Source organism: SAR86 cluster bacterium (assembly GCA_023703675.1).
In the GTDB taxonomy this organism is placed as follows: Bacteria; Pseudomonadota; Gammaproteobacteria; order Magnimaribacterales; family AG-339-G14; genus AG-339-G14.
On record CP097974.1, the window covers coordinates 806,386 to 864,056 of the forward strand.

The window sequence follows — 57,671 nt, forward strand, 5'->3', positions numbered from 1 at the left end:
TCGGTGATTATTTCGAACCTTCTCTCCACCTGAGTAAAAGACCTTAGCGCCTTTCTAATACCGGATAATTTAATTCCTTCGTCTAATGCAATAAGTATTGCAGCCAAAGAATTTAAAATATTATGTTTTCCATGGATTCCTATTTCGAAAAGATGTTCCAATCCAGATTTTTTATCTTTTATAACAAAGGAACATCCTTTTTGATTTTGTGAATAATGAATTATTTTGTAATCGGCATCAGAGGAAAATCCATATGTAATAATTTTTTCAGTTCCAAAAGATAAATCTTTAATCCACTTTTTTTCAAGGTCTAAAATAAAGACCGTACTTTTAACTTTTTTTATAAAATCTACGAAAGCTTTTTTTAAGTTTTCTATGTTTCCCTGATATGTCTCAAGATGATCGTTGTCAATCCCTGTAATAATTGCTTTATCTGGATTAAATAACAAAAAACTTCCATCACTTTCATCTGCTTCTGCAAAAATATGTTTTCCTTCTCCTAAGTTTGCATTAGATTCAAAAGAACTAACTTTTCCGCCAATTATATAAGTAGGATCAAGATTATTTTCTTTAAAAATATGAGCAGCTATACAAGTTGTTGTTGTCTTACCATGACTTCCAGCGATCAAAATACTTTTTTTTAGATTAGTCAATTCAGCCAATATCTCTGCTCTTTTCATAATTTTTATATTATTTTTTTTTGCCTCAAGTATTTCGGGATTATCCTGTTTTATTGCAGATGAAAATACAACCAAATCAACCTCAGAAAGGTTTTCTCCCTCATGCATGTCAAAAAAAACTAATCCTAAACTCTCAAGTCTTTTAGTTATTTTTGATTCCAAAAGATCGGATCCAGAAACTTGAAAATTTAAATTTAGTAATATTTCTGCGATGCCGCTCATTCCTGCTCCGCCCACTCCAATAAAATGAATTTTATTTATTTTATTCGTACCAAGCATTTACTTCTTTAAAAATTATTTGTTCAGAAGGTTTAATCTTTATCTTTTCAAGGTTTACTTTTTTTTCATCAACAATTTCTTTTTTTTCTAAAATATCTTTTAGAAGATTAAAAAGGTTTAAAGAAAATTCTTCAGATTCCTGCAATATCCAAGATGCATTTTTTTCACGAAGGTAACTCGCATTTTCCATTTGATGATTATCTATAGAATTTTTAAGCGGCACCAAAATCCCTACTGATTTCGAAGAAATTAACTCAGATATTGTTAAAGCTCCTGATCTGCAGATAACTAAATCAGCCCAAATGTAACTCTGGCTTATATGATTTATAAATTCTTCAATTTGTATATTTTTTGATGAGAGATCATAGCTTTTCTCTACATACTCTTTTTTATTGACCCCGCATTGATGCAAAACATTTATCTGTGAATTCTTTAAAAAGATTTCTATAGATTTTGGAACGTGCTCATTTAAAAAACTTGAGCCTTGACTTCCTCCAAGAACTAACAAATTGAATTTATCTGCATGGTTCTTCGTATTATTTCTTTGAGTTACCTCTCCGATTGGATTTCCACTTTCAATCAATTTGATATATTTCTTGTCAAAATTTTCAAATATTTGCTTTGTTTTTGGAAACCCACAAAAAACTTTTGATACTTTATTAGTTGAAAAGAGTAGTTTTGAAACTGAACCAGGAATAGTATTTTGTTCTTGAAGAAACACGGGGCCTTTAAAATAAAAGAAAGCGATAAGAGATACGTATCCTCCAAAAACTATCATAGGATAATTTTCTCTATTCAAAGGGTTTGATTTAGAGAGGAAAATCACTCCGCTAATTAAGAAAGCAATCAATGCTTTTAACTTTATTAAAACGCCTTTTCCTCTAAAACCATTTAATGGGACCTGTATGAAAGATATATCTAATTCTTTGCAAATATTTTTTTCTGGCCCTCTATTTGTTCCAATCCAAATAACCTTAAAGCCTTCCTTTATGAATTTTTGGGCAACCCTTTTGGCTGGAAATACGTGTCCTCCTGTACCTCCGGCAGCAATGAATATTGTTTTTGGACTAGACACCTAACACTCTTTCTTCTACTTCAGAACTTTCTTGAAGTTCAAGATTAATCCTAAAGAGAATTGCAGTTAAAGCAAACATTAACATTAAGTTTGTTCCACCAAAGCTTATGAAAGGTAGCGTAAGTCCTTTGGTTGGTAACATCCCACTCGAAACTCCAATATTAATAAATACATGAAAAGCAATGCAAACTCCCACTCCATAAGAAAGATATGATTCGAAAAATTTTTTTATTATCCTTGCTCTTCTTCCTAGTAAAAAAGATTTGAAAATTAAATAACCATATATAGAAATCAAAAAAATACAAAAAATTAATCCTAATTCTTCCGCTATTATCGCGAAGATAAAATCTGTTTGCGCATCTGGCAAATAATGATATTTTTGTAAACTTTCGCCTAATCCAACCCCAAAAAGATCTCCTCTACTAAAAGCAATAAGCGCTTGTGATAACTGATACCCGCTTTCGCCATAATTGCTCCATGGGTCTACAAAACTCAATATTCTATTCATTCTCCAGGGGACTAAAAGAATCATGCTAACAAAGACACTAAGCCCCATAAAAAAGATAATTAGCATTTGTTTTAATGGCGCTCCTGCAATGAACATTATGGTTAAAGAAATGAGAAAAATTACCGTTGATGATCCTAGGTCAGGCTCAACTAAAACTAATGCTATGGCCGATATAACCACCAAAACTGGTTTCCAAAACCCCAACCATTTCTCTTTGAATTCTGTCATTCTCCTAAAACAATAGGACGATATGTAAATAATTAACGAAAATTTCATTAATTCTGAAGGTTGAAAAGAAAATCCTAATATTCTGATCCATCTAGATGCTCCATTTGCCTCAAAACCAATTACAGGAAAAAATACTAAAGTTAATAGAAAGAAAGAAAAAATAATCAGAGAGATATCAATCTTTTTCCAAGTGCTTAAAGACACTCTAAAAATCAAAAGACCGATAAATATTGCAAGTATCAACTTAACAGTGTGATTTAAGGTCATTGATATCGATCCATCAGTTAAAGGAATGGTGACTGAAGCAATCATCACCACTCCAAATAAGCTGAGAAAAGTCACAGTAGAAAAAATTCCAATATCAAAATCAGAAATTTTTAAATTTCTATGGAATTCCCCAAAAAGGATTCTATGAAACTTTGACTGTTTAAGTGTTTCCCTCATTTAAAATTAATCTTTTAAATTCTTCGCCTCGCTCTTCAAAATTATTAAACATATCAAAACTTGCACAAGCCGGAGAAAATAAAATAGTAAACTTTGGTTTTGATAAATTTAAAGCTTTTAAGATAGCTTCTTTCAAATTATTTACATAATATTTGCTACAAATTTTTACTTTGCTTCCAATTTGTTTTTTATCTTCCCCATAAATAATCACTGCCTCACATTTTTTATCTATCTCGTTCGTTAACTCTGAAAAATCAGCCCCTTTTCCTTGACCGCCACAAATAATTATAATTTTTTGATTTTTTAGTGACTTAATCGCAGAAATAGTAGCTCCACAATTAGTCGCTTTCGAATCATTTATAAATTTTCTGCCAAGTTTATCCTCGTGAAAAACTTCCATTCTATGGTTCGGTTTAAAACTAAATTTTTTTAACTCTTCTTGAGAATAATTAAGATCTATCTTTTCAAGAACTTTTGATACTGCGTTTAAATTTGCATCATCTATTTTTTCTGAGCCTTCAAAATAACTTGTCAAACCTCTTTTGATGTTTTTATCATTTTTATTTCCAATTGAGACTTTGCATTTTTGAAATAAAGAATTTTTGATGTTTACATAATTTTCAAAGCTTTTGTGCCTATCTAAGTGATCGTGCGAGATATTTAATAAAATGCCTATCTCAGCATCAAGATTATTAGAAATTTGAAGATGAAAACTCGAAACCTCGATTATAAAATAATCTTTATCCAAGGAAATATAATCAAGAACTGGTCTTCCAAGGTTACCAATTGCAAAAGAATCAAGCCCTTTTAAAGAAATAATTTTTTCCAACAACAAACTAACAGTTGTTTTTCCATTAGTACCACTAACTAAGATTTTTTTTGAATTATTTTCTTCAACAAAAATTTCTATATCACTTTTAATTGAAATATTATTTTTTTTTAGTAGTTGAATAATTTCATGATCATAATCAAACCCAGGAGAACAAATAACGTACTCAATGAGCTCAAATTTTAAATCTTTCAATGCAATTAAATTATTTTTAAATGATTCATTGTTAATAAAATTTAAAGGCAATTTATGAATATTCCTTGTATCAAAAATTTTATAATTTTTTTTTCCTTTTAAATAATTAATAGCTGAAAGTCCTGTTTTTCCAGCTCCAAGAATGAGGACGAAATTTTCTTTCGGAAGCATCTTTAACGCAATCTAAATGTGGCGAGCGCTATCAATACAAGAATTAAGGTTATGATCCAAAAGCGCACTATTATTTTAGGCTCGGCCCATCCTGAAAGTTCAAAATGATGGTGAATTGGAGACATTTTAAAGACTCTTTTTCCAGTTAATTTAAATGATACAACTTGAATGATCACTGACAAAGTCTCCATTACGAAAACTCCACCCATAATTGCAAGAATTACTTCTTGCCTCAAAATAACTGCCATACCTCCTAATGCTGCTCCAAGAGATAATGATCCTACATCACCCATGAAAATTTGTGCTGGGTAAGTATTGAACCAAAGAAACCCAATGCCAGCTCCAATCAAAGCTCCACAGATAATTAATAATTCTTCCGTTCCTGGTAAATAGGCTATGTTCAAATATTCAGCGAAAATAATATTTCCCGACATATAGGCAATTATCCCAAGCCCACCAGCCACCATAACAGAGGGCATAATTGCAAGACCATCAAGACCATCCGTAAGATTAACTGCATTACTTGTGCCAACAATTATGAAAATTGATAATAAGACAAAGAAAATACCTAAATTTAACGCGAAATCTTTAAAAAAGGGAAGAAACAGCGTTATTTCCTCAGGAATTGAATAAGTACTATAAATAAAAATTACTATTATTGATGCAAATAAAGTTTGCCAAAATAATTTTTTCTTACCGGAGAGACCATCACTGCTATTTTTGCTGAGCTTTAAGTAGTCATCCAAGAACCCCAAAACTCCAAAAGTTATTATTAAAAAAATTATTGACCATAAAAATTTATTTTCAAGATCGCCCCAGCATATGCAAGAAAAAACTATAGACGCTAAAATTAAAATACCTCCCATAGTTGGAGTTCCTTTTTTTTCTAAATGTTTTTCTGGTCCAAATTCTCTAATAACTTGACCAAAATTTTTTCTTTCAATATAAGAAATAAAATATTTTCCAAATAAAAGACAAAAAATTAAGGCCGTCAAAGTTGAAAGAATAGCTCTGAAAGTAAAATAATTAAAAACTCTAAAGGGCCCATAACTTTCAGCTAAATATTCAAGAAGTGGCAAGAACATGTTAAATAAGATCTATAAGAGTTTCCATTTTAACTGATCTAGACGCTTTAAATAGAATTAAAGTTTGTTTATCAAAAAATCTAGATAGATTTATTACGGTGTCGCTTTTTGATAAATAATTAATCTTTTCGCTTTTTATTTTTGAATTAATATCAACGCAAAAAATTAAATCAAAATGTTTAATAGCTTTCTGAATTACTTGGTCATGTAATTGATCTGACTTTTCGCCTAGCTCGCCCATCTTTCCCATAACGAGTATCTTGTGTTTATATTTTAATTTTGAGATAAATTCAAAAGCAGCTAAAAAAGAATCTGGGTTTGCATTGTAAGAATCATTTAAGATGGTGGTTTTTTTTGGTCCATTAATCTTTTCCATTCTGCCCGGAATCTTTAAATTTTCTTGAATTCTTTTTTTTATTTCACTTAACTCAACGTTTGAATTCTTTTCTAGATTTAAAATTTCATTCACAATCAGTAAGGCTGCCTCAAAGTTTAAATCGAAAATATCTTTCTTCTCATTACCCAAAAGTTTCAGTTCTTTTCCAGTGGCTTTTTTTAAGATAAGTTTCTTGTATTTATTATCTATCCTAGCCAAACAAACACCTTTATTTTTAACGTTTATAAATAAATCTGATTTCTCCTTTGCAACTCCGTCTAGATTCTTTAAGTTTTCCAGATGAGAACGGCCAATGTTTGTTATGATCCCATAATCAGGTTTCAAAAAATTTGAAAGTGAATAAATTTCACCAGGTCGATTTGTTCCAATTTCAAAGATTCCAATTTTGTGTTTATGATTCAAACCTAAAAGAGAGAGATTGAGACCTAGTTCGTTGTTCCAATTTTTTGGAGATTTAAATACAGACCTTTTGTCGGTTAAAAAACTTAATAAAAGATATAAAATTTCTTTTGTGGTAGTTTTCCCATTACTTCCAGTTATTGCGACTATTTGTCCACGGAACATGTTTCTATTTTCTTGAGCAAGTATTTTTAAAAAATCAAAATTATTTTTTGTTTTAAGATAATTTAATTTCTTTGAAAGTGATTTCTCTGAAATAATTCCTACTGCTCCCTTCTCAAGAGCTTGACCAATAAAATCATGACCATCAAAATTTTCTCCTTTTATAGCAACGAATAAATCTCCTTGTTTGATTGATCTTGAATCGATTGAAATATTTTTAAATGATAGATCTTTACCAAATTGTCTCGAATTAGTAATTTCTGCTATTTTTGATAGTCTTTTTTCAATTAACACTAATTAAATCCTTAAGAATATTTTTATCGTTTAGTGGAAAGCGCTTTCCTTTTACCTCTTGATAATTTTCGTGCCCCTTTCCTGAAATAAGAAGAACAGAATCTTTCTTTTGACGACTTAAGATTTTTAATCCTTCTTTAATAGCTTTTTTTCTGTCAGGAATAAAACTCGTTTTTTTTCGATTTGAAATTCCCGAAATAATGTCTTCATAGATATCAACTGGATCCTCGAATCTAGGATTATCGGTTGTTATCAAAATTTCATCAGAAAACTTTTCTACAATTTTTCCCATTTTAGATCTTTTCCCTTTATCTCGATTACCTCCGCAGCCAAAAATAGATATTTTTGAACCAGTAAAATTTTTTTCGATATCTTTAAGAACAGTTTCAATCGCAGACGGCGTGTGTGCATAATCAATAATGCAGTATTTATTATTAAAAACCTGTATTTTTTCAAATCTTCCCTTTGGAGTTGATAATTTACTAATATTTTTTAGATTAATTTTTGGTTTAAGTAATATCGCTAAAGAAACTGCCATCCCAAGGTTAGTGATTAGGAAACCTTGTTTAGAAAAAAAATGCAAATCGTAAGATTGATTTTTGAAATGAAGAGAATTTTTTTTATCTAAATAAAAATCAGCCTCTCTAAAATTAGAAGAAAAAGACATGAAATTGCTCTTAGACTTATAAATTTTTTTTCCTAGCGTTGTATCAATGTTTATAAGCGCTGATTTAAAGGAGTTTTCTAAGAAAAAACTTTCTTTGATTCTTGAATATTCTTTCATAGTCCCGTGATAATCAAGATGATCTCTACTAATATTAGTAAAACACCCATAATCGAAACTAAGTCCTTTAATTCTTTTTTGATCTATTGCATGAGAAGAAACTTCGATAATTGCGCAATCGCAATTAAGAGTGTTTGACCAAGAAAGAAATTTGTTTAAGGAAAAAATATCGGGAGTAGTTAGTTTTGAAAAAAAAACACCTTTCCTTTTATTCTTGATATTTGATAAAAGAGAAGAATTAAAATTATTTTTATTTAAAAGCTGATGTAAGAAGAAAGCTGTAGTTGATTTTCCATTAGTGCCTGTAATCCCAAAAAGATTAAGTTTTTTTGAAGGGTCCTGATAAAAAAAATTAGCCAAATCACTAAGTTTATTTTTTAAATTTAAAAAGCAAATAACAGGCACAGTAAGGTCTTCTTTTGTTTCAATACCAGTGATGATCGCTGACGCTCCTTTTTTAACAGCATCTTTAATATGCAGTTCATTTTTAACTGGATCATCGGCAAGGCTGATAAAAATATCCTTATCTTTTATTTCATTAGAATTTAATTTCATAGAGAAATCTTTAAATTTTTTTTTATGATTCTCAATGAAAGAAGTTAATTCTTTAAAATTCATAAGCTTTTTCAGACTCTGTTATCTTATTTATGAACTTAGAGAAAGATGGTGCAGCAACTTCTCCTCCTCCACTTCCGTTTGTTTTTGCATTTCTTATTATCAAACCAATAATTAAGTCTTTATCGCTCATCGACGCTTTTCCTATAAATAAAGCATTTAGAGCTTCTTCTTCATAACCTTTGCTACCAACTTTTCTGACGGTTCCTGTCTTTCCAGAAACGTCTATGCCATTTACTTTAGCCCTTCTTCCAGTTCCCAAATCAACTACGCTTTTCAGTATGTTTTCCATATTTGATGAAACTTCAGGAGAGAGAATTTGATCGAATTCATCACTTGAAGAGTTTGTGACTAATTTTAATGGAATTGATTTTCCGTTAGCATATAAAATAGAATAAGAATTTACTAATTCCAAAAGAGTCGTTTGAAGTCCATACCCATAGCACAAACTTACCTTCTCTCTATCACTTAAAGTATTCACATTTGGTAAATAGCCTTCTCTCGTAGAAATAAAAATTTCATTAAAATATTTTCCAAATCCCATTTTGTAAAACCCGTTAACAATTAGTTCTGAATTTACTTTGTCACAAATTTTAACCATACCAACGTTACTTGAATTGGAAATTATTTGAGAAACATTTTGCACGCCATAATCTCTGAAATCTTTAGTTACAAATCCCTGGTAATCGATATAACCTGGGCTTGTATCAATTTGTTTATTTAATAAAGTATTATCATTGTCTAGTATCACAGCCATTATAATCGGCTTCACAGTTGACCCTGGCTCAAATAAATTTGTAGCTGCTTTATTTTCTAAAGTTCCTGAAGAAATATTTTTTCGATTATTTGGATCAAAGCTAGGGTAATTTGCCATTGCTAAGATTTCTCGAGTTTTTGGATCAATAACAACTAACGAACCAGAATTTGCTTCATGGAGTTTTACCGTATCTTCCAAAATTAAATAGGCATTTGTTTGAAGATCTGAATCAATAGTTAAAGAAATATTTTTACCATGTAAAGGTTCTTTTATATCGGAAGCTATAGTCTGATTTTTTCTTGAGGTTATATATTCTTTTACACCTTTTGTGCCAGAGAGCATAGAATTAAGACTTAATTCAATTCCTTGGATACCTGAATTGGTATAAGTATTTACTACTCCAACGATCTGTGAAAATGCCCTTCCTTTTGGATAATTTCTTTTGTATTTCTTATATCCAACTATACCTTGAATACTTTCTTTAATAATAGATTCGTATTTCTCAACACTTGCACTATGTTTTAAGATCAAATATTTTCTATTTTGGTTGGCTAGTCTATTTCTCAATTTCTTTTCATCAATCTCTAAAACAAAGGAAATTTTATGAATTTCGTCGGGATTGAAAGAGAAATTTTTTATTTCCAATCCTATTTCGTAAGATGGAATATCTTCTGCCAGTATAATTCCATCTCTATCTAAAATTTTTCCTCTCCTTGCGAGAAGATCTTTAGATTTTTCTGAAATAGAAACAGATTTTTCTATTGCAGTATCAAATTGATTTTTTTCAAGAAAGTAAAATCTTATTGGTAGAGATAATAAAAGTAAGAAAACTAAAATCCATATACTTAGTTCTCTATATTTATTAGTAAACTCAAAATACAAATCAATCTATCTGTCTTTTTACAAAAGATGGAATATCTAAGTAATCTGGACTACTCTTTTTTTCAACAGTTTCAAAGTCTGTTATAGGCTTAACCGTTGGTTGAGGTTGAGCAGAAGGAACTTTAAATCCAAATGGATCATCTGAAAGAGACATTTTCTTCTGTTTAGAATCTCCTAAACCAGTTGCAACAATTGTTACCTTAAGATCTCCTGCTTCCATAGATTTGTCTATTGCAACTCCAGGAATTATTAAAGCTCCCTCAGAAGAAAATTGATTCACTTGCTCTAAAACCCGATCGATTTCTTTCATACCGATCTTATCTTTTGCAGAAATATTTACTAATACGCCTTTAGCATTTTCTAAATTTATATCTTCTAATAGAGGGCTACCCACCGCAGAGGATGCAGCCTCAATGGCTCTACTTGGCCCACTAGCTATTCCCGTTCCCATCATAGCTGTTCCTTTTTCAGACATTACTGCTTTTACATCTTGAAAATCCACATTGATTGTTCCTACATTTGTGATGATGTCAGAAATACCTCTTACTGCTCCAAGCAATACATCATTTCCGTGAGCAAAAGCATCTTGAAAATCTATATCGTCACCAAAGACTTCTGCTAATTTTTGGTTAGGAATAGTGATCAAAGAGTCAACTTCATCTCTTAACGCTTTTATTCCATCATCCGCAACCTTATCTTTTCGTTCTAGATTTAAAGGTTTAGTGACAACTGCAACTGTTAAAGCGCCTACTGATCTGGCAACTCTTGCTACTATTGGAGAGGCTCCAGTTCCGGTTCCACCGCCCATCCCCGCAGCAATAAAGACCATGTCCGAGCCTTCTAACAAAGATTCAATTCTTTCATAATCATCTAAAGCAGTATCTCTACCAATATCAGGATTTGCTCCTGCACCTTGTCCAGAATTTGTTAACTCTCCCAAGCAATGTTTGATTTCAGCAACGCTAGCATCTAGAGCTTGGCTGTCAGTATTTATGGATATAGTCTCTACATTCTCTAATCCACTATTAACCATATGATCAATCGCATTACCGCCACAGCCTCCAACACCAACTACTTTTATTAAAGCGCCTGGGTTACTTCCTTTTTCAACTACTTTCCAGTTCATAATTTCCTCCTAAACTAAAAATTATTTTGAATCCATTTAAAAGCTCTATTCACTAAACCTTTTTCTCTCATGAAAGCAAAATCTATAATCTCTTCTTCTGTGATTTTTTGCCCATAAAGAATTAAACCTATCGAAGTTGAATAAACTGGATTTTTTAAAATATCTGTGAGCCCTACTAGCCCTTTTGGCTTACCTACTCTTACAGGAACTTGAAAGATTTCTTCTCCTAACTGAGAAATTCCCTCAATTTTGGATGCCCCTCCTGTGAGAACAATACCTGCTGGCAATAATTGTGAAAGATCATTAATTCCTAATCTTTGTTTAATCATTTGAAATATTTCTGCATACCTATGCTCTATTACATCTGCAAGAGCTTGACGAGAAAAAATTTTGTCAGATCTACCGTTGATTGAAGGGGTCGAAATTTTATCTCCCTCATTAGTCAACGAGCTAGAAGCACAACCATATTTTTTCTTCAGTTCTTCCGCTTGGGATGTCGGTGTTTGAATTGCTCTCGCAATGTCATTAGTAACATGGTCTCCTCCAACGGGAATATTTACAGTATGGCTAATGGAATCATCCATAAAAATTGCTACATCTGAAGTCCCGCCGCCTAGATCAATTAGACAAACACCCAATCTTTTTTCATCATCTGATAAAACCGAATAACTAGATGCTAATTGTTCTAAAACATAGTCTTGAACAGTTATGCCACAAGCTCTCATACAAGAAGATATGTTTTCTGCTGCGTTTTTATCACAAGATACTAAATGGACTTTAGCTTCCAATCTAACTCCTGCCATTCCCAAGGGTTCTTTAATTCCATTTTGTTGGTCTATTGCATATTCTCTTGCAAGAATATGTAAGAGTTTATATCCGTCTGGAATAGCTTGGGCTTTAGCTGCAGTTATAACTTTCTCAACATCACTAAATTTCACTTTTTTATCCTTTATTGGAACAACGCCTTCAGAGTTCAAGCCATTCGAACTTCCTCCAGAAATTCCTACATAGGCTTGATGAACCCTTATTCCTGACATCAGCTCTGCTTTATTTGTTGCTTCTTGTATCGCCTGAACTGTAGATTCAATGTCAACTACCACACCATTTTTCAAACCTTTAGAAGGATGAGTTCCTAGACCTAAAACATTTAAACCATCAGCATTTGATTCGACTACCAAACAAACAACCTTTGAGGTTCCTATATCAATTCCAACTTTAATATTTTGATTATTAATTGAAGCCATTTTGTTTAGCCGCCTCTTTTTCTCTAACTAATAAATTTTTAAATCTAATATTCTCTGATTCTAAAACTAAAAATCTTTCAAATTCGTCATCAATCATTGAATTCAAAGATCTAACCTCATGAACGTTTAAAGATTTGGTGATAGTTGAAGTCATAATGCCTATTGTCAAAAAACAAAACATGAATATTATTGGAAATTGATCATTCATAATTTTTCACCAACTCTTAGAATTGCGCTTCTGGATCTTGGATTATTCTCAATCTCATCAGAACTTGGTTTTATCACTTTTCCTTTTTGTTTTACTAAATTCTCAAAAGAAATATCAGCTAAATTTCCTTTCAAGAAATTTTTTACAATTCTATCTTCGATTGAATGAAAAGAGATCACCACCAATCTTCCTCCCTTTTTTAATAATTTTATTGAACTTAGAAGAACAGAAATTAACTCATCTACTTCGTTATTTATAAACATTCTTATTGCTCTAAAGATATTGGTTGCAGGATGTTTTTTTGATCGATTAGAGTAAAATTTTAAAGAGGTAAGATCAGAAGTAGATGAAATTTCTTTTTTTCTCCTTTTTTCGATAATTTGTCTTGCAAGATTTCTAGATTTCCTCTCTTCACCAAAAAAGAACAAAACATCAGCAATTTCCTTTTCAGAGGAATTATTTAACCAATCACTTGCAGTCATTCCCGTTGATTGATCCATCCTCATATCGAGATTTGCATCTTTTTTAAAGCTAAAACCTCGTTCCGCATCGTCAAGTTGAATTGAAGAAATGCCGAGATCCAACAAAATCCCGTCGAAAGAATCGTTAATAAAGAAATTTTGCAAATCCGAAAAACTTGAATTAATGAATTCAAATCTGGTGTCGTTTATTTTTTTAGAAAATTCAGATACCTTTGGGTCTTTATCTATAGCTTTTAAACTGCCCTTCTCTGTCAGCTTTTTTAAAATTTCCTTTGAATGACCACCCATTCCAAATGTACAATCTAAGTAGTCGCCATCTTTGTCGTGAAGTAAATTTTCTATAACCTCTTCTGGCATTACCGATATGTGATTCAAAATGGTATCTCCCTTACTTCTTCCGGAAGATCAATTTCAATCCTCTCGCCTTTTATCTCTTTGCCAGATTCTTTTATTTTCCAATTTTTTTCGCTCCACAACTCAAATTTTTGACCCATTCCAATAAGGACAACTTTAGCTTTTTCCTTTAGTTGAGCATATTCTCTTAACGATAAAGGAAGTAAAATATTCATTCGTTCAGAAATCTCAAAATCCATGTAATGTGCATTTCCTAGAAAATTCCATTGCAATGATCTAATTTCAGGATTTAGCCCCGATAAACCCTCAAAAGAATTAGAAATTTTCTTCCATAAGTTCCCTGGATAAATTAATAAAGAAGGATATTGAGGATCTCTGGTTACAATGAGAGAGCCGCCAGCTAAATTTTTTAACTGATCTTTATATTTGGCAGGCATCGCAATTCTTCCCTTAGTATCTAAAACTAAACTGCTGAAGCCATATAAACCGGCCATATTTTGTCCCTATTATGTACACTTAGGTATATTTTTACACACTTTCGCACACTTTTAAAGACATAAGGTCAAATGATTTTTCTTTGTTTTAACGAATATTTGGGATGAGCTGACCCATAAGCCGGGTTCTGTTTTATGTAATCATTCATCTTGGATTTACGTCGCCGCAAACCTCTAGCAACTTACCCAGATTCAATGCGGATAACATTATAGAATCTCTATTTAGTCTTGCTCCAAGTGGGGTTTACAAAGCAATATTTGTTTCCAAATATCCGGTGCGCTCTTACCGCACCTTTTCACCCTTACCTTTACGGCGGTTTACTTTCTGTTGCACTTTCCGTAGTAATTTTCATTACTCCCAGGAGTTACCTGGCACTTCATCCTTTGGAGCCCGGACTTTCCTCTGACTTATGCCAGCGATTACTCGATCAGCTCGTTGAGAATTATATTATTTTTTTTTAAAAAAGTTGTATATTTCTTTTGAATTTTCAGTCGATACTTTTGAAATAATCTTTGAGATTTGTCTTAATGTCATGAAAGGTTTAAGTTCATTGAATAATATTTCTGAGTTTTTAGAATCAAAAATTTCCTCTTCTTCTGTACCATCCAATAAAATTACGTATTCTCCTTTCTCAATTACTTTTGATAAATCTGATTTAACCACCAACTCATAGATTGTACCCCTATAAAATTCTTCATAAATTTTAGTCATCTCCCTTGCGAGTACAATTTTTCTTTCTGGTTCAAAAACTTTTTGAAAATTTTTTAAACTTTTTTTTATTCTTTTAGGTGATTCAAAAAAAATTTGTGTCTCTTTTTTAAATTTTATTTCTTTTAAAAAATTTATTTGTGAAATTTCTTTTTTTGGAAGAAACCCTCGAAAAGTAAAGCTTTTTGTTTTGAGACCTGAGGCAATCAACGCACTTATTACTGAGCTTGCACCAGGAATGGGAACTACATCGATGTTTTTTTCAATTGCCTTTTTTACAAACTCACTACCAGGATCAGATATGAGAGGAGTGCCTGCATCAGAGATCATGGCGATATTTTTTCCCATGAGAATTTTTTCTATCAAAGAGTCTTTTTTGCTTTCTGAAGTGAAATCATTAAATAAAAAAATTTTATTTTTTATTTCATATTTGTTTAGAAGAGTTTTGCTTTTGTGGGTATTCTCCGTTAAAACTAAGTCTACTTCTGATAGAACTTTAATTCCTCTGAAACTGAAGTCTTCTAAATTTCCAATAGGAGTTGCAACTAAATATAATGATCCTTGTGAACTAATGATTAATCCTCCAAAAAAAATTGCTCTCTATCTATTATTGACCATGCTTTTTTTTAGCTGTGCCACAACTGAGAATGACGAATTAAGAGAATTTAACTTTAATTTTGACTCTAATCAAATTACAAAAAAAATTTTCAACGAGCTTAAGACAATTTCAGTCAAAAGAGATATTGAGATAATTCAGTCTTCAAGTTCTCTAAAAGAAGAAAACTTTAAAAAAGGATTTCTTGCGGCCTTCTATTTTAACAACAAATTTTCAAAAAATAAGAAAAGAGTTTATTTCGTTGACGTTGAAGAAAAAATTAAAGTATGTAGAAATCCTTCTAGATCTAGATCTATTACTCTTATTTTAGAAAGTGCTTTAAACAAAAATTTGTTAGAAAAGTGTGATTTTAATAAATCTAGTACTTTTGTGATCAAATTAGATAAGAGTACTTCAGTATCAGGCTATAGAGAGATTACTCCAGGTCACTCATTCTTCGATGATTTAAGAGTTACAAATATTTTAAAAAAAAATAAATTTATCTTAGTAAGTCTTGAAGTCGACGAAATAGAGAAATTTGTAAATTTCGCTAAACAAAATAATCTTGAGATACAAGAGAAAAATCTTTTTCTTCTAGAAAAAACAAATGATTTCGAGTCAACGATCGCCCAGATTTTTGAACAAAATAAAAGTAATGTTAGGAAAAGAAAGGTAGAGAGTATCTTAGGTCGCGATCTTGAATTTTCTAGTAGAAAGAGAAAAGATCTAGAAGATATAATATTAATTTCAAGCTCTGAAGTAGCAAAACGTATTCTTCCTGCTCTTAAATTTAATCTTTTGCAAGATATAGCTGTATTCAATATGCCGAATCACTATGATTCTTGGAATGATTCTTCTTCTCCCTCCGATTTAGAAAATTCTCAAGGCTTAGAATATCCAATATTGGTGAACAAGATGAATTTTGATGACGATTCATTTAATTTTCTAAATTCAAAAGAAAAAGTTATCTATTCTCTTGGTTTTGATGCTTTTGGAGTAATTAATAAAAAAAGTCATTTCGGTTTTTTAGGACAACATTCAATTGAAAATGAAAAAGTTCATTTAGAACCAATTAAAGTAAGGTTTTTTAAAGGTGAAATATTTCAGGATTATTAAATTAAAAATTTTTCTTTTTCCGCTCCCGTTAGGCTGGCCTTAAAAGAATTTTTTTCAAAAATTCTTTCCATGTAATCTTTAATGCCCGCTGCGGCTTTCGTGTTTGGAATATTTATACCTAAAAAGTTTAATCTGAAGAGTATAGGACAAACAACGGCATCTAATATGGTAAATTCTTCTTCATTAAAAAAAGATGGATTACTAAAAAGTATTAAAGAATTTTTCAGATTAACTTCCAAAGCACTTTTACTTTTTGTCAATTCAGATTTTGAGCTAGCTTCATCTTCCAAAGTATCCAAATGGATGGCTAAATCCTTTTCTATCCTATCTAGAATCAGTCTAGTTTGGGCTCTTGCAACAGGATAAACAGGAAGTAATGGAGGATGCGGAAATCTTTCATCAAGGTATTCGACGATTAGAGCAGAGTTATAAAGCGAAAGTTCTCGATCTATTAACAATGGCAAAGAACCATCTGGATTAACATCTAAAATTTCCTTGGGAATTGCATTTTTATCTAACGCCTCCAAATCACATGATATTTCCTTTTCTTGAATTATAATTCTAACTTTTTGGCTTCTATGACCTATTTCATCGTGAAAGAGGACCATGGAAGATCTATTTTTAAGCAAACTCATTTGTGAAGATTTTATTTAAGTTCCTTTTTATACTCTCTGTATAGCAAAAAAGCAAAGGCAGTAAATAATAAAAGAAACAGTAAGACATAAACTCCTAATTGTTGTCTTTCTCTTGCGGATGGATCAGAAACGTAAACTAAGAAATTAGTTAGATCTGCCATTGTTTTATTAAAGTCATTTTCAGACATTGAATTTTGAAGATCTTCTAGGACATGTGGCATTGATACATTTTTGTAAACCAGATTATTGACCCCATAAGGCCTTGAAGAATCAGAATAGAAACTTTTTAAATATGTATAAATCCATTCAGGCTTCCTAACCCTTGCCTCTAGGGTAAGATCGGGTGGAACAGCGCCTAACCAATTTACTGCGTCTTCTTTGTTTAAACTAATTTGCATTAATTCTCCAGGTTTAGAATCATCATAAATTAGATTGCTTATATACAACTCAATAGGAATTTCTAGATCTTCTGCAATTCTTTTGTATCTAGAGTATTTTAAAGAATGGCAACCGTAACAATAGTTCATATAAGTTGATAATCCATTTTGTAATTCTGCATTGTTGTAAATATTTACCTTGAAGTTTTCACATTCAATGGTCCCGCAGCTCAATTCGTCAGCACCAAAAAAATGAAAAGGTATGAAAAGAAACAGAAATGGAAGAAGCTTCATTATTTATCCAGGAACTCTTTCTGGAACTGGCTTACATTTCTCTAATTTAGTATAAATTGGCATAAGTAAAAAATAAGAGAAATAAATAACTGTAAATACTTTTGCCAGAACATTCTTAAGTTCAGTTGGGGGAACTAGCCCAAGGTAACCCAAGACAAAAAAGCTGACAACAAAGCCTGTAAGAAAAATTTTGCTGTAAATACCTTTGTATCTAATAGATTTAACAGGGCTTCTATCTAGCCATGGCAATGCTGCAAATATTGCAATCCCTGCTGCCATAGTGGCGAAACCAAGAAATTTTGCAGTAAATCCAAAAATTGAAAAATCTACTGCTCGAAGCATTGCGTAATAAGGTGTGTAATACCAAGATGGCACGATATGAGCGGGAGTAGATAATGGGTTAGCTGGTTCAAAGTTTACTGTTTCAAGTATGTAACCTCCTCCACCAGGAAAAAAGAAAACTATCCCACAAAAAAATAAAAGAAATACTCCTAGAGCATAAACATCATGAGTAATATCATAAGGATAAAAAGGCTTAGAATCTAAAGGGACACCATCATTGTCTACATGTTTTTTAATATCTATTCCGTCAGGATTGTTTGATCCAATTTCGTGAAGTGCAAGAATGTGGAAAAAAACAACCGCTATCAACATGATTGGTAACAAAACTACGTGAAAAGCAAATAATCTCGACAAGGTTATCCCAGAAACAAGATAATCTCCTCTAACCCAAGTGGCAAGGTCTTCTCCAACAATAGGAATTGATCCAAATAAAGATATAATCACCTGCGCTGCCCAAAAAGACATTTGCCCCCAAGGAAGAACATAGCCTGTAAAACCCTCAGCGCAGAGCAAAACGTAAGTAAACCATCCGCCAAGCCATATCAATTCTCTAGGTTTTTGGTATGAGCCATACATCATCCCTCTAAACATGTGAAGATAAATTAAAACAAAAAAAGCTGAAGCTCCTGCAGCGTGCATGTATCTTAAAAGCCAGCCGTATTCTACGTCTCTCATAATATACTCAACGGAAGAAAAGGCTTCTTCAGCCGTATTTGTATAGTTCATCATTAACCAAAGTCCCGTAAGAATTTGCATTACCAGAACAATGATCATAAGAAATCCAAATAAGTACCAGAAATTGAGATTCGTGGGAGCAGGATACTTAGATAAATGTCTTTCAATTAAATCCGTTAGAGGAAATCTTGTATTAATCCATTGCAACATTATGATACTCCGTCTAAACCAATTACTAATAAATTATCTTTGGGGAAATAATGTGGTGGAACGTCCATATTTGTTGGTGCTGGAACACCTGCATATACTCTACCAACCATATCGAATTTTGAACCGTGGCATGGGCAGAAAAAACCTCCCTGCCAATCAGAGTCGAATGCCACAGAACCTGTTTCAGGATAATATTTTGGAGAGCAGCCAAGATGAGTACAAACTCCCGTAATTACAGCTACTCCTTCTTGTCTTGACCTAATCTGATTATTAACATATTCAGGCTGTTTTGAGTTTTTACCTTCTGGATCAGCTAATCTTGATAGATTGGAGGATAGTAGTTTCACAGTATTTTCTTCCATTTTAACAACAAATATAGGTTTTCCTCTCCACTCAACAACTTTCATTTGGCCTGGTGTTAGTGATGAAATATCAACTTGAACTGGAGCTCCAGCTGCCTCTGCTCGCGCGCTTGGTTTAAAAGCGCTCAAGAAGGGTATGGCAAGAAAAAAAGCTCCTATCGAAGCCATTGAAGCCGTAATAAAACTTAAAAACTTTCTTCTTCCAGGATTTGGAGGAGATATCGGTTGAACCATCGAAATTATCTTTTACTAAATTGTTTTGACTTTCTTGCTTTTACTAATCCAACTTTCTTTCTTTCGACTTGTCTAGAGTCTCTAGTCAAATATCCAGCCGACTTCAATGAAGATCTATACTCTGGATCAAATTTTTCTAAGGCCCTAGATATACCATGTCTAATGGCACCTGCTTGTCCAAATGAACCACCGCCTGAAACTTTGACCATAATGTCGAATTTGCTAGAAATGTCTAAAAGAACTAAAGGTTGCATTACTAGTATTTTAGCAACTTCCCTTCCAAAGTATTCTTCTAAAGGTATATCATTTACTAATATATTTCCTTTTCCTTCAGAAAGATAAACTCTTGCTGTTGAGGTTTTTCTTCTTCCAGTCGCATATGTGGTATCTTGACTCATAATTTATTTTTAGATCTCTAAAGGTTGAGGAGCCTGTCCGGTGTGAGGATGATTTTCACCTTTATAGATTTTAAGTTTTGCTAGCATTTTAGTTGTTAATTTATTTTTAGGTAGCATGCCTTTTACCGCTTTAAGTATGATTTCTTCAGGCTTTTGCTCGACCAAATTTTGAAAGGTCTGAGTTTTTAATCCTCCAGGATAACCCGAATGACTATGGTATTTTTTTTGCGACTCTTTATTCCCGGTAAGTCTTATTTTCTCAGCATTTATGATCACGACAAAGTCTCCAAGATCACTATTTTTTGAAAATTGAGCTTTATTTTTTCCCATCAAAATAGAAGAAATTTTGGAAGATAATCTTCCAAGTGTTTTATTTTCAGCATTTACTAGATGCCATTTTTTGACCATTTCGTCTGATTTAAAACTTTTTGTTTTCATAATTAAAAAAATAGTATTTTCAGCGCGTGAATAATAACTCAGAGAAGTTATAATTTCCAACTTCAATGAATAGAAAAGTATTAATTTCGATATCCTTATGGACCATTTTAGGCTTACTTTCCGGATTCGTGTTCTTAAATTACACTTCTTCGGAAAAGCTTCCAGATATCTTAGAAGAAGCATCTCCATCTGTAGTAAATATTTGGAGCATAAAAAAATGGAAAGCTTGGCAAGAAAAATCTAGCCTTCTTGGAATAAAAAGATATCAGCAAGTAATAAAAACGGGTTTTTTTCCAAATGGATCGGGAGTGATAATTGATAGCCAAGGCAAAATTGTCACTAATTATCATGTTATAAAAGAAGCTTTTCAGAGTAATCAAAAATTAATTATTGAGCTTAATAGTGGTCAAATATTAGAAGCTTTAATTCTTGGTTTTAGTGAGACGGCCGACATTGCTGTAATTCAAACAATAAATGGTGAAAATCTTAAACCAATAAAATTAAAAAAAAATATAGATAACCTTAGAGTTGGAGAACAAGTCATTGCTATCGGCAATCCTCAAGGCTTAGGCAAGTCTTTCAGCATGGGAATTGTAAGTGCAATCAATAGGCAATTTAAAAATGTAACTGGAACTTTCATTCAAACAGATGCCTCTATAAATCCAGGTAACTCTGGTGGGGCTTTAATTGATAAGAATGGATATTTGTTAGGAATAACCAATTTTATTGAGACAACTTCCGGTGGAAGTCAAGGTCTTAATTTTGCAATTCCTGTAGACGAAGTAATGAAGGTCTATAACGAAATTACTAATTAAAAAGCCTTTTCAATCTTAAATCTACTGCATTTGCATGAGCAGTTAAACCTTCCTCTATAGCAATATCTCTCGAAGTTTTTAATATTTTCTTGAAATTTTCATCTCGAGAATTTGTGATATGCGTAAAAGATGAATTAATAAAAAAATCTTGAATGCTGAGTTGAGAGCTGAATTTAGTGGCACCATTAGTTGGTATTACATGACTAGGCCCAGCACAATAATCTCCAAGAACCGCTGTATTCTTTTGGCCAAGAAAAATTGCTCCAGCATAAATTTCTTTTAAGTTAACTTGACTTTCATTTTTAAGAATTAATTGAAGGTGCTCTGGATTAAACTGGTTGCAAACTTCTTTAGCTTCATCAAAATCTGAAACATTTACTATCAGACCTAAATTTTTCAAAGATTTATAAGCATTGGAATCTTTATTAAAGTTAAGATTTTGTAAGTACTCTGAAACTTTATCTTCCACCTTTTCTGCCATCAAATTATTAACTAACACCAAAATACAACTTGAGTTAGGCCCGTGCTCTGCTTGTGCAATTAAATCTAAAGCTATCATTTCTACATCAGCAGTCTCATCGGCAATTATCATTACTTCAGAAGGTCCTGTCATAGCGTCAATTCCAACTATGCCAAAGACCTGTCTTTTTGCTTCCGCAACATATTGATTTCCAGGTCCAAAAATCTTATCAACTTTCTCAAAATTATCTGTACCGAATGCCATTGCTCCTATAGCTTGTGCTCCGCCAATAGAAATAACTTGATCAACTTCTCCAAGGAATGCTGTAGCTAACATCAATTTAGTATTTTTTTCGTTTGACGGCGGAAAACAAAGAAGAATTTCTTTTACTCCAGCAATTTTTGCAAGAACTGAGGTCATAAGTACCGAAGAGGGATAGATCGCACTTCCACCAGGAGCATAGAGACCAATTCTTCTTATTGGCCTAGAAATTTGTCCATATTTTGAAAAAACCTCATCTGTCTTCTCCCAATCAGCTGTACTGATTGATTGATGAAAACTTTGTATGCGTGATTTTAAGAAAATCAGATCATCTTTTATTTCTTTAGGAAGAACGTTATAGGAATCTTCTAATTTATCTCTCGAATGAATTAATTCGTTCAGATTCTTAGCAGATAGATTGTCAAATTTCTTTGAAAATTTGAGTAACGCTTTTTCGCCATTTACTTTTACTTCTTTAAGAATTTTTCTAACTTTATCAGACACTTCTTCTAAATCCTTTAAAGGATCAATATTTCTTCTATAAGATAGGAACTCTTTAAAAGTGACTTTTTTTAATTGAAATTCGTTCATATATGCTTTTTTAATTCTCTTGAAATTTCATTTATTTCTTTAAACTTAGATTTAAATGACGATTTATTAACAATAAGTCTTGAAGTTATATCAGAAATTTTTTCTAGCTCTTTTAGACCGTTTTCTTTTAAAGTTTGACCTGTTTGAACTAAATCGACAATGCAATCAGCAAGGCCTAAAACAGGAGCAATTTCGATAGCTCCTTTCAATATTAAAATTTCTATATCTTTAGAGTTTTCTAGAAAATATTTTTTTGTATATTCAGGATATTTTGAAGCAACTCTAATTTTTTTTTGTCTAGGTATTTTATTTTCCAATGAAGCCAGAGACATCCTGCATTGTCCTATTCCCAAATCTTCAAGTTCGTAATAATTATTTTCTAAATTTGACTCAAATAATATGTCTTTTCCTACAACTCCGATATCAGCTGCTCCATAATTTACAAACTTTGGAATATCCCACGTTCTCAGGATAGCAACTTTTATAAAATCCTTAGAAGTATTAATTATTAATTTTCTGGATTTATCATCAAATTCAATTCCAACTTTTTCAAGAAGAACTTTTACCTCATTTAATAATCTTCCTTTTGGTAAAGCCAACAAAAGACTCATTCGGACACCCTTTCAATATTTGCTCCGAGGAGATTAAGTTTTTCTTCAATTCTTTCGTAACCTCTATCAATGTGATAAATCCTATCAACTTTTGTTTGTCCTTTGGCAACCAATCCTGCTAAGACCAGGCTAGCAGAAGCCCTTAGATCAGTAGCCATTACTGGTGCGGCGAATAATCCGTTTTTGCTACCGACAATAATTGCGGTATTCCCCTGTAAGTTAATATCTCCTCCCATCCTAATTAGTTCTTGAACGTGCATGAATCTATTTTCAAAGACATTTTCTACTACTTTTGACTTACCTGTAGAAATAGAGTTTAAGGCTATAAACTGCGCTTGCATATCTGTTGGGAAAAGTGGGAAAGGCGCGGTAGAAATATTTACTGGACTTGGCTTTTGGTCCATTTCTAATTCTATGCTTTCTTCATTAAAAGTAATATTTGCACCTGAAATTTTTAATTTATCAATGATAGTCTCTAAAATCTTAGGAAATGAGCATTTGATTTGAATTTTTCCTTTGGTCATTGTCACTGCGGTTAGATAAGTTCCAATTTCAATTCTGTCATCCATAACTTCGTATTCACAAGGATTCAGCGAATCTACTCCTTTAACAGTGATTATTTCACTTCCTCCTCCTTCAATATTAGCCCCCATTTTCTTTAAACAAGAAATTAGATCCACAACTTCTGGTTCCTTAGCTGCATTTTTTATAACTGTTGTTCCTCTAGCCAGTACTGCAGCCATAATTGCATTTTCAGTTCCTGTAACAGTTACAGTTGAAAAATCTATTTTGCCTCCCTTGAGACCACCTTTTGCTTTTGCTTTTATATATCCATCAGAGATTTCAATCTCTGCTCCTAATTTCTGCATGCAGTCAATGTGCAAATTTACCGGTCTACTTCCTATTGCGCATCCACCGGGAAGCGCGACTTCTGCTTCATGATATCTAGTCAATAAAGGTCCCAAAACTAATATTGATGCTCTCATAGTCTTGACTAGCTCATATCTTGCAAGCGGATTGACAAGATTTTTTGTATCAACCTCCAAATCCATATCTTCATTAACCGTCATCTCTGCTCCCATAGAACTTAACAGCTCAATCATGGTTGTTATATCATTCAAATGAGGAATATTTTTTATTAAAAACTTGTCTTTTACTAAAATGGAAGACGCTAATATTGGTAGAGCCGAATTTTTTGATCCAGACGCTCTCAACGAGCCTTCGAGCGAAGACCCTCCGGTAATTAGAAGTTTATCCATTATTCTTTTCTAAAACGTTCCAATTATTTATAGCAAAATCTATATTCATATTTCCTACTTTGTACAAATTTAAAAATTGCTTCCTAAAAATTGAGATAATGTCTATACCATCTAATATTAATCCTATAATTTTCCAATCATTATTGATCTTTTTCATTTTGTAAATGAAATCTATCTTTCTTCCACTTAAATTAATTTTTAATTTGACTATTGCCAGATCCATTCGTTCATTAGGATGTAAATGGGATACAATTTTTAGGTCTTCATAATTTAATTCTTTCAAAGCTGAAGAATAAGACTCAAAAAGTGTACTTTTGAACTTTAAATTGAATCTTTCGATTTGTGCTGGAGAAGATTGTTGATAGATCATTTTTCCCATTACTCTTTTTGAAATTTCTTTTGGATCTATTAGATCCTCGATGGACTTTTCAAATCCTGCTATAAATAGATTCTTGTCTTTATCAATTAATTCAATATTTTTCTCTATGTAACCAAATAAATTTTTATGTTGATCATCCAAAAAAATCTCAATCGATTCGCCTGAAAAAGATAAATTTGAAAAGATTATTGAAAATATAAAAATGAATTTACGCATGAAAAAACGTTCTAATGGTTTATTATAAGGCCAAGAAGACAGTATTAAAAATTTCTATGAAAATTAAACCTAAGAAAAAAATTAATTTCTTTAATTCGGCTAAAAAAACCTTTTCTAAAGAAATATATTCTCTTTCACAAATTTCAAAACACATAAGTTCAAAAAATTTTAATGAGATGTGTGAAAAGATACTCTTGAATAAAGGAAATTTATTTCTTATGGGAATGGGAAAATCTGGAAATATTGCTGAAAAAGTATGTTCAACATTATCTTCGACTGGAACTCCAGCAATTTATATAAACGCCGCAGAGGCAAGCCATGGCGATTTAGGGGCTATTACAAAAAAAGATATTTTATTGATTTTTTCGTATTCTGGTGAAACTGATGAAATTCTCAAAATACTTCCAGCTTGCAAAAAGAAAGCAAAAGATATTTTTTCGATTACAGGAAACTCCCAATCATCCCTTTCAATTAACTCTAATGTCTCTTTAACCATAGAAATTGATCAAGAGGCTTGTCCAATGGATCTTGCTCCTACAACTAGCTCTACGGCTATGTTACTTTTGGGCGATGCTCTTGCAATATCATTACTAGAAGCTAAAGATTTTTCTCCACAAGATTTTGCAGAAAACCATCCTGGAGGCAGTTTAGGAAAAAAGTTTTTAAAAGTAAAAGACTTAATGTTAACTAAAAAAAATCTTCCAATAATATCTGAATCCTCCTCGATACATAGTGCAATTTATTTAATGTCTTCAAAAGGTCTTGGCTTAACTCTGATCAAAAGTAAAAATAAAGTATCAGGAATCTTTACTGATGGAGACTTGAGAAGGCTTTTAGAAAAGAAAGTCAACTTGACCGATTTAAAAATCAAAGAAGTGATGACAATGGATTTTAAGTTTGTTTCGGAGGAAATCTTAGTTTCTGAAGCTATAAAAATAATGGAAAAATTTAAAATTTTTTCATTGTTGGTTAAAAATAATAAGGATCAAGTTACTGGTCTCCTAAGGATGCATGACTTATTGGAAGCAAAAATTATTTAATGCGAAGAAATTTAATACTATATTCAATCCTTCTTTTAAGTCTTGCGGGTGTTTTTTTATTTTTGTCTTCCAATTACATTGATTCCTCAAATCAAGAATTTCAAGAAAATATAGTTCAAAATTTATTTCAAGCAGATAAAGTAAAATTGAGAGTATCTTTCTCAGATAAAAAAATTAAATTTTCTGTGAAAAGCGAGATGCTTAATAGCTTAGCAAATTCTAATTTTATGAAATTATTTCAACCTGAAATATATTTATCAGACGAAATGGACTTTGAAATTTCTGGAAACTCTAATAATGCTTTTTTCTATTACAAGACAAATCTCATAGAATTTAAAGAAATAGTTAATTTTAACGGAAGCTTTAAAAAAAATCCTTTTTCTGGCTCTTCTGAGAAAATGATTATTAACTTTTCAGACAACACTTTAGAAGTTTCAAAAAACTTAAAAATAAATTATTTAAATAGTATCTATTCTGCAGATTCGATAAAAATAGATTTATCGGAAAAGTTAATTTTAGACAGTTCTAATATAAAATCTCAAGAAATCTGAAAATGATTATCGCAAAAAACATTAACGTTAATTACGGAAAAAAAACAATTCTTGACGATATTTCTTTAAATGTAGACTTCAAAAAAATAACTGGACTTTTGGGTCCGAATGGAGCGGGAAAAACTACTCTCTTTTATTCTCTTGCAGGCTTGTCGAGACCGTCTGAAGGAAAAATTTACTTAAATGAAACTGAAATTACTAACTTATCGCTTAGCAAAAGAGCTGAAATTGGAATTGTTTATCTGCCTCAGGAGCCCTCAATTTTTAGAAATCTTTCTGTGAAAGATAATTTAAGGTCTTCTCTAGAAACAAAATACTCTTCTAAAAAAAAGATAGAGGAAAATATTAATATCCTTTTAGATGAATTTAATATTTCTTCTATCTCTATGCAAAAAGGAAGAGAGCTCTCTGGAGGACAAAGAAGAAGAGTTGAAATAGCAAGATCAATAGCTTTGAATCCAAAATTTATAATGTTGGATGAGCCCTTTGCGGGTATTGACCCTTTGGCTATTGATGATATTAAAAATTTAATTTCAAAATTAAATGAGAAAGGTTTGGGGATCTTAATAAGCGATCATAATGTAAAAGCTATGATAGACATATGCGAGAACGTCAAGGTCATAAATTCAGGAAGAATTATAGCTGATGGCAGTCCTGCTGAGATTACTGACAACTCAATAGTAAAAAAAGTTTATTTAGGAGAATCTTTTTGAAATTACAAAAAATTGGGCTAAATTTAAAAAAAACAAAAAAAACTTTGTTGCTTGAATTTATATCCCATTCCATTTCTAAAGAAAATAAACTCTCCCCTCTTTCAGATGAAACTTTGAAAAAAATGTTTGAACAGAAAAATAAAATTAAAGTTTCAAGGAAAACTATCTCTAAATATAGAATACTTTTGAACCTTCCAGCGGCTCACTATAGAAAAGACGAAAATGGAGTCTAATAGTTCGTCCAAAACCAGCTCGATACAAAAAATAGTTTCCTCAGGTCAATTTATTAATTCAAGAGAAACCTTGAATTCTCTTCCCGCCTATGAGATTTCATTATTAATTGAATCTAGCCCACCAAATACTAGAGCTTTAATCTGGCAGCTAATAGAAGAAAAGAATGAAGGAGAAATTTTAAAAAATTTATCGGATGACGTTAGAGAAATGATTTTATCCTTTATGAATCCAGCAGAAGTTGCAGAAGTAACAAAAGATCTTGAACCAGACGAAGTAGCAGATATTCTTCAGGATCTACCAAAAAAAGTAATGAAGGAGGTATTAGAAAAAATATCTGACCAAAATAAAAGTATTTTAGAACAAGTTCTAAAATTTCCTGAAGATTCAGCAGGTGGTTTGATGAATACTGATGTTATTGTTGTCAGACCATATCATTCAATTGAATTAGTCTTACGCTATCTAAGGATAAAAAATTCAATCCCCCTTTTAACAGATAATCTTTTTGTAGTTAGCAGAAATAATAAGTTTAGAGGTGTTTTACCAATTTCAAGTTTGATTACAAACTCTCCTAACGAGATAGTAAAAAATATTATGATTCAAAAAAAACCACTAATTGCATCTACAGAATCTAGTGAGGTAATAAAAATATTTGAAAAAGATGATTTAATTTCGGCGCCTGTAATTGACGAAGAAAATAATTTAATCGGGAGAATAACTTTTGATGACGTTATTAGTGAAATTAAATCCGATGCAAACGACTCTTTAAAACAAATGTCTGGTCTGAGTGGAGATACGTTTGAGAAAACTTCTAAAGCGATAAAAAGTAGAGGTTTTTGGTTAGGTATCAATCTTTTCACTGCAATAATTGCTTCTTCTGTAATAAATTTATTTAAAGAAACAATTGAAGAGGTAATTTTTTTAGCAGTTTTGATGCCAATTATTGCAAGTATGGGAGGTGTTGCTGCTACTCAAACACTTACAGTAACTGTTAGAGGTATAGCGTTAGGACAAATAATGTCATCAAATTATATTTATTTATTATCAAGAGAGATAACAGTCGGGATTGTAAATGGTATTTTCTGGGCTTTAATTTTGGGGTTAATTTCTTTCTTATGGTTTAGTGATTTTACTATTGCAATAATCATTTTATTATCTTTAATTATTAATTTGTTTTTTGCAGTTTTAAGCGGATTAGGAATTCCACTTATTTTAAAGTTTTTTAAACTGGACCCCGCTATCGGTGGAAGTGTAATAGTCACAACAATAACAGATGTGGTAGGTTTTTTTTCCTTTTTGGGGTTAGCGACAATTTTCTACAGCTAACTACCATAAGTAAATTTTATTCTTATATTTCTTAAGAAGCCGTAAATAACAGGCCAAATAAATGCAGAAATAAGAGTAAAAATTAATAATTCTAGAAAAATTTTCAAAGAAAAGTTAGAAAAAGAGATTATGAATATCATCTGATTCAAAAAAACTGCGCTAGCAACAATAAGAGATTGCTGAACTCTAAACAACGCTCTTAACCGATGAAAATATCTTTGTATCAAATAAGAACTTATCAAAAAAATCATAACATTTGTGCCCAATACTAAGTCTTGAGATAAATCTAGAAGAAACCCAGAAATTATCGCCCAAAATAAACCCACACTTTTAGGAAGAGCCATATTCCAATAAATGAGGCACATTAAAGTTAATGGAATATTTAAATAGAAGCTGAAAGAATTTCTAAAAATAATCTCAACAATAGAAAAAATAATTATTGTGATACCTATTGTTAAGTAAATAGGAAAAGTATTTCTCTTATCAAGATATTCTGTCATGGAGAGATAAATAATACTTTTGAGCCTTTATCAAATTCAGCGCTAGAAGAAACTTCGACTTCCTGAAATTTAAGATTTTGGTTTTTTGAAATGCTTTTTACCTTTCCAATTAAATATCCTTTTGGAAATTTTCCTCCTAATCCAGAAGAATATATTTCATCGCCTTCATAAAGATTTACTTCACTACTTAAATTTTCAATTGTGAAGGTTTTGTCTTCACCCTTTCCTTTCAAAATTATATTTAAGCCATTTCGAGGAATGTAACTTGGCACAACATTACCTTGCTCATATAAAGGCTGAACTTTTACATAATTAGGGTAAATTTCAGATATTTGTCCAACAACCCCGTAATTATTTAGAACAACCATATTTTCATTCAGTTTTTTTATGTTGGTAAAAACATTTAATGATTCATTGGGGAAAAAACTTTTACTTTTGATTTCCCCAAGAATTGAAACAGAAAAATTTTTGGTTTTTACAAGATTCATTAAATTTGAAAGCTCGATATTTTCTTCCTCAATATTTTTTAATTTTAAGATTTCAAAATTTAATTTTTCTATCTCATCATTCAAATTATCTATTTCAATATATAATTGATTTTGAGAGCTGAAAAAAAAGGTAATTCTATTTGAAGTTTCAACAACCGTATTTGGTATTTCTGTAAGGGGCTGAAATAATAATTGAAGGTAAATTTTTAAATTTTTACTGTAATCAAAATAAAAATCAGTAAAAAAAATTGTTAGGGTTAGAAAAAATGATGGAAATATCTTTGAGGCCCTCATCGACCCAGTAGTGAAGATTGCACTTTGAGCTATTTGTGTTTGTTTAAGCTCTTTGTTAATCATTTACTCTGTAGACAGTAAATCTACGTCGTACTTATCTAGAATATCTAGTGCTATGCCCCCACCTCTAGCTACGCAAGTAAGAGGTTCTTCTGCAACAATTACAGGAATTCCTGTCTGTTCAGAAATCATTTTATCTAAATCTCTCAAAAGTGCGCCTCCTCCTGTCAAAACAATACCTCTCTCAGAAATATCTGAGCTCAATTCTGGAGGGGATTGTTCCAAAGCATTTCTTATAGACTGTAAAATAGAAGAAAGCGGACCAGAAATAGCTTCATAAATTTCCTGACTAGATATATTTAAAGTATTGGGAACACCTTCTGCGAGGTTTCTACCTCTAACCTCCATATCTTTTACTTCACTATCGGCAGAAGCACATCCTACACTTTCTTTAATTCTTTCGGCAGTAGATTCACCAATCAAAACTCCATACTTTCTTCTCAAGTAAGAAACAATAGACTCATTGAACCTATCTCCACCGGTTTTTAAAGAACTTGAGAAAACTACACCATTTAAAGCTAATATTGCTATTTCTGTCGTGCCTCCTCCAATATCTACAACCATTGAACCTGAGGCCTCCTCAACGGGGAGTCCAGCTCCTATTGCTGCTGCCATTGGTTCCTCGATTAATCTAACTTCCCTTGCACCAGCTTGCAAAGCTGACTCTCTTATAGCTCTTCTTTCTACTTGAGTTGATTGACATGGAACGCAAATCAAAATTCGCGGACTAGGTCTGAAGAAATTTTCTCCATGAACTTCCTGAATAAAATGTTGAAGCATTTTTTCAGTCACTTGAAAATCCGCTATTACTCCGTCCTTCAAAGGTCTAATAGCCTCAATATTTCCAGGAACTCTTCCAAGCATTCTTTTTGCTTCAGACCCTACTGCAACAACAGATCTGTGGCCATCCGTTTTTTTTATAGCAACAACTGATGGCTCGTCTAAAACAATACCTCTTCCCCTCACATAAACAAGAGTATTAGCTGTACCTAGATCTATTGAAAGGTCGGTAGAATAAAATCCCTTCAAATATTTAGATAATGAAACCATTTTTTTAAATTAAATGTAAAATGCAATCTATTTATATCTCCAAAGATATAATAACTTAAATTATATAAATAAATGAAAATATCAGAAGAAACTTTAAAAAATATTTCCCAATTATCAAAATTAGGAATTCATGATGATACAAAAAAGAAATTGATCAAAGAATTGGAATCTATTTTAGAAATGGTAAATAAAATGAACGAAGTAAATACTGAAAATGTTGAACCAATGAGTCACGCAATGAGTGATTCTCAAAATCTTAGGGAAGATTTAATCTCAAGCGATATAAAAAGAGATGACTACATGGAAAACGCTCCTCTTTCAGAAGATGGATACTATCTAACTCCAAAAGTAATAGAGCAAGATGATTGATCTTAAAAGTTCTGATCTAGTAACTCAAATAGAAGCTCTTAAGAATAAAGAAATCTCCTCATACGAACTCACTTCTATGTATTTGAAAAATATTCAAGATAATGAAAATTTAAATTGCTTTATTTCCATAAATGAATCTGCACTTGAGGATGCAAAAAAAATTGATTCATCGAAAGAAGAATTTGGTCCTCTCAAGGGTATTCCCATTGCTCATAAAGACATTTTTTGCGTGGAAAATGGTAAGACAACTTGTGGATCTAAAATGTTGGAAAACTTTATTTCACCTTATTCATCTACGGTTTATGAAAAGCTTAATAGAGCAGGAACGGTAATGTTGGGTAAAACGAATATGGATGAATTTGCGATGGGATCTTCGAATGAAACCAGTTATTTTGGAAATGTAAAAAATCCTATCGAAAACACTAAAAGTCCCGGAGGTTCCTCAGGTGGATCTGCCGCTGCAGTTAAGGCTAATTTATGTGCCTTTGCAACTGGAACGGATACTGGAGGGTCTATAAGACAACCTGCATCCTTCTGCGGAATTACGGGAATTAAGCCAACCTATGGAAGAGTTTCTAGATGGGGAATGATTGCTTTTGCATCAAGTCTTGACCAAGCTGGAGTTTTCACAAAAACTGCATTAGATGCTGCAATAGCTCTAGAAATGATTTCTGGGTTCGATAAAAAAGACTCTACTTCTATCAATAGCGAAGTTTCAAATTTGAAATATGAGACTGTTTCTAAAATGGATCACATAATTGGAATACCCTCAGACATTATTGATTCGATTAAAGATCCAAAAGTGAAAGAAACCTATTTAGAGAATATTGAACTTTTAAAAAAAAATGGTGTTAAGACTAAGGAAATTAAACTCCAAAATCTTGAATATTCTCTTCCTGCATACTACGTTATTGCTCCAGCAGAATGTTCTGCAAACCTATCTAGATACGATGGGATTAAATTTGGTTATAGTTGCGAAAACCCTAAAAATTTAGAGGATCTTTATACTCGAACAAGATCTGAAGGGTTTGGAGAAGAGGTAAAGAAAAGAATACTTATTGGCACATATTGTCTTTCTGCAGGATATTTTGATGCATATTATCTTAAAGCTCAAAAGATTAGAACCTTGGTTACCGAAAGTTTTAAGAAAGCATTCAAAGATGTCTCGGTTATTGCTATGCCAACCTGCTCAAATACTGCTTTTGATTTAGAGTCAATACAAGATCCTGTAAAAATGTATGAGCAAGACATCTATACAATTCCAGCAAATTTAGCTGGATTACCTGCCATTTCTATTCCAGCTGGATATCAAAAAAATCTTCCACTTGGATTACAATTCATTGGTAATCATTTGCAAGAGTCATCGATATTAAATATTTCACATAAATTTCAAAAAATATCTGATTACCATGTCTAATCCAAAGTCAAACCTATGGGAATCTATTATAGGATTAGAAATCCATGTGCAACTTGCAACTCAATCGAAGATTTTTTCAAGCTCGCCTTCAAAATTTGGAGTAGAACAAAATACTCAAGCCTCAATAATTGATTTAGGATTGCCTGGAGTACTTCCTGTTATCAATAAAAAAGCTATTGAGATGGCAGTAAAGTTTGGTTGTTCTATAAACGCTGAGATAACCAACAAAGCTATTTTTGCAAGGAAAAATTATTTCTATCCAGATTTACCTAAAGGCTATCAGATAAGTCAACTCGAAAATCCTATTGTTGGAAAAGGCTCGGTGATGATTGATTGCGAAGGAGATGAAAAAGAAATCGGGATTACTCGCGCACATCTAGAAGAAGATGCTGGAAAATCTATTCATGATAAATACGAATCCTACACAGCGATTGACCTTAATAGAGCTGGAACACCTTTATTGGAAATTGTATCTGAGCCCGATTTGAGATCTTCAAAGGAAGCAGTTTCTTACCTAAAAAAAATTCATTCAATCGTTACATTTTTAGGTATCTCAGATGGTGATATGTCTCAAGGTTCTTTGAGATGCGATGCTAATGTTTCTATAAGAAAAAAAGGAGAAGAAAAATTTGGAAATAGAACAGAGATAAAAAATATTAATTCTTTTAAATTTGTTGAGAAAGCAATCGAATATGAAATTAAAAGGCAAACTAAAGTTGTAGAGTCTGGTGAAGAGTTAATTCAAGAGACCAGACTATATGATTCAAATAAAAATGAGACTAGGTCCATGAGATCTAAAGAACACGCCAACGACTATAGATATTTTCCTGAACCTGATTTGATACCTCTTAAAATATCAAATGAATATATTCAAAGCGTCAGAGAAAAGCTCCCCGAATTACCTGAACAAAAAATTAAAAGATTTTGTTCTGATTATTTGATAAATGAGTATGAATCAAAAATTCTTAACAGCTCAAGAGAAATGAGTGTTTTCTTTGAAACAATTGCTAAATCTGTGAAGGATGTAAAAACTGCGGCAAAGTGGATTGTGGGCGACTTTTTAGCAATATTAAACAAAAATAATAAAAATATTTTAGAGTCTAACATTTCATCTGAAGATTTAATTGATCTTTTCAAAAATCTTGAAGAAAACAAAATCTCTAATCCAGCTGCAAAAAAAATTCTTGAGGTACTTTGGGATCAGGATCTTACGGTCCAAGAAATTATCAAAAAAGAAAATTTAGAACAAATTTCTAACGAAGATGAACTTTCGAAAATTATAATAAAAATAGTTGAGGAAAACCCAAAACAGCATAATCAGTATAAATCTGGAAAAGATAAATTATTTGGATTTTTCGTCGGTCAAGTAATGAAGGAGACCCAAGGATCGGCAGATCCTAAGATCGTGAATGAGATTTTGAGAAAAAAACTTAACCAGTGACGAACATTGTCAAAGCTTCTGCAATAAAAGCTGGTTTTTCCTGCCCTTCAATCTCCATAGTAACTTCGTTTTTAACTAAATATCTACCGTCTTCCTTTTCATCAACTGATATCAGTTTAGCTTTAGTCCTCACTTTAGATCCAACATTTACTGGTGTTAAAAATCTTACTCTATCTAAGCCATAATTAAACGCCATAGTCATATTGTCTGGCGCTATTCCTCCAGCCTTTAAACCTGCTGTTAAAGATAGTGAAAGGAATCCATGTGCGATAGTAGAGCCAAACAGAGGCGTAGCTTTTTCTGAATCAACATGAATAAATTGATAGTCCAAAGTTGCGTCAGCGAATTGATTAATTCTGTCTTGATCAACTTCGAGCCAATCGGATGGTTCAAATTCTGTACCTATGTAATCTTTTAGCGTTTCTGCGGGAACTAATCCAGCCATATTTACCTCCTTATTTTTCTAATAAATGATTTTGATATTCTTCTCTCAAACCAGTTTTTAATAATTTACCTGTTGCTCCGTGGGGAAGTTCATCGACAAATATTATGTCGTCGGGCATCCACCATTTTGCAATCTTATCTGAGAGAAAATTTTCGATTGAGTCTTTTTCGCAGTCTTCTAGACCATTTTTAACTATAAATAAGATTGGTCTTTCGTCCCATTTAGGATGAGCTACTCCAACCACACAAGCTTCCGCTACACCTGGATGTCCAACTGCTGTATTTTCTAAATCGATTGAACTTATCCATTCTCCTCCAGATTTTATTACGTCTTTACTTCTATCAACAATCCGCATATAACCACTAGTGTCAATTGTTGCAACGTCACCTGTATCAAACCACCCCTCCTCAAGAGCTGTTGATTCGGATTTAAAATATCTCTCAATGATCGCTGGACCCTTTACCATCAATCTTCCAAAGGTTTTTCCATCATTTGGAAGAATTTTTCCGTCGCTGTCTACAATTTTCATGGAGCAGCCATAAACTGAGCGTCCTTGACTGGTTTGAATGTCATATCTTTCCTCTAGGTCCATATCCTTCATCTCTGGAGTATAAGAATTTAAAGTGCCTAAAGGACTCATTTCCGTCATTCCCCATCCGTGAAGTAAAAAACAATCATGTTTTTCCTCAAAAGCTTTTATCATAGCCTTTGGAGCAGCTGAACCCCCAACTAACACGCTTTTAACTGATTCAAGCTTTATACTATTTTTTTCAGCATAGTTAAGTAGGTCTAGCCATACAGTAGGAACACCCATTAATTGATTTACTTTTTCTGAGGTGATTAATTTACAGATCGATTCACCATCTGTGTGAGGTCCCGGAAATACCATTTTTGCTCCATACATAAAGGAAGCATAAGGAATTCCCCATGCATTTACATGAAACATAGGCACAACAGGAAGCAATATTGTTTCTGGTGTCAAATTCATTGCATTGCCTGCGGTCGCATACCATGCATGTAAAACAGTTGATCTATGAGAGTAAAGAACTCCTTTAGGATTTCCTGTTGTCCCAGAGGTGTAACAAAGTGAAGAAGCTGTATTTTCGTCAAACTCCGGCCAAGAAATTGTGTCTGATTCATCGGAAATAAAGTCCTCATAACAGATGAGATTTTCTAAAGATGATGAAGGCATGTTTTCTTTATCAGTTAAAATAACAATCCCTTTAACTGTTTTTAGATCCGAAATTACATTCTCAATAATTGGGAGAAATGGAGCGTCCACAAATATATACTTATCTTCAGCATGATTAACAATATATTTAATATCATCCGGAAAAAGTCTTGGATTTAAAGTATGTAAGACTGCTCCCAACCCAGAAATACCAAAGTAAAGCTCTAAGTGTCTATAACTGTTAACAGCCATAGTCGCAATTATGTCTCCTTCTCCTATTCCAAGGTTTAGTAAAGCATTTGCTAATTTTTTCGATCTCAAGGCAGAATCTTTGATCGTATACCTATGAATACCTCCTTCAACTGTATTACTTACAATTTCACTATTGGCATTGTTCTTTACAGCATGTTCCAATACACCTGAAATAAGCAATTGTTCCTGCATCATGTTACCTAACATCATTCACTCCTAATAGGTAATTAAAATAGAAAACTAGAATATAACTGTAATTTCAAAGCTTCAACTTTTTTTTAGAGTTTTGAACAAATTTTACAATTTTGGTTCTTTGTTAATTTGATACTTTTTAAGTTATTTTCTTTTAAATTTAATTCAACTAATTCCGAATTCATCTTTTCGTTGGTAATAATTCTCTTTATAGACTCTGAAGCCATAAAAGAACCAATAACGCCCACTAGTGGTGAAAAAATACTTGCTTCTCTGCAAGTTAAATCTTCGCTATCTAAATCTTCAAAGAAACATTCGAGGCATGGAGAATTATCATCTTTAAAATCTAAAGAAAAAAACTGACCCATCCAACCTTGGGAAGATCCGGAAATTAATATTAATTTTTTATTTTTACAGTAAATATTTATCAATTTTCTCGTATCAAAGTTATCAGTACAATCAAGAATGATTTCAGAATTTTTAAGCGCTTTTTCAATGTTAAAGGCATTAAGCTTCAAATCTTGAGATCGAATATCTATTTCTTTATTAAGTTTAATAAGTTTGTTCTTTGCGACCGACGCTTTCTGTCTATCTAAATCTTTTTCGGAAAATAGTATTTGTCTCTGTAAATTACTAATGTCAATAAAATCATCATCTATTAAATTCAATGTGCCCACGCCAGAAGCAGCAAGAAAACAGGAAGCAGAACATCCCAAACCTCCTAAACCAACAATTGAAATCCTTGAAGAAGATATTTTTTTTTGACCTTCTATGTCTATCTCAGGCAACATAATATGTCTGCTGTATCTGACTAAATCTGCATCTTTCATTTGCTTAAGATTGAGACTCTCATTAAATTGTTGCTATCTTTTAACTGTTCAAAGTTTTTATATCCAATTTTTTTTGCCAAAGTCAGAATTTTTTTTGATTGTTCGTAAGAGTGTTCTATTAGTAGCTTCCCTTTTGGATTAAGGAATCTAATACTTTTAGAAATAATAGTATCTAAATCTTTAAATCCTCTTTCATCTGAAAACAAAGCAATCGACGGCTCAAACCATATTCCGTCAGCATCCTTATCTAATGATCTCCTATCTACATAAGGAGGATTAGAGACTATAAAATCCATTTTTGGAAAAAGCCATTTCTGATTCCAGTCGTGATGTAAAAAAATTACATTATCTACATCTAAGCTTTTAGCATTTTTATTGGCTATCATTAATGCGCTTATAGACTTCTCAGTACCGAGCACATTTAGTTTCTTATTTTCTTTTGCTACAGATAATGAAATAACGCCTGAGCCTATTCCTAACTCTAATAAATCTTTATTATCTAGATCTTGTTCCAATAATTTTTCTACCAGCATTTCTGTTTCCGGTCTTGGGACAAGTACCGATTCATCTACAAAAAAATCATTTTTCCAAAATCCTTTTCTACCAACTAAATAAGCTAAAGGCTTTTTTTTCTTTCTTTCTTGGACAAGATCAAAAAAAAGTTTACTTTCTTTGATGTTAATTTTTTCATCTCCATGAGTGAAGAGATAGCTTCCATCAACACCTTTTACAAATTCTAATAAAAGTCTTGCATCTAGGGAGTCAATATTTGTGCTTGCCTTTGAGAGAGCATCCTCGATGTTAATTGTTTGTTGTTTCATCTTCTAAATTAAGCAACATTCTTGATTGATTTTCCTCTAAAAGAGTTTTAAAAATATCTTCCATATCTCCATCTAAAAAAGCTTCAAGGTTATGGCTAGTAAAATCAATTCTATGATCTGTAACTCTGTTTTGGGGAAAATTATAAGTCCTAATTTTCTCAGATCTGTCGCCGCTGCCTACCATATTTTTCCTCTTATTTTCTAACTCAGAATTTTGTTCGTCTAAAGCTCTTTCTGTCAATTTAGATTGTAAAAGAATCATCGCTTTTGCTTTATTTTTATGTTGAGATCTTCCATCCTGACATTCGACCACAATCCCTGATGGAATATGAGTAAGACGGACTGCCGAATCAGTTTTATTTACATGTTGTCCTCCCGCACCAGAAGCTCTAAAAGTATCAACCCTTATTTCAGACTTGTCTATTTCAACTTCATCTAAACTTTCAACCACTGGTAAGATCGCTACGGAACAAGCTGAAGTATGGATTCTTCCTTGAGACTCTGTCTCCGGAACCCTTTGAACCCTATGTACACCTGATTCAAATTGCAGATACCTGTATACATTATTACCTGAAATTTTAGCTACAATTTCTTTAAAACCGCCTTTTTCCGACTCTCTAGAGGAGATAAGTTCTATTTTCCATTTTTTTCTTTCTGAGAGTCTTGAAAACATTCTAAATAGATCACCGACAAATATTCCAGCTTCGTCGCCTCCAGTTCCCGCTCTAACTTCTAAAAAAATATCTTTTTCTTCGTCCTCATTTTTTGGGATTAATAATTTCTTTAAATCAAGTTCCAGTGCTTTTAAAGAGTCATTGAATTTAACAAATTCTTCTTTTGCAAAATCTTTTATTTCAATATCAGAATCATTCATTAAGACCTTGGCTTCCTCAAGTTCATCTTTTATTTTTTTAAACTCAAGATTTTTTTCAACTAATGGTTTTAAATCAGAATATTCTTTAGTGTAAGCAGCATAAACTTTTTGATCTTTAAGAATTTCAGATGAAGAAATTTCTTTTTCTAGAAATTTAAACCTTTCCTCGGCAGATTCGAGTCTTTGTATAATAGATTTAAGCATTTTATTAAATTCTGACTATTATTATATTCATGAAAATTCTAAAAGAAATGAAGAAACTTAACTTTGGTTTTTTATTGATAATAAGTATGTTTTTGTTTAGCTGCGTTTCAAATTTTTATTCAGAAATAGGAGACAGGTCTAGTAAAGAAGGAAAATTTTCTATATCAATTAATGAAAAAGTTTTTTCTGGATTTTTAAAAATTGAAAAGATCCGTAATGACTTTTACTTGAAAATTAGCTCATTTGATAACCTAAACAGATTTAAAATTAACTTTTCAGAAGAAAAAATTTATCTAGGGGAAAAAGAGGTTTTACTTTTTACGATTAACAACAATTCAAATCTTAAAAAACTTAATTTTTTCAAATTATTAAATTGGGCTTTTGAACTATGTGGCAATGCAGAATGTCTTAAGGTAAAAGAAGAAAATTTTTTTTTCATAAAAACTCAAAGAGCTAAATCTACTTTAATTGAAGCAAGTGATTTAGAAGAAACCTTTTCTTTAAAAATATTTATAGAATGATTTACGAAATATCTTCCCCAGCAAAAATCAATTTGGGTCTTAAAGTTCTTAACAAAAGAACGGACGGATTTCACAATATAGAAACAACATTTCAATTTTTAGACTGGGGAGACGATATCATCATTGAAACAGAAGTGAATAAAAATCAAATAGTTTGTCCAGGTGTAGAAGAAAATGAAAATATTGTAAGCAAATTGATAAATTTATTAAAAAATACACTTGATTTTAAAGAAAACTTAAAAGTAATTATTAACAAAAGAATTCCACTTAAATCCGGCCTGGGAGGAGGAAGCTCAAATGCAGCATCAGTTTTAGTAGCTATTAATAAAATCTTCAATCTTGATCTTTCCAAAAAAAAATTAATTGACTTGGCTTTGATTCTTGGTTCTGACGTACCTATTTTCGTTCATGGAAGATCTTCAATTGCTACTGGGAGAGGAGAAATATTTAAAAAAGTTTCTTTGATTGAAAAACCAGTGCTCGTAATTATTCCAAATTCAAAGGTTTCAACAAAACTTGCTTTCGAGAATTTTGAAAATATCGAGACTATAAAGTATTCAAATAAAAAAAATTTTAATTCTTTCGAAAACTGGATTAGGAAAAATATTTCTGAAATTGATAAAATTTTTAACTTTATTGAAAATTATAATGATGCCCATCTTTCAGGCACAGGATCTGCTATTTATTCAATGTTTAATAATTTTGAAGAAGCCCAAAAAATAATAGATAATGCACCCTCAAATATGAATTGTTTTTTGACTACTACATTGAATAATTCACCAATAGAAGATGAGATTAAGAATTATGGGGTGTAGCCAAGCGGTAAGGCAGCGGCTTTTGATGCCGCCATGCGATGGTTCGAATCCATCCACCCCAGCCAAAAAAAATTTTAAGAAATGACAGAACAAAACAATAATCTTGTCCTATTTTCTGGATCTTCAAACCCAAATTTAGCCCGAAGAGTTGCTAAGGAATTAGGAAAAAACCTAGGAGATGCCTTTGTTGGTAGATTTAGCGATCAAGAGCTTAATGTCAGAATCGATGAGCATGTCCGTGGTATGGATGTATTTATATTGCAATCTACCTGTTTTCCCGCAAATGAGAACTTAATGGAACTTTTGATAATGATTGATGCTCTCAGAAGATCCTCAGCCTCTAGAATAACAGCTGTCATTCCTTATTTTGGTTACGCAAGACAAGACAGAAGAGTTAGGTCTGAAAGAGTTCCCATAAGCGCAAAGTTAGTTGCAGAGATGCTTCAAAATGCAGGGGCAGATAGGATATTAACAATTGAACTTCACTCTGATCAAATTCAAGGTTTTTTCAACGTCCCTGTGGATAATATCTATGGAACTAATGTTACTTTTGAACATATAGATAAGGCGGATTATGAAAATCTTATAATTGTCTCGCCAGATGTAGGGGGAGTAGTTAGAGCGAGAGCATTAGCAAAACTTCTAAATGATGCTGAACTAGCTATCATCGATAAAAGAAGAGAAAAAGATAATCAATCACAGGTTATGAACGTAATAGGAGATGTTGCCAAAAAAACTTGTGTACTTGTTGATGACATTGTAGACACAGCTGGAACAATTTGTAATGCAGCTGAAGCATTAAAAAATGCTGGAGCAAATAAAGTAATATCTTACGCAACACATCCAGTTCTATCTGGTCCTGCATTAGAAAGAATAGAAAAATCAGGGCTAGACGAAATCATAGTTACTGATACAATCCCGCTTTCAGAAGAAGCATCTAAATTAAACAAAATTAAGATAATTTCTTTGGAAAAAACAATTGCAGAAGCGATTAATAGAGTAAATAAGGAAGAGTCGGTAAGTGCAATGTTTCTTTAGGTTAGGTTATGAGTGATCAAACAGTTTTAAAATTCGAATATATTGCAGAAGAAAATAACTTATCTGCAAAAAGTTTAAGAAATATTGGTAATGTGCCAGGAATTGTTTATGGGTCTGGAGAAGAAACAAAAAAAATTTCCCTTTTAGCAAAGGACCTTAGAAAAGCCTTAGAACTTCCAAGTATTTTTTCTCAAGTAATTTTACTTGAAGAAGGAGAAACATCTCATAAAGTCATTCTCAAGGCTGTACAAACTAACCCAGCTAATGACAACCCTATTCATGTTGATTTTATGAAAGTTTCTTCACAGACTATGATAACAATGCAAGTCCCCTTGAAGTTTATTAATGAAGAATCTTGTATTGGTGTGAAAAATCAAGGTGGAATGATTTCAAAAAATAGAAATGAAATAGAATTGACTTGTATGGCTGAAGTTCTTCCAGAATTTATAGAGGTTGACATTGCGCAACTCGAATTAGGTAATTCTATTATGCAAACTGGACTTATTCTTCCTGAGGGAGTGGAACTTTCTAATGCTTTAAGTTCTGGTCAAGATCAACCGGTTGTCTCTTGTAGTACTACTCGAGCTACATTGGATATCGATGAATCCGATGCTGAGCTATCTGAGGGAGTAGAAGGTGTAGAGGGAGAATCTCAAGAAGGCGATACTGAGGCGCCGGTAGATACCGAAGAAGAAAATAATTCTTAATGGAAAAATTTTTAATTGCTGGCCTGGGAAATCCAGGAGCCAGGTATGCAAAGACAAGACACAATGCCGGAGCAGATTTCGTAGATGAATTATCAGTTAAGTGGGGATTAAAATTCGAAGAAAAAAAGTCCATAAAATCTTACTTAGCTCGATATGTTTTCAAAAATAAAGATATCTATTTAATCAAACCAATTGTTTTTATGAACAATAGTGGTAATTCTCTTAAACCTGCGATAAAAAAATATAACTTAAACTTAGCAAGTGTTTTGATAGTTCACGACGATTTGGATCTCCCATCCGGCTCATGCAAATTAAAAAAATCTGGAGGAGATGGAGGTCATAATGGTTTAAAGAGTATCATTGAAAGCCTAAGTGGAGAAAAAGATTTTTTGAGAATGAGAATAGGAATAAGTCATCCGGGAAAAGCTTCTCTTGTAAATGATTACGTAGTAAAAAAAGGCACCACAGAAGAAATTAACGAGAGAAAAAAAGCTATAAAAAATGGAATAGAAGTAATCGAAGACATAATATTTGCTGGCTGGGAATTAGCTGCAAACAAGCTACACTCTAAATAATGTCTTTGAAATGTGGAATAGTTGGACTTCCTAACGTTGGTAAATCAACTCTATTTAATGCTCTTACAAATGCGCAAATTCAAGCGGAAAATTATCCTTTCTGTACCATTGAACCTAATCAGGGTATTGTTGAAGTGCCTGACAACAGACTAGAAAAGTTAGTAAAAATAGTTAAGCCAAAGAAAGTTATTCCAGCAAGCGTCGAATTTGTAGACATTGCAGGTTTGGTAGAGGGAGCTTCTAAAGGAGAAGGACTTGGAAATACTTTTTTGTCCCACATAAGAGAAACTCAAACAATTATTCAAGTGGTAAGGTGTTTTGAGGATAAAAATATATCTCATGTAAATAATAAAGTGGACCCATTAGCCGATGTTGAAATAATTGAAACAGAATTACTTTTAGCTGATTTAGAAATTCTTGAAAAAGTAAAGATTAATTTTAATAAAAAAAAATCCATTTTAGATAAAAGTTCAAAAGAAAAATTAGAGGTAATTGAAGAAATAATAGAATTAATAAAAAAATCTAATAGAAAAAAAATTTCTGAAATCTCTAATGAAAAAAAGAATCTCGTTAAAGAGTATAATTTAATTTGTCTTAAGCCTTTCATATACGTCGCAAATATTGATGAAAATAATAGCGAAATCAATATTGAAACTTTGAAAAATAAAGTCTCGAAAGAAGGGTCAGAATTTATAACCTTATCTATAAAATTAGAATCAGAAATTTCCGAGCTAGATACCGACGAAAAAATAATTTTCCTTAAAGAAATGGGTCTTGAAGAGTCTGCTCTAGAAAGATTAATTAGAAAATCATATAACAGCTTAGGCTTAGGTACATTTTTTACTGCTGGAAAAGAAGAAGTAAGAGCATGGGTATTAAAGAAAGGATCTTTGGCTCCTCAAGCAGCAGGTGTAATTCATTCAGATTTTGAAAGAGGTTTCATAAAAGCAGAAGTGGTGAGCTTTGACGATTATATTTCGTTTAATGGAGAGCAAGGTGCCAAATCTGCGGGGAAGCTTCGTTCGGAAGGTTCCGACTATGTTGTAAACGAAGGAGATATTATTTTGTTTCGTTTTAACGTTTAAAGCTTGACAAAACTTTTTATGAAAAAGAGAATCCCCCTTTGGCTATGTAGCTCAGCTGGTTAGAGCGCAGCATTCATAATGCTGAGGTCCTGTGTTCAAGTCACAGCATAGCCACCATTTCTATTCAGTGCTTTCTTGACCATTGTTAACGGCTTTCATGCTCAATTTTATTTTTCCACGATCATCGATTCCAATGACCTTTATATCCACCTCTTCACCTTCAACTAAATAATCTTTTACATTTTTAACTCTTTCCTCGGCAATTTCTGATATATGAACTAGCCCTTCTTTTCCCTTTTCAAAAGAGACAAAAGCACCAAAATCTACAATTTTTACAACTGTTCCTACGCAGACTAACCCAACCTCTGGATCTGAGATCATAGACTCAATAATTTCTAGAGCTTCCTGCCTTGATTCTTTGCTTCTTCCATAAATACTAATATTACCGTTGTCACTTATATCAATATTTGTTTCTGTTTTCTCAGTAATACTTTTAATTGTGCTTCCTCCTTTACCAATAACTTCACCAATTTTATTTTTAGGTATAGAAGTCTTTATTGCCTGAGGAGCTAAGTCTGAAAGTTCAGGTCTTGATTCGCCCAAAACTTTCGCCATTTCGCCAAGTATGTGAGACCTAGCTGTATTTGCTTTATTTAAAGCATCTTGAAGAATTTTCTCATTAATACCCGCAATTTTTATATCCATTTGAAGAGCAGTTACCCCATCTGCTGTTCCAGCAACCTTGAAATCCATATCACCCAGATGATCTTCGTCTCCAAGAATATCAGTTATAACACAGTAATCATCCTCACTTTTCACTAAACCCATTGCTACTCCTGCAACAGCTTTTTTAAGAGGAATGCCAGCATCCATCATAGCTAAACTTGAAGAACAAACAGTAGCCATAGAACTTGAACCATTAGATTCTGTAATTTCTGAAACCACTCTTATTGCATATTCAAATTCCTCAGGATCAGGTAACACAGCCTCCAAAGCTCTTCTGGCTAATTTACCATGCCCAATCTCTCTTCTTTTAGGACTACCAATCATTCCGGCTTCACCAACTGAATAAGGAGGAAAATTGTAATGCAACATAAAGGCATCTTTGGAGTCACCTTGAAGCGTATCAAGTAACTGAGAAAGTTTTAGTGAATCAATTGTCGCGACTCCAATTGATTGAGTTTCGCCTCTTGTGAACAATGCGGATCCATGCGCTTGCTTTAAAATACCTGTTTCAATATTAATTGGCCTCACGGTATCTAAATCTCTTCCATCTATTCTTGGTTGTCCTTCCAATAGGCGCGACCTGACGATAGAAGATTCAAGAGATTTAAAATAATCTTTTGCTTTGTCAATTTTTTCCTCTTCTTCTTCTTCAAATTGATTAGTTAAAAATTGTCTAGCATCAGAAACTGCTTCTTGCCTCAAAGATTTCTCTGGAATTTGGTAAGCTTCCTCAATTTTTGCGCTTACTGAATTAGTGACCATTTCCATTAGTTCTTCATCATCTTCTTCAAGAGTGTACTCAATTGGATTGACTTCAACTTGGGAAACCAACTCCTCGATTAAATCCAAACTTGGTTTCATTTCTTGTTGAGCGAACAAAATCGCACCCAACATTTGGTCTTCGGACAACTCTTTTGCTTCCGATTCAACCATAAAAACTGCATCTGATGATCCCGCAATAACCATTTCTAATTCTGATTTTTTTAGATCACTTAAAGATGGATTCAAGACATAATTTCCATCGATAAAGCCTACCTTTGCTGCGGATAAAGGCCCCTGGAAAGGTAAGCCAGAAAGCTGTAATGCAGCCGATACTCCTATTAATGAAATAATGTCAGCAGTATCATCTTTATCTATTGACAAAACGGTACAAACTACTTGGACTTCTTGAGTATATCCTTTCGGAAAAAGTGGTCTAATAGGTCTATCTATTAATCTAGAAGTCAAGACTTCTCCTTCAGATGGCCTGCCCTCTCTTCTAAAGAAACTTCCAGGAATTTTTCCTGCAGCATAGAATTTTTCTATGTAATTTACTGTCAGTGGAAAAAAATTCTGTCCTTCTTTTTGCCCGCCAGCTACTACAGTGACCAAAACTTGAGTATCTCCAGAAGAAGCAATTACCGAGGCCGTTGCCTGCCGTGCTATTTTTCCAGTTTCTAATGATATTTCTTTACCTGCAATTAATTTTTTGCAGGATACAACTTTACTTTTATCCATATTTTTTTAGATTTATTTAATCTATTATTTTCGGAGATTAAGCTCTTTCAAAACAGAACTATATTTTGCCTGATCATTCTTTCTAAGATAATCTAAAAGTCTCCTTCTCTTATTTACCATTCTTATCAGACCTTGCCTCGAATGATGATCTTTTTGATGATATTCGAAATGACCCTGCAGAGCCAAGATATTCTCCGTAAGAAGAGCAATTTGCACCTCAGGAGAGCCAGTATCTGATTCAGATCTTGAAAACTTTTTTATTACTTCACTTTTCTTATCAGCATCTAAGCTCAAGTGTTTTCTCCAACATTGTTAAAATTACCTAGTAATCTTTTGGGTTTCAAAAACCCATTATAACTTTCAACTATTCCCACAAAATTTTCTTTTTGATCAAAAAATCTAAAGAACCCGTCTTTTATAGCCTCTTTTGTTTCTATTATTTGGCCATTAGTTATTTTTTCTACTATTTCTGGGCGGCATTGTATCCTATCTAGACAATTAAGTGCATCCCCTGAAGGGATTATTTTCTCATTTAAATTTTTAACCGTTATATCATCAATATTTGAACTTTGACTTAAATCGAATCCTGCAGATTCAGTCCTGATTAAAGAAGAAATTGTCCCTATTGACCCTAAAGACTCGCAAATATCTTCTGCTAGGGTCCTTATATAAGTTCCAGGACCACACTTTACAGAAAATTTAAATTTATTCTCTTCAAAGCTTTCAAGAGAAATACTGTGGATTTTAACTTTCCTGCTTTTAATTTCTATTTCAATGCCCTTGACAGCATAATATCTATAAGGCTTGCCTTTGTATTTTAAGGAAGAATAAATTGGTGGCTTCTGTTCAATTGTTCCAACGAAAGATTTAAGTTTTTTTTCAAGAGCTAATCTAGATGGAATACTTCTAGATCTTTCAATGACCCTTCCATCCATATCTCCTGAATCTGTTTTGATCCCTAATGAAACCTCGGCTAAATAAGTTTTATTTTCTTTGGTTAAAAAATTTACAAATTTAGTCATCTCTCCGATGCAAACTATCAAAATTCCTGAAGCTAAAGGATCTAATGTACCAGCATGCCCAATTTTCTTTTTTTTTGAAAATAAGGTTTTTAACTTTCTAACGAAAACTCCTGAGGAAACGCCTTTTGGTTTGTTTAAAATTAAAACGCCATCAATCATCTAACTCTTCTGCAAATAGAATTCTTGGAATTTTTCTAAGTTTCAAATTTTTTCCTAATCTTGCTTTGATAAAACCTTTACTTTTCTCTAGACCTTTTTGAATATCTTGAGACTCCTCTGTGCTCAAATCTGTAAGATAAAAAATAGTGGCATTAGACAGATCGTCACTTAAATCAACTCTACTAATAGTTAAGTTTTTTAATCTTGGATCTCTGAGGTCAAAAAGAAATATTGAAGCTACCTCTTTTTTTATCAGATCGCCGACTCTTTGAGACCTTTTGAATGGTGAAGATTTAAACAATTATATTTTTCTTTTAATTTCTTCTTTATGGAAAACTTCTATCTTATCCCCAATTTTTATGTCTGAGTAATTTGAAATTCCAATTCCACATTCTGTACCAGACTTGACTTCTCTTACTTCATCTTTGAATCTTCTTAAAGAATCCAGAATTCCCTCATGAATTACAATATTATCTCTTAAAACTCTCACATTCATGTTTGCTGAAATTGTTCCTTCTTCAACTATTGAACCAGCTACAAATCCAAATTTTGGAGATTTAAATACATCTTTGACTTTAGCGACACCTTTAATATTCTCTTTAATTTCTGGGCTTAAAGATCCTTCAATGGTTGATTTAATTTCATCTATCAAATCATAAATAATTCCAAAGTATTTAATTGAAATTCCCTCTTCTTCAGCTAAGTTACTTGCAGCAGTATCTGCTCTTACATTAAAACCAAAAACAGATGCATCAGAAGCAATAGCTAAATTTACATCATTTTCAGAAATTGGGCCTACCGAGTCTAAAACTATTTTTATATTCACTTCATCTACTTTTAGATTATTAATCGAACCTACTAAGGCCTCTAACGAGCCATTTGTGTCAGATTTCAATACTAAATTTACAGAAGATTTTTCTCCATTAGATACATTTGCAAACAAATTTTCAGTTGTAACTCCGCTTCTTTGAGCGAGTCTTTTATCCCTTATTTTTTTTGATCTATTTTCTGATAAAGCTCTTGCAGCTTTTTCGTCTTCTACAACTATGAATTCATCCCCGGCATTTGGAGAATACTCTAAACCCGAAATAGATACTGGCTGAGAAGGCAGTGCTTCCTTAATATTTTCTTCCGAAGAATTTTTTAAGCTTCTTATTTTTCTATATTGATCTCCGACTAAAATTAAATCTCCAGTTTCTAATTTACCTTTTTTTACGAGCAAAGTTGCAACTGCTCCTTCACCTTTTTTTACACCTGACTCAAGCACCAAACCCGCAGCGGGTCCTGAATGATTAGTTTTTAATTCTAAAACTTCCGCGACTAATAGAATACTATCTAGCAAATCTTCGATGCCTTCGCCGGTCATTGCTGAAACAGAAATCATTTGAGTATCTCCCCCCCAGTCTTCAGGAGTCAGTCCAATTGCTGCAAGATCTCCTTTCACTTTATCAATGTCTGCGTCAGGCTTATCTACTTTGTTAATAGCAACTATTATTTCTACTTCTGCTGCTTTTGCGTGATCTAAAGCTTCTTGAGTTTGAGGCTGAACACTATCGTCAGCTGCAACAACTAAGATTACAATATCTGTTAAATTTGCTCCTCTTGCTCGCATTTGCGAAAAAGCTGCATGTCCAGGAGTGTCTATAAAAGTAATACTTTTGTTATTATGAAGAGTCTGATAAGCGCCAATTCTTTGAGTAATACCTCCTTCTTCAGAATCTGCTATAGAGGACTTTCTAATGAAGTCTAAAATAGAAGTCTTTCCATGATCCACATGCCCAAGTACAGATACTATTGGGTCTCTGCCCTCTTCTTCTCCGTCATAAGACAAATTTTCTATTAAGTTTTCCTCTTCATCTTTTTCCTCTAAGGGAATTCCTAAATGCCCAAGCTCTTCAACAACTAAAAGCGCCGTCTCCTGATCTATTGTTTGATTAAGCGTTACCATGACCCCATTAGTCATTAAAGATTTTATTAAATCAGCTGACTTTATAGATAATGCTTTTGCTAGATCCGCTACGGATATAAAGTCAGGAACTTTAACTTCTTTTTGAATGAACTCTGATGGTTTCTCGAAACTCTGAACATTCGCAGAAAGTTTAGTTTCTAAATATTTTTCACCTTCTAATTCCCTTTTATTTTTTTTACTATCCTTTAAAGTTAAATTGGTTTTTTTTGAGGTTACGGGCTTGTTTTCTTTTAAGGAAGTTTCTGATTTTTTTATTCGCCTTACTAAGTTACCTTTATTTTTTTCTTCAACTGATTGATCTTTAATATCTTCCTTTGATTTCTCGGCAGAGAGTCTTTTTCTTTCTGCATCATCAAAATCTATGGTACCTGAGAAATCTTTTGAAATTTCTGAACTCCCTGCATCTTTATTTTGGTTTAACCTGGTAATTGAAACCTTAGAATTAACGCCGGCCTTATTTGTAGTTTTTTTTAAAGAAATCGTTTTTTTTGAAGCTTTTTTTGAAGATTTAATAAAGTTGAGTAATATTTTTTTATCTTCGTTATTAATTTCCTCATCAGCGTTTTTATGAGTCAACCCAGCTGCTTTTATTTGTAGAAGCAACTCTTCAGGAGAATAACCGATTGCTTTAGCAATTTGACTTACTTTCATGTCACTCAATCAAACCATTCGGCCCTAGCCGCCATTATAATTTTTCCTGCTTCATCCTCTGAAATTTCTAATATGGGAGCAAGCTCATCAGAAGCAAGATCAGCCAATTCTTCTTTTGTTGAAACATTATTATTTGTAAGGTTTTCAATCATTTCACCATCAAGTAAATCTAGACTTTCAAGTGTGTTGTCTTTAGATTCTTCTTCCTCAATGTCGGATAAAGCCAGTTCCAAAAGAGCGGCTTCTGATCTTTCTAAAAGAGCCTCAGAAATTTCTGAATCTATTTCATCAATACTCTCCAAATCTTCCAAGGAGGCCTCAGAAATCTTTTGAATTGTATCAAAGCCACTTTGGATTAATTTTTCTGCTAAGTCGCTATCTACACCCATAAATTTAATTAATTTGTTTTCTGGTGAATCTTCAGTAACCAAGTCTTCGTTTTCGCCTCCTATTTGGATTTGCCAACCGATTAACTCGGAAGCTAGTCTAATATTTTGTCCATTTCTTCCAATGGCAAGAGCAAGATTCTCATCTTTCACTTTCACCTCCATAGTTCCATTTTCTTCATCCAAAACTATGGAAGTAACTTCTGCAGGTGATAAAGTATTTATAAGAAGTTTTGCAGGATCATCATCCCAGACAACAATATCTATTCTTTCACTTCCAAGTTCATTGGAAACGGCCTGAACTCTAGAACCTCTCATACCTACACATGCACCAACAGGATCAATTCTAATATCATTAGTCTTGACAGCGATTTTCGTTCTTGCTCCAGAGTCTCTAGCCACCGCTCTTATTTGGATAACCTCTTCTGCTATTTCAGGGACTTCTAATTTAAATAATTCAACTACCATTTCTTTTGCACTTCTACTCAAAATTAATTGAGATCCTCTATTTTCCCTCTCAGCCTCTCCTAAGATTCCTTTTATTCGATCGCCAATTCTGTAGATCTCACCTTGTACCAAATCTCTTCGAGACAAAGAAGCTTCTGCGTTATCACCTAAATCAACAATAATAAATTCCCTGGTAACTTTTTTAACTGTGCCGTTAACCAAAGTATTTAAGTAAGGTCTAAACTTTTTTATTATTTCTAGTCGTTCAGCATCTCTTACTTTTTGCACTATTACCTGCTTTGCTGCTTGAGCAGCAATCCTTCCAAATTCAGGATTTTCAATTTGTTCTTTATCTACGTCGCCTTCTTTTAAATCTTTTTCATCGGCTAAATCACTATCAGCTAAAATATGTATTTCTGAGTTCTCGTAGTTTTCAAAATCAACTGCTGTCCAACATCTAAATGTTTCAAAGTCACCTGTTTCTCTATCTATTGAAACTCTTATGTCTACTTCTTCTTGATATCTTTTTTTTGCGGCGCTCGCTAACGCCAGCTCAATAGCTTCAAATATAGTATCTTTTGGCAAATCTTTTTCATTCGACACTGATTCAGCTACCATCAATATTTCTTGATTCATTTTATGCTTGCTCCATGTATATTAATTTTGAAGATAAATAATTTGAAGAACTTATTTTTTCAAGATCTTCATTATGTTTTTTAACTTCTAAAAAATCATCTTCAGCTTTGATGAGCTTTCCTCTCAAAGTTTGTTTTGTATTTTCTTTCATGAATTTAATTTCAACTTGATCACCAAGAAAAGCTTTGTGCTGATTAAAATCAAAGAAAATTCGATCAATTCCAGGAGAAGAAACTTCTAATCTAAAGCTAAAATCTAAAAAATCTGAGTTATTAAGGATTTCCATTGTCTGGTTACTAACTTTTTCACAATCTGACAAATTTATAGATGTATCATTATTGTCTATGTAAAGCCTTATTAATTTAGATCTAGAACTTCCTGAAATTTCTAAACCCCAAAAAATATATCCCAAAGAAATAACATCTTTTTCAATCGCAGTTTTTAGTCTTTCCTTTATATCCATTATTTTATATTAAATAGGCCCATTAAGGGCCTATTTGGTAGCGGGGGCAGGATTTGAACCTACGACCTTCGGGTTATGAGCCCGACGAGCTACCAGACTGCTCCACCCCGCAATAAGTCGCAGGAGTATAGGATTTACATTAAATTTGGTCAAGTAAATTGGTGCCGAAGAGAGGATTTGAACCTCCACGAGCAAAAGCTCACTACCCCCTCAAGATAGCGTGTCTACCAGTTCCACCACTTCGGCACTCTTAATCTGGTAAGTCTTCAATTTCAATAATGCCATCTGAAAGGCCTTCTGTATTCACGGGTTCAGAAAAAATTTCTAATTCTGAGTCAAAATTTGTCTTTTGGTAAAGCGATATGCCTAAAGTATTGATAAAAAAAACTAATACTAAGACCCATGTCAAAGTTGTTAGGGTGTTACCAGATTCGATTGGGCCAAGCATTCCATTGTTGTTGCCACTCCCAAAGGCCGAACCGATATCTGCCCCCTTGCCGTTTTGCAAAAGAATGACAACTACTAATAAAATAGCAACGAATATTTGAAATCCTATTAAAAAACTAAGCATTTTTAAAAATTTTGGGCGATCTTAGCAAATTCTTCTCCATCAAGTGAAGCATTTCCTACTAATAATCCTGAAATATTTTTTTCAGCCAAAATTTCTTTAGAATTCGCGGCATTTACACTTCCGCCATATAAAATTTCTGATTTAATATTTCTAGTTTCTAAAGTTGCTTTTATGAAATCTATGGATTCTCTAATACTCGAAATTTCGGCAGATATGCCAGTTCCAATTGCCCAAATAGGCTCATAAGCAATTATCATTGAGCTTGATTTGAAGTTTTCTAAATTACTAAAAGACTCTAATTGTTTTAGTAAAAAATTTTCTCTGTCTCCACTTTTCTTAATTTCTAGGCTTTCTCCCACGCAGACTATAGGAGAGATTTTTTCATTAATTAATTTCTGGGTCTTCTGAAATACAGTTGAATTGGTATCTCCCAACATTCTTTGTTCAGAATGTCCAACGATACAGTAATGAATTTCAGAAAACTTTGATAAATGCTTAGCCGAAACTTGACCGGTAAATGGACCGGGGTCCTGATCAGATACGTCTTGACTTCCTGTTGATAAATATTTAGAAAAAGCAGATTTTTCAATAAAAAAAGGAATTTGCAAAAAATTTGGACAAACTATAATTTGCAGCGCTTCTTTAGGACAAACCTCACCACAATTATTTTCAAATTTTGAAATCCAGTCAGTAATGTCTAAGCTATTCATTTTCCAATTAGCAATTAAATACTTCATGAAAGATTTTTTGCAAAACTCTCTAACTCTTCAGAAACGTTTTTAGTTTTAGCTGAATCATTACTTTCCACCATAATTCGTAATAATTTTTCTGTTCCTGACTTCCTAACGTTTATCCTTCCTTTATTATTATTAATATCTGCTTCCAAACGTTTTTTTAGAGCATTAAATTTTTTATTTTTGATTATTTTTTCAGGATCATTTGTTTTTATATTTTTTAAAACTTGAGGATATTTCTTGAAGTTTTTTATATTTTTTTTGTAAACTTTATTTGAATAATTGATTGCATCTAAAAATTTAATTGCAGCGATAATTCCATCCCCTGTCAATGTGGAATCTAAACAAATCACGTGTCCTGATTGCTCACCGCCTAGCTCCCAGCCTAATTCTTCAAGTTTTTGAAGAACATATCTATCTCCAACATCTGACCTAATTAATTCAATATCTAACTCTTTCAAAGCGTCTTCAAGTCCTTGGTTAGTCATGTGAGTACCAACAACCCCTCTAGTTCCTAGGTAAATATTGTGTTGAAATTTTTCTTTAGCCAACAAATATAAAATTTGATCTCCGTCTATCTCGGTCAAGTCTTTGCTAACAAAGATTAATCTGTCTCCGTCTCCATCTAATGCGAGCCCAAAATCTGCATCATTTTCGGTTACAGCTTTTTTTAAAAATTCAATATCAGTCGATCCACAATCTTTATTAATATTCAAACCATCGGGTTTATTGGATATAACCTTTAAGTCAGCTCCTAATTCTTTAAACACCTTTGGAGCTACGTCATAAGCTGCGCCATTAGCAACATCAAGCACTAATTTTAATCCAGAAAAATTTTCATTTTTAGTAAGAGCTTTTTTACAAAACTCTATATATCGTCCTCCTGCATCAGAAATTCTATTAGCCTTCCCTAAACAATCGGCTTCAACGACTTGAAATTTTTCATCAATCATCTTCTCAATTTTATTTTCAATCTCTTCAGATAATTTTTTTCCTCTGTTGTCGAAAAATTTTATTCCATTGTCTAAATATGAATTGTGTGATGCACTTATAACGACTCCTGCCGCATTTTTAAATGAATTTGCTAAAAAAGATATTGCCGGAGTAGGTAGTGGGCCAACTAACTTGACGTCTACGCCAGCTGATATAAATCCAGATTGAATGGCAGTTTCAAGCAGGTATCCTGAAATTCTCGTATCTTTTCCAATAATGACTGAAGAAATGCCCATTTCTGAGAAAACTTTTCCTGCAGCCCAACCAAGTTTTAAAACGAATTCAGGATTTGTGTTTTCGTTAATAGGCCCTCTAATACCATCGGTTCCAAAAAATTTTTTCTTTTTAACAAACATCGATTTGATCTTTTAACTTTTTTGATAATTTTGCTACATTATGAACCCTTAGAATGTTCGCGCCATTTTCAGCTGCAATTATACTAGCAATAGCTGATTTTTCGTCCATATCTTCAGTTTTTGGTTCATTAAATAATTTATCTAAGAATCCTTTTCTTGATAATCCAATTAAAACCTTATTTTTATATTGAGAATAATCAAAGTCAAAGAGCAATTTTTTATTTTCTTCAAATGTTTTATCGTATCCAAATCCAGGATCTAAAATAATATTTTGTTCTTTTATTCCGACGGCTTTAAGCTGGTTGATCTGAGTTTTAAAGAAACTATCAATGTCATCCTCCAATGATTTGGTTCTATCTCTGGAGTTATGCATTATGCAAATAGGTACATTATGATTTTTAATTATTTTTCTTCCTAAAACTGAAGTCAACCCACTAACATCGTTTATCAGTCCGATCGGAAATTTCAGCACCTCTTTCATGACTTCTGGCTTTCGGGTATCAATTGAAATAATCGATTTGGTCTCTGAGATTAGTTCTAAAACCGGAATCAGTCTATCTAATTCCTCTTGAGTAGAAATTGGAGAATATCCCGGCCTAGTCGACTCCGCTCCTATATCAATAAATGATGCACCTGACTTTTCTAAAAAGTTAATTTCTTTGATAATTTTTCTTGAATCAAATTCTGAAGTTAAATTGTTAGAAATAAATTTACCACCATCTGAAAAAGAATCAGTGGTGATATTTATTATCCCCATAACAAGAGGCTTATCAAAGATAAGCTCCTTGTTCCCGAAAAACATTCTAAGAATTTAGGTTTGATTTGCTGGATCAGATATGGGTGGATTAGATTTCTTCTTCCTAGAATCTTTTGTATCAGAATCATCTGAATCTCCAGCTCTAGGTTTTGCTCCGGCCATAATATCGTCTATTTGGTCAGTATTTAATGTTTCGAATTCAACTAACGCTTTCGCCATGGCGTGAAGTTTCTCAATGTTTTTATTGAGAAGATCCGTAGCGGTTTTATAACATCTATCAATAATTTTCTTTGACTCCTCATCAATTAATTTCGCAGTTTGATCCGAAAAAACGGTAGATGAGTTTGAGGCTGATCTTCCTAGAAATGGTTCGTCATTTTCATCTTCATATCTCATGGGACCTAATTTTTCAGATAAACCCCATTTAGTTACCATGTTCCTAGCAAGTTCAGTAGCTCTCTCGATGTCATTAGAAGCACCAGTAGTTACACCTTTGTCTCCGTAAATTAATTCTTCGGCAATTCGACCACCAAAAAGACCACATATTCTATCGAGAATTCCCTGTTTACTTAGGCTATATCTGTCTTCTTCTGGGAGGAATACTGTAACACCAAGCGCTCTTCCTCTAGGAATAATAGAGACCTTGTAAACTGGGTCGTGTTCGTCAAGCTCTCTTCCTATGATTGCGTGACCAGCTTCATGATAAGCTGTTCTTGTTTTCTCTTCTAAAGACATAACCATAGACTTTCTCTCAGCACCCATCATTACCTTGTCTTTTGCAAGTTCTAATTCGTTCATTGTTACTTTTTTCTTTCCTGACCTAGCTGAAAATAACGCAGCCTCGTTAACTAAATTCGCCAAATCGGCGCCAGAAAAACCTGGAGTTCCTCTAGCGATATACGAAACTTCAACGTCCTCAGAGATTGGCACATTTCTACAATGCACCTTAAGAATTTGTTCTCTTCCTCTTATGTCAGGCAAAGGAACTACAACTTGTCTGTCAAATCTACCTGGTCTTAATAAAGCTGGGTCTAGAACATCGGGTCTGTTGGTAGCAGCAATAATGATAATTCCTTCATTAGCCTCAAATCCGTCCATTTCTACTAAAAGTTGATTTAATGTCTGTTCTCTTTCGTCATGGCCACCGCCGAGACCAGCTCCTCTGTGTCTTCCTACAGCATCTATTTCATCAATAAAAACTATGCATGGAGCCTGCCTTTTGGCTTGCTCAAACATATCTCTAACTCTTGACGCACCAACACCAACAAACATTTCAACGAAATCTGAACCAGAAATAGAGAAGAATGGAACTTGTGCCTCCCCTGCTATAGCTCTAGCTAAAAGGGTTTTTCCAGTCCCTGGGGAACCGCTCATCAAAATTCCTCTTGGAATTTTTCCACCTAATCTTTGAAATTTTGAAGGATCTTTTAAAAAATCAACTAATTCTTGGACTTCTTCTTTAGCCTCTTCTACACCAGCAACATCTTTAAAGGTAGTCTTAACTTTTCCTCCTTCAAGCATTTTTGCCTTACTTTTACCAAAGCTCATTGGTCCGCCTCTGCCTCCCATTCCACCTTGCATTTGGCGCATAAAGAAAAAGAAGATAGCCAATATTATTAAAATTGGAAAGCTAGCAACTAGTAGCTGAGTCCAAATACTTTCTGTTTGAGGCTCCTCTCCAAAAACTTCGACCTGGTGTTCAAACAAATCGTCCATTAACTGGTTGTCTTGCACGTAAATTGGCCTTGTGGTTTTGAAAGAAGTTCCATCTTCTTTGAAACCGTTGATAGAATATCCATCTCCTTCAAATGAAACACTGGCTATTTGATCTTTATTGACTAGAGATACAAACTCAGAGTAAGTAATATTTTCTGAACCCGGGCCTTGATTAAAATTTTGTAATGCAAAAAAGGTTGCACCTGCAATGAAAAGCCAGATAAAAGTGTTTCTTAAAAATTGGGACATAATATTTTAAATCTATATTTTATCGATACCTAAAATGTAACATTCTTTCGAGGTTGATCTTGAAGCATCAGGTTTTATTCTTTTAATTTTTCTAAAGCGGTTTTTCAATTCATTTTTTAAAAAATTCATAGAATCCCCTTCAAAACATTTACACAAGTATTTTCCACCAATTTTCAGAAATTTGTCTACTATACTTATCTCTATTTCTAATAAGGATTTCATATTTTCAGAGTCAATTATACTCACACCACTTATATTGGGGGCGATATCAGATAAAACAATAGACATCTCATTTAAGTTGATCTTGTCGACATCTTTTAAGTCGATTTGAAAGAAATTTACGTTTTTTATTCTTTTCATAGGCAATAAATCTATTGCAATTATTGAACCTGAATCACCTAAAATATTACTAACTACTTGGCTCCAACCGCCTGGAGAAGAACCTATATCAAGAACTTTATCTCCAACCTTAATAATTTTATTTTGTTTTTGTATCTGAATTAACTTGTAAGCAGCCCTAGATCTATAACCATCTTTTTTTGATAGAGAATTATATTTTTCTCCTTTTGAATAAGATGCATGTTTTGACATGGATATTTATGAATGTTTTGTGGACACAATCTCATATTCTTTGAATCCTGAAGGAGTTTCAAACTTTAT

Annotated in this window: 61 protein-coding genes, 4 tRNA genes and 1 other RNA gene (2 of these 66 only partly in view); 17 read left to right on the forward strand and 49 right to left on the reverse strand. The window is 32.7% G+C overall.

Translation table 11 applies throughout. The features are described from left to right. The 21 genes from murC to rplM form a co-directional block, all read right to left on the reverse strand. Nucleotides 1-959 carry the 5' portion of a UDP-N-acetylmuramate--L-alanine ligase gene (gene murC, locus M9C82_04075; protein URQ73143.1) on the reverse strand. The gene continues 412 nt to the left of window position 1, outside the view, so the window shows 959 of its 1,371 coding nt (coding positions 1-959); the start codon lies at nt 957-959; the stop codon falls past the left edge of the window. Further along, the gene (locus M9C82_04080) at nt 943-2,034 is read right to left on the reverse strand and encodes a UDP-N-acetylglucosamine--N-acetylmuramyl-(pentapeptide) pyrophosphoryl-undecaprenol N-acetylglucosamine transferase (protein ID URQ73144.1); all 1,092 of its coding nucleotides are present in this window, start codon (nt 2,032-2,034) and stop codon (nt 943-945) included. Before M9C82_04080 ends, murC begins: the two co-directional genes overlap by 17 nt. Further along, entirely contained in the window at nt 2,027-3,214 is a 1,188-nt protein-coding gene (gene ftsW / locus M9C82_04085; GenBank protein URQ73145.1) for a putative lipid II flippase FtsW, read from the reverse strand. The genes M9C82_04080 and ftsW overlap by 8 nt, the downstream gene beginning before the upstream one ends. Next, nucleotides 3,198-4,409: a UDP-N-acetylmuramoyl-L-alanine--D-glutamate ligase gene (locus tag M9C82_04090; GenBank protein ID URQ73146.1), complete on the reverse strand. Its 1,212-nt coding sequence runs from the start codon at nt 4,407-4,409 to the stop codon at nt 3,198-3,200. The genes ftsW and M9C82_04090 overlap by 17 nt, the downstream gene beginning before the upstream one ends. A 2-nt stretch (nt 4,410-4,411) precedes the next feature. Further along, nucleotides 4,412-5,494: a phospho-N-acetylmuramoyl-pentapeptide-transferase gene (gene mraY, locus M9C82_04095; protein URQ73147.1), complete on the reverse strand. Its 1,083-nt coding sequence runs from the start codon at nt 5,492-5,494 to the stop codon at nt 4,412-4,414. A 1-nt stretch (nt 5,495) separates the two neighbouring features. Beyond that, complete coding sequence (locus M9C82_04100) at nt 5,496-6,746, reverse strand: UDP-N-acetylmuramoyl-tripeptide--D-alanyl-D-alanine ligase (GenBank protein ID URQ73148.1); 1,251 nt, start codon at nt 6,744-6,746, stop codon at nt 5,496-5,498. Beyond that, nucleotides 6,736-8,148: a UDP-N-acetylmuramoyl-L-alanyl-D-glutamate--2,6-diaminopimelate ligase gene (locus M9C82_04105; GenBank protein ID URQ73149.1), complete on the reverse strand. Its 1,413-nt coding sequence runs from the start codon at nt 8,146-8,148 to the stop codon at nt 6,736-6,738. The genes M9C82_04100 and M9C82_04105 overlap by 11 nt, the downstream gene beginning before the upstream one ends. Then, nucleotides 8,138-9,784: a penicillin-binding protein 2 gene (locus M9C82_04110; GenBank protein ID URQ73150.1), complete on the reverse strand. Its 1,647-nt coding sequence runs from the start codon at nt 9,782-9,784 to the stop codon at nt 8,138-8,140. The genes M9C82_04105 and M9C82_04110 overlap by 11 nt, the downstream gene beginning before the upstream one ends. Before the next feature lies 1 nt (nt 9,785). Next, nucleotides 9,786-10,910, reverse strand: a complete 1,125-nt coding sequence (ftsZ, locus tag M9C82_04115) for a cell division protein FtsZ (protein ID URQ73151.1) — start codon at nt 10,908-10,910, stop codon at nt 9,786-9,788. 14 nt (nt 10,911-10,924) lie between these two features. Continuing rightward, nucleotides 10,925-12,154, reverse strand: coding sequence for a cell division protein FtsA (ftsA, locus tag M9C82_04120; protein URQ73152.1), 1,230 nt, complete (start codon nt 12,152-12,154; stop codon nt 10,925-10,927). Continuing rightward, nucleotides 12,141-12,362, reverse strand: a complete 222-nt coding sequence (locus M9C82_04125; protein ID URQ73153.1) for a hypothetical protein — start codon at nt 12,360-12,362, stop codon at nt 12,141-12,143. Before M9C82_04125 ends, ftsA begins: the two co-directional genes overlap by 14 nt. Then, a complete protein-coding gene (gene rsmH / locus M9C82_04130) occupies nt 12,359-13,219 on the reverse strand; it encodes a 16S rRNA (cytosine(1402)-N(4))-methyltransferase RsmH (protein ID URQ73154.1) in 861 nt (286 codons plus the stop codon). Before rsmH ends, M9C82_04125 begins: the two co-directional genes overlap by 4 nt. Further along, a complete protein-coding gene (locus tag M9C82_04135; protein URQ73155.1) occupies nt 13,216-13,692 on the reverse strand; it encodes a division/cell wall cluster transcriptional repressor MraZ in 477 nt (158 codons plus the stop codon). The genes rsmH and M9C82_04135 overlap by 4 nt, the downstream gene beginning before the upstream one ends. A gap of 101 nt (nt 13,693-13,793) precedes the next feature. Beyond that, an RNA gene (gene rnpB, locus M9C82_04140) (RNase P RNA component class A) lies at nt 13,794-14,128 on the reverse strand. A gap of 12 nt (nt 14,129-14,140) precedes the next feature. Further along, nucleotides 14,141-14,902, reverse strand: a complete 762-nt coding sequence (gene rsmI / locus M9C82_04145) for a 16S rRNA (cytidine(1402)-2'-O)-methyltransferase (protein ID URQ74124.1) — start codon at nt 14,900-14,902, stop codon at nt 14,141-14,143. 1,206 nt (nt 14,903-16,108) lie between these two features. Beyond that, entirely contained in the window at nt 16,109-16,747 is a 639-nt protein-coding gene (locus tag M9C82_04150) for a glutathione S-transferase N-terminal domain-containing protein (protein ID URQ73156.1), read from the reverse strand. Between the two features lie 11 nt (nt 16,748-16,758). Next, nucleotides 16,759-17,418: a cytochrome c1 gene (locus M9C82_04155; protein ID URQ73157.1), complete on the reverse strand. Its 660-nt coding sequence runs from the start codon at nt 17,416-17,418 to the stop codon at nt 16,759-16,761. 3 nt (nt 17,419-17,421) lie between these two features. Next, on the reverse strand, nt 17,422-18,645 hold the full coding sequence (locus tag M9C82_04160; GenBank protein ID URQ73158.1) for a cytochrome b N-terminal domain-containing protein: 1,224 nt from the start codon (nt 18,643-18,645) through the stop codon (nt 17,422-17,424). Then, complete coding sequence (gene petA / locus M9C82_04165) at nt 18,645-19,241, reverse strand: ubiquinol-cytochrome c reductase iron-sulfur subunit (protein URQ73159.1); 597 nt, start codon at nt 19,239-19,241, stop codon at nt 18,645-18,647. The genes M9C82_04160 and petA overlap by 1 nt, the downstream gene beginning before the upstream one ends. Before the next feature lie 5 nt (nt 19,242-19,246). After that, complete coding sequence (gene rpsI / locus M9C82_04170) at nt 19,247-19,639, reverse strand: 30S ribosomal protein S9 (protein URQ73160.1); 393 nt, start codon at nt 19,637-19,639, stop codon at nt 19,247-19,249. Between the two features lie 9 nt (nt 19,640-19,648). Beyond that, the gene (gene rplM / locus M9C82_04175; protein URQ74125.1) at nt 19,649-20,080 is read right to left on the reverse strand and encodes a 50S ribosomal protein L13; all 432 of its coding nucleotides are present in this window, start codon (nt 20,078-20,080) and stop codon (nt 19,649-19,651) included. Nucleotides 20,081-20,142: 62 nt separating this feature from the next. On the opposite strand from rplM, the gene M9C82_04180 reads away from it, so the two are divergent. Then, nucleotides 20,143-20,892, forward strand: a complete 750-nt coding sequence (locus M9C82_04180) for a trypsin-like peptidase domain-containing protein (protein URQ73161.1) — start codon at nt 20,143-20,145, stop codon at nt 20,890-20,892. Here the strand turns inward: M9C82_04180 and hisD are convergent. Genes hisD through M9C82_04200 form a run of 4 tightly spaced genes read right to left on the reverse strand, consistent with a single transcriptional unit; the run spans nt 20,885 to nt 24,669 of the window. Beyond that, complete coding sequence (hisD, locus tag M9C82_04185; protein ID URQ73162.1) at nt 20,885-22,204, reverse strand: histidinol dehydrogenase; 1,320 nt, start codon at nt 22,202-22,204, stop codon at nt 20,885-20,887. The genes M9C82_04180 and hisD overlap by 8 nt on opposite strands. Beyond that, nucleotides 22,201-22,815, reverse strand: a complete 615-nt coding sequence (gene hisG / locus M9C82_04190) for an ATP phosphoribosyltransferase (protein URQ73163.1) — start codon at nt 22,813-22,815, stop codon at nt 22,201-22,203. Before hisG ends, hisD begins: the two co-directional genes overlap by 4 nt. Next, nucleotides 22,812-24,074: a UDP-N-acetylglucosamine 1-carboxyvinyltransferase gene (murA, locus tag M9C82_04195; protein ID URQ73164.1), complete on the reverse strand. Its 1,263-nt coding sequence runs from the start codon at nt 24,072-24,074 to the stop codon at nt 22,812-22,814. Before murA ends, hisG begins: the two co-directional genes overlap by 4 nt. Beyond that, complete coding sequence (locus tag M9C82_04200) at nt 24,067-24,669, reverse strand: ABC transporter substrate-binding protein (protein URQ73165.1); 603 nt, start codon at nt 24,667-24,669, stop codon at nt 24,067-24,069. The genes murA and M9C82_04200 overlap by 8 nt, the downstream gene beginning before the upstream one ends. 56 nt (nt 24,670-24,725) lie before the next feature. Here M9C82_04200 and M9C82_04205 point away from each other — a divergent pair, with 56 nt between their 5' ends. From M9C82_04205 to mgtE, 5 genes are read left to right on the forward strand one after another with little or no spacing between them, the layout of a single operon-like run. Next, the gene (locus M9C82_04205; GenBank protein URQ73166.1) at nt 24,726-25,709 is read left to right on the forward strand and encodes a KpsF/GutQ family sugar-phosphate isomerase; all 984 of its coding nucleotides are present in this window, start codon (nt 24,726-24,728) and stop codon (nt 25,707-25,709) included. Then, a complete protein-coding gene (lptC, locus tag M9C82_04210; GenBank protein URQ73167.1) occupies nt 25,709-26,260 on the forward strand; it encodes an LPS export ABC transporter periplasmic protein LptC in 552 nt (183 codons plus the stop codon). Before M9C82_04205 ends, lptC begins: the two co-directional genes overlap by 1 nt. A 2-nt stretch (nt 26,261-26,262) precedes the next feature. After that, a complete protein-coding gene (gene lptB / locus M9C82_04215; GenBank protein ID URQ73168.1) occupies nt 26,263-26,973 on the forward strand; it encodes an LPS export ABC transporter ATP-binding protein in 711 nt (236 codons plus the stop codon). After that, nucleotides 26,970-27,206: a hypothetical protein gene (locus M9C82_04220; protein ID URQ73169.1), complete on the forward strand. Its 237-nt coding sequence runs from the start codon at nt 26,970-26,972 to the stop codon at nt 27,204-27,206. The genes lptB and M9C82_04220 overlap by 4 nt, the downstream gene beginning before the upstream one ends. Beyond that, a complete protein-coding gene (gene mgtE / locus M9C82_04225) occupies nt 27,196-28,530 on the forward strand; it encodes a magnesium transporter (GenBank protein ID URQ73170.1) in 1,335 nt (444 codons plus the stop codon). The genes M9C82_04220 and mgtE overlap by 11 nt, the downstream gene beginning before the upstream one ends. Here the strand turns inward: mgtE and mreD are convergent. From mreD to M9C82_04240, 3 genes are read right to left on the reverse strand one after another with little or no spacing between them, the layout of a single operon-like run. Beyond that, nucleotides 28,527-29,030, reverse strand: a complete 504-nt coding sequence (mreD, locus tag M9C82_04230; protein ID URQ73171.1) for a rod shape-determining protein MreD — start codon at nt 29,028-29,030, stop codon at nt 28,527-28,529. The genes mgtE and mreD overlap by 4 nt on opposite strands. Further along, complete coding sequence (locus tag M9C82_04235; GenBank protein URQ73172.1) at nt 29,027-29,875, reverse strand: rod shape-determining protein MreC; 849 nt, start codon at nt 29,873-29,875, stop codon at nt 29,027-29,029. Before M9C82_04235 ends, mreD begins: the two co-directional genes overlap by 4 nt. Next, nucleotides 29,876-30,922 (reverse strand): rod shape-determining protein, encoded by a 1,047-nt coding sequence (locus M9C82_04240; protein URQ73173.1) that lies wholly within the window; start codon nt 30,920-30,922, stop codon nt 29,876-29,878. A gap of 72 nt (nt 30,923-30,994) precedes the next feature. On the opposite strand from M9C82_04240, the gene gatC reads away from it, so the two are divergent. The 3 genes from gatC to gatB are packed head-to-tail and all read left to right on the forward strand — an operon-like array spanning nt 30,995 to nt 34,149. Then, the gene (gene gatC / locus M9C82_04245) at nt 30,995-31,291 is read left to right on the forward strand and encodes an Asp-tRNA(Asn)/Glu-tRNA(Gln) amidotransferase subunit GatC (GenBank protein ID URQ73174.1); all 297 of its coding nucleotides are present in this window, start codon (nt 30,995-30,997) and stop codon (nt 31,289-31,291) included. Next, a complete protein-coding gene (gene gatA, locus M9C82_04250; protein ID URQ73175.1) occupies nt 31,284-32,708 on the forward strand; it encodes an Asp-tRNA(Asn)/Glu-tRNA(Gln) amidotransferase subunit GatA in 1,425 nt (474 codons plus the stop codon). Before gatC ends, gatA begins: the two co-directional genes overlap by 8 nt. Next, entirely contained in the window at nt 32,701-34,149 is a 1,449-nt protein-coding gene (gene gatB, locus M9C82_04255; GenBank protein ID URQ73176.1) for an Asp-tRNA(Asn)/Glu-tRNA(Gln) amidotransferase subunit GatB, read from the forward strand. The genes gatA and gatB overlap by 8 nt, the downstream gene beginning before the upstream one ends. Here the strand turns inward: gatB and M9C82_04260 are convergent. From M9C82_04260 to prfA, 5 genes are all read right to left on the reverse strand, one after another. After that, entirely contained in the window at nt 34,139-34,594 is a 456-nt protein-coding gene (locus M9C82_04260; GenBank protein URQ73177.1) for a MaoC family dehydratase, read from the reverse strand. The genes gatB and M9C82_04260 overlap by 11 nt on opposite strands. A 10-nt stretch (nt 34,595-34,604) precedes the next feature. Continuing rightward, complete coding sequence (locus M9C82_04265; GenBank protein URQ74126.1) at nt 34,605-36,224, reverse strand: long-chain-fatty-acid--CoA ligase; 1,620 nt, start codon at nt 36,222-36,224, stop codon at nt 34,605-34,607. Between the two features lie 71 nt (nt 36,225-36,295). Beyond that, complete coding sequence (locus tag M9C82_04270) at nt 36,296-37,039, reverse strand: HesA/MoeB/ThiF family protein (protein ID URQ73178.1); 744 nt, start codon at nt 37,037-37,039, stop codon at nt 36,296-36,298. Next, a complete protein-coding gene (gene prmC, locus M9C82_04275) occupies nt 37,036-37,860 on the reverse strand; it encodes a peptide chain release factor N(5)-glutamine methyltransferase (protein ID URQ73179.1) in 825 nt (274 codons plus the stop codon). Before prmC ends, M9C82_04270 begins: the two co-directional genes overlap by 4 nt. Further along, the gene (gene prfA, locus M9C82_04280) at nt 37,841-38,938 is read right to left on the reverse strand and encodes a peptide chain release factor 1 (GenBank protein URQ73180.1); all 1,098 of its coding nucleotides are present in this window, start codon (nt 38,936-38,938) and stop codon (nt 37,841-37,843) included. The genes prmC and prfA overlap by 20 nt, the downstream gene beginning before the upstream one ends. A 29-nt stretch (nt 38,939-38,967) precedes the next feature. Between prfA and M9C82_04285 the strand changes: the two genes are divergently transcribed. From M9C82_04285 to M9C82_04320, 8 genes are all read left to right on the forward strand, one after another. Then, entirely contained in the window at nt 38,968-39,459 is a 492-nt protein-coding gene (locus M9C82_04285; GenBank protein ID URQ73181.1) for a hypothetical protein, read from the forward strand. Beyond that, a complete protein-coding gene (ispE, locus tag M9C82_04290) occupies nt 39,456-40,274 on the forward strand; it encodes a 4-(cytidine 5'-diphospho)-2-C-methyl-D-erythritol kinase (GenBank protein ID URQ73182.1) in 819 nt (272 codons plus the stop codon). Before M9C82_04285 ends, ispE begins: the two co-directional genes overlap by 4 nt. Then, nucleotides 40,265-40,339 (forward strand) — tRNA-Gln (locus tag M9C82_04295). The genes ispE and M9C82_04295 overlap by 10 nt, the downstream gene beginning before the upstream one ends. A 16-nt stretch (nt 40,340-40,355) precedes the next feature. Beyond that, complete coding sequence (locus tag M9C82_04300) at nt 40,356-41,312, forward strand: ribose-phosphate pyrophosphokinase (GenBank protein ID URQ73183.1); 957 nt, start codon at nt 40,356-40,358, stop codon at nt 41,310-41,312. Nucleotides 41,313-41,320: 8 nt separating this feature from the next. After that, on the forward strand, nt 41,321-42,019 hold the full coding sequence (locus M9C82_04305; GenBank protein URQ73184.1) for a 50S ribosomal protein L25: 699 nt from the start codon (nt 41,321-41,323) through the stop codon (nt 42,017-42,019). Further along, nucleotides 42,019-42,594: an aminoacyl-tRNA hydrolase gene (gene pth, locus M9C82_04310; protein URQ73185.1), complete on the forward strand. Its 576-nt coding sequence runs from the start codon at nt 42,019-42,021 to the stop codon at nt 42,592-42,594. Before M9C82_04305 ends, pth begins: the two co-directional genes overlap by 1 nt. Continuing rightward, complete coding sequence (gene ychF, locus M9C82_04315) at nt 42,594-43,679, forward strand: redox-regulated ATPase YchF (GenBank protein URQ73186.1); 1,086 nt, start codon at nt 42,594-42,596, stop codon at nt 43,677-43,679. Before pth ends, ychF begins: the two co-directional genes overlap by 1 nt. 40 nt (nt 43,680-43,719) lie before the next feature. Continuing rightward, a tRNA-Met gene (locus M9C82_04320) sits at nt 43,720-43,796 on the forward strand. A gap of 3 nt (nt 43,797-43,799) precedes the next feature. Here M9C82_04320 and pnp read toward each other — a convergent pair. The 16 genes from pnp to greA all read right to left on the reverse strand — a co-directional run. Further along, entirely contained in the window at nt 43,800-45,902 is a 2,103-nt protein-coding gene (gene pnp / locus M9C82_04325; protein URQ73187.1) for a polyribonucleotide nucleotidyltransferase, read from the reverse strand. 24 nt (nt 45,903-45,926) lie between these two features. Further along, a complete protein-coding gene (gene rpsO / locus M9C82_04330) occupies nt 45,927-46,196 on the reverse strand; it encodes a 30S ribosomal protein S15 (GenBank protein URQ73188.1) in 270 nt (89 codons plus the stop codon). Next, nucleotides 46,193-47,083, reverse strand: coding sequence for a tRNA pseudouridine(55) synthase TruB (gene truB / locus M9C82_04335; GenBank protein URQ73189.1), 891 nt, complete (start codon nt 47,081-47,083; stop codon nt 46,193-46,195). Before truB ends, rpsO begins: the two co-directional genes overlap by 4 nt. Beyond that, nucleotides 47,076-47,384, reverse strand: a complete 309-nt coding sequence (gene rbfA, locus M9C82_04340) for a 30S ribosome-binding factor RbfA (protein URQ73190.1) — start codon at nt 47,382-47,384, stop codon at nt 47,076-47,078. The genes truB and rbfA overlap by 8 nt, the downstream gene beginning before the upstream one ends. Then, nucleotides 47,385-49,703: a translation initiation factor IF-2 gene (gene infB, locus M9C82_04345; GenBank protein ID URQ73191.1), complete on the reverse strand. Its 2,319-nt coding sequence runs from the start codon at nt 49,701-49,703 to the stop codon at nt 47,385-47,387. It abuts the gene before it with no gap. 5 nt (nt 49,704-49,708) lie between these two features. Then, entirely contained in the window at nt 49,709-51,172 is a 1,464-nt protein-coding gene (gene nusA, locus M9C82_04350) for a transcription termination factor NusA (protein ID URQ73192.1), read from the reverse strand. Nucleotide 51,173: 1 nt separating this feature from the next. Beyond that, the gene (locus M9C82_04355) at nt 51,174-51,635 is read right to left on the reverse strand and encodes a hypothetical protein (protein ID URQ73193.1); all 462 of its coding nucleotides are present in this window, start codon (nt 51,633-51,635) and stop codon (nt 51,174-51,176) included. A gap of 35 nt (nt 51,636-51,670) precedes the next feature. Next, nucleotides 51,671-51,747, reverse strand: a tRNA-Met gene (locus M9C82_04360). A 47-nt stretch (nt 51,748-51,794) separates the two neighbouring features. Continuing rightward, nucleotides 51,795-51,881 (reverse strand) — tRNA-Leu (locus M9C82_04365). A gap of 4 nt (nt 51,882-51,885) precedes the next feature. Beyond that, complete coding sequence (gene secG, locus M9C82_04370; GenBank protein URQ73194.1) at nt 51,886-52,206, reverse strand: preprotein translocase subunit SecG; 321 nt, start codon at nt 52,204-52,206, stop codon at nt 51,886-51,888. 2 nt (nt 52,207-52,208) lie between these two features. Beyond that, on the reverse strand, nt 52,209-52,943 hold the full coding sequence (locus tag M9C82_04375; GenBank protein URQ73195.1) for a triose-phosphate isomerase: 735 nt from the start codon (nt 52,941-52,943) through the stop codon (nt 52,209-52,211). Next, entirely contained in the window at nt 52,940-54,289 is a 1,350-nt protein-coding gene (glmM, locus tag M9C82_04380; GenBank protein ID URQ73196.1) for a phosphoglucosamine mutase, read from the reverse strand. The genes M9C82_04375 and glmM overlap by 4 nt, the downstream gene beginning before the upstream one ends. Further along, nucleotides 54,279-55,046 (reverse strand): dihydropteroate synthase, encoded by a 768-nt coding sequence (folP, locus tag M9C82_04385; protein ID URQ73197.1) that lies wholly within the window; start codon nt 55,044-55,046, stop codon nt 54,279-54,281. Before folP ends, glmM begins: the two co-directional genes overlap by 11 nt. Before the next feature lie 54 nt (nt 55,047-55,100). After that, nucleotides 55,101-57,011: an ATP-dependent zinc metalloprotease FtsH gene (gene ftsH / locus M9C82_04390; GenBank protein URQ73198.1), complete on the reverse strand. Its 1,911-nt coding sequence runs from the start codon at nt 57,009-57,011 to the stop codon at nt 55,101-55,103. Nucleotides 57,012-57,023: 12 nt separating this feature from the next. Then, nucleotides 57,024-57,602 carry an RlmE family RNA methyltransferase gene (locus tag M9C82_04395; protein URQ73199.1) on the reverse strand — a complete coding sequence of 193 codons (579 nt, stop codon included), beginning with the start codon at nt 57,600-57,602 and terminating at the stop codon, nt 57,024-57,026. A 6-nt stretch (nt 57,603-57,608) separates the two neighbouring features. Beyond that, nucleotides 57,609-57,671, reverse strand: the 3' end of a protein-coding gene (gene greA / locus M9C82_04400) for a transcription elongation factor GreA (protein ID URQ73200.1). 414 nt of this gene lie beyond the right edge of the window; only the last 63 of its 477 coding nucleotides appear in the window; its start codon lies off the right edge, out of view; it ends in the stop codon at nt 57,609-57,611.

Coding starts and splice junctions, on each gene's coding strand:
- petA (URQ73159.1), bottom strand. CDS start 19,241: ATGGTTCAACCGATATCTCCTCCAAATCCTGGAAGAAGAAAGTTTTTA.
- M9C82_04150 (URQ73156.1), bottom strand. CDS start 16,747: ATGAGTTTGCTTAAAAATAGATCTTCCATGGTCCTCTTTCACGATGAA.
- lptC (URQ73167.1), top strand. CDS start 25,709: ATGCGAAGAAATTTAATACTATATTCAATCCTTCTTTTAAGTCTTGCG.
- M9C82_04395 (URQ73199.1), bottom strand. CDS start 57,602: ATGTCAAAACATGCATCTTATTCAAAAGGAGAAAAATATAATTCTCTA.
- infB (URQ73191.1), bottom strand. CDS start 49,703: ATGAAAGTAAGTCAAATTGCTAAAGCAATCGGTTATTCTCCTGAAGAG.
- secG (URQ73194.1), bottom strand. CDS start 52,206: ATGCTTAGTTTTTTAATAGGATTTCAAATATTCGTTGCTATTTTATTA.
- ispE (URQ73182.1), top strand. CDS start 39,456: ATGATTTACGAAATATCTTCCCCAGCAAAAATCAATTTGGGTCTTAAA.
- gatC (URQ73174.1), top strand. CDS start 30,995: ATGAAAATATCAGAAGAAACTTTAAAAAATATTTCCCAATTATCAAAA.
- M9C82_04285 (URQ73181.1), top strand. CDS start 38,968: ATGAAAATTCTAAAAGAAATGAAGAAACTTAACTTTGGTTTTTTATTG.
- ftsA (URQ73152.1), bottom strand. CDS start 12,154: ATGGCTTCAATTAATAATCAAAATATTAAAGTTGGAATTGATATAGGA.
- M9C82_04135 (URQ73155.1), bottom strand. CDS start 13,692: ATGGCCGGTTTATATGGCTTCAGCAGTTTAGTTTTAGATACTAAGGGA.
- murA (URQ73164.1), bottom strand. CDS start 24,074: ATGGATAAACTTCTAATTACCGGAGGGTCTTCGCTCGAAGGCTCGTTG.
- hisG (URQ73163.1), bottom strand. CDS start 22,815: ATGAGTCTTTTGTTGGCTTTACCAAAAGGAAGATTATTAAATGAGGTA.
- ftsW (URQ73145.1), bottom strand. CDS start 3,214: ATGAGGGAAACACTTAAACAGTCAAAGTTTCATAGAATCCTTTTTGGG.
- pnp (URQ73187.1), bottom strand. CDS start 45,902: ATGGATAAAAGTAAAGTTGTATCCTGCAAAAAATTAATTGCAGGTAAA.
- M9C82_04235 (URQ73172.1), bottom strand. CDS start 29,875: ATGATTAACAAAGAGCTTAAACAAACACAAATAGCTCAAAGTGCAATC.
- rpsI (URQ73160.1), bottom strand. CDS start 19,639: ATGAGTCAAGATACCACATATGCGACTGGAAGAAGAAAAACCTCAACA.
- M9C82_04305 (URQ73184.1), top strand. CDS start 41,321: ATGAGTGATCAAACAGTTTTAAAATTCGAATATATTGCAGAAGAAAAT.
- gatA (URQ73175.1), top strand. CDS start 31,284: ATGATTGATCTTAAAAGTTCTGATCTAGTAACTCAAATAGAAGCTCTT.
- M9C82_04160 (URQ73158.1), bottom strand. CDS start 18,645: ATGTTGCAATGGATTAATACAAGATTTCCTCTAACGGATTTAATTGAA.
- mraY (URQ73147.1), bottom strand. CDS start 5,494: ATGTTCTTGCCACTTCTTGAATATTTAGCTGAAAGTTATGGGCCCTTT.
- M9C82_04375 (URQ73195.1), bottom strand. CDS start 52,943: ATGAAGTATTTAATTGCTAATTGGAAAATGAATAGCTTAGACATTACT.
- ftsH (URQ73198.1), bottom strand. CDS start 57,011: ATGTCCCAATTTTTAAGAAACACTTTTATCTGGCTTTTCATTGCAGGT.
- glmM (URQ73196.1), bottom strand. CDS start 54,289: ATGTTTGTTAAAAAGAAAAAATTTTTTGGAACCGATGGTATTAGAGGG.
- pth (URQ73185.1), top strand. CDS start 42,019: ATGGAAAAATTTTTAATTGCTGGCCTGGGAAATCCAGGAGCCAGGTAT.
- M9C82_04125 (URQ73153.1), bottom strand. CDS start 12,362: ATGAATGATCAATTTCCAATAATATTCATGTTTTGTTTTTTGACAATA.
- prfA (URQ73180.1), bottom strand. CDS start 38,938: ATGCTTAAATCTATTATACAAAGACTCGAATCTGCCGAGGAAAGGTTT.
- M9C82_04180 (URQ73161.1), top strand. CDS start 20,143: ATGAATAGAAAAGTATTAATTTCGATATCCTTATGGACCATTTTAGGC.
- mgtE (URQ73170.1), top strand. CDS start 27,196: ATGGAGTCTAATAGTTCGTCCAAAACCAGCTCGATACAAAAAATAGTT.
- truB (URQ73189.1), bottom strand. CDS start 47,083: ATGATTGATGGCGTTTTAATTTTAAACAAACCAAAAGGCGTTTCCTCA.
- hisD (URQ73162.1), bottom strand. CDS start 22,204: ATGAACGAATTTCAATTAAAAAAAGTCACTTTTAAAGAGTTCCTATCT.
- M9C82_04105 (URQ73149.1), bottom strand. CDS start 8,148: ATGAATTTTAAAGAATTAACTTCTTTCATTGAGAATCATAAAAAAAAA.
- M9C82_04270 (URQ73178.1), bottom strand. CDS start 37,039: ATGAAAGATGCAGATTTAGTCAGATACAGCAGACATATTATGTTGCCT.
- prmC (URQ73179.1), bottom strand. CDS start 37,860: ATGAAACAACAAACAATTAACATCGAGGATGCTCTCTCAAAGGCAAGC.
- M9C82_04265 (URQ74126.1), bottom strand. CDS start 36,224: ATGTTAGGTAACATGATGCAGGAACAATTGCTTATTTCAGGTGTATTG.
- folP (URQ73197.1), bottom strand. CDS start 55,046: ATGGGGATAATAAATATCACCACTGATTCTTTTTCAGATGGTGGTAAA.
- M9C82_04300 (URQ73183.1), top strand. CDS start 40,356: ATGACAGAACAAAACAATAATCTTGTCCTATTTTCTGGATCTTCAAAC.
- ychF (URQ73186.1), top strand. CDS start 42,594: ATGTCTTTGAAATGTGGAATAGTTGGACTTCCTAACGTTGGTAAATCA.
- nusA (URQ73192.1), bottom strand. CDS start 51,172: ATGAATCAAGAAATATTGATGGTAGCTGAATCAGTGTCGAATGAAAAA.
- M9C82_04355 (URQ73193.1), bottom strand. CDS start 51,635: ATGGATATAAAGGAAAGACTAAAAACTGCGATTGAAAAAGATGTTATT.
- gatB (URQ73176.1), top strand. CDS start 32,701: ATGTCTAATCCAAAGTCAAACCTATGGGAATCTATTATAGGATTAGAA.
- M9C82_04155 (URQ73157.1), bottom strand. CDS start 17,418: ATGAAGCTTCTTCCATTTCTGTTTCTTTTCATACCTTTTCATTTTTTT.
- M9C82_04205 (URQ73166.1), top strand. CDS start 24,726: ATGAAAATTAAACCTAAGAAAAAAATTAATTTCTTTAATTCGGCTAAA.
- M9C82_04260 (URQ73177.1), bottom strand. CDS start 34,594: ATGGCTGGATTAGTTCCCGCAGAAACGCTAAAAGATTACATAGGTACA.
- lptB (URQ73168.1), top strand. CDS start 26,263: ATGATTATCGCAAAAAACATTAACGTTAATTACGGAAAAAAAACAATT.
- M9C82_04090 (URQ73146.1), bottom strand. CDS start 4,409: ATGCTTCCGAAAGAAAATTTCGTCCTCATTCTTGGAGCTGGAAAAACA.
- ftsZ (URQ73151.1), bottom strand. CDS start 10,910: ATGAACTGGAAAGTAGTTGAAAAAGGAAGTAACCCAGGCGCTTTAATA.
- M9C82_04240 (URQ73173.1), bottom strand. CDS start 30,922: ATGGTTTCATTATCTAAATATTTGAAGGGATTTTATTCTACCGACCTT.
- mreD (URQ73171.1), bottom strand. CDS start 29,030: ATGACAGAATATCTTGATAAGAGAAATACTTTTCCTATTTACTTAACA.
- M9C82_04200 (URQ73165.1), bottom strand. CDS start 24,669: ATGCGTAAATTCATTTTTATATTTTCAATAATCTTTTCAAATTTATCT.